At 69.7% G+C, this 42,956-nt stretch carries 39 protein-coding genes; 24 read left to right on the top strand and 15 right to left on the bottom strand.

Annotation, left to right across the window (positions count from 1 at the left end; all coding sequences use genetic code 11):
- Positions 1-41: 41 nt before the first annotated feature.
- Positions 42-1,502: an NAD(P)H-quinone dehydrogenase gene (locus tag NS220_RS07710; protein WP_058623494.1), complete on the bottom strand. Its 1,461-nt coding sequence runs from the start codon at positions 1,500-1,502 to the stop codon at positions 42-44.
- Between the two features lie 78 nt (positions 1,503-1,580).
- On the opposite strand from NS220_RS07710, the gene NS220_RS07705 reads away from it, so the two are divergent.
- Positions 1,581-2,414 (top strand): purine-nucleoside phosphorylase, encoded by an 834-nt coding sequence (locus NS220_RS07705; protein ID WP_058623493.1) that lies wholly within the window; start codon positions 1,581-1,583, stop codon positions 2,412-2,414.
- On the top strand, positions 2,411-4,084 hold the full coding sequence (locus NS220_RS07700; protein ID WP_058623492.1) for a phospho-sugar mutase: 1,674 nt from the start codon (positions 2,411-2,413) through the stop codon (positions 4,082-4,084). Before NS220_RS07705 ends, NS220_RS07700 begins: the two co-directional genes overlap by 4 nt.
- A gap of 78 nt (positions 4,085-4,162) precedes the next feature.
- Here the strand turns inward: NS220_RS07700 and NS220_RS20395 are convergent, their stop codons facing one another.
- Positions 4,163-6,466: a LuxR family transcriptional regulator gene (locus NS220_RS20395; RefSeq protein ID WP_058623491.1), complete on the bottom strand. Its 2,304-nt coding sequence runs from the start codon at positions 6,464-6,466 to the stop codon at positions 4,163-4,165.
- A 386-nt stretch (positions 6,467-6,852) separates the two neighbouring features.
- On the opposite strand from NS220_RS20395, the gene NS220_RS07690 reads away from it, so the two are divergent.
- The 5 genes from NS220_RS07690 to wecB are packed head-to-tail and all read left to right on the top strand — an operon-like array spanning position 6,853 to position 11,581.
- Positions 6,853-8,154: a PVV-CTERM domain-containing choice-of-anchor G protein gene (locus NS220_RS07690; protein WP_058623490.1), complete on the top strand. Its 1,302-nt coding sequence runs from the start codon at positions 6,853-6,855 to the stop codon at positions 8,152-8,154.
- Positions 8,155-8,158: 4 nt separating this feature from the next.
- On the top strand, positions 8,159-8,353 hold the full coding sequence (locus tag NS220_RS07685) for a hypothetical protein (RefSeq protein WP_058623489.1): 195 nt from the start codon (positions 8,159-8,161) through the stop codon (positions 8,351-8,353).
- Positions 8,350-9,711 (top strand): glycosyltransferase family 2 protein, encoded by a 1,362-nt coding sequence (locus NS220_RS07680; RefSeq protein ID WP_058623488.1) that lies wholly within the window; start codon positions 8,350-8,352, stop codon positions 9,709-9,711. The genes NS220_RS07685 and NS220_RS07680 overlap by 4 nt, the downstream gene beginning before the upstream one ends.
- Positions 9,708-10,439, top strand: a complete 732-nt coding sequence (gene xrtS / locus NS220_RS07675; RefSeq protein WP_058623487.1) for an exosortase S — start codon at positions 9,708-9,710, stop codon at positions 10,437-10,439. Before NS220_RS07680 ends, xrtS begins: the two co-directional genes overlap by 4 nt.
- Entirely contained in the window at positions 10,436-11,581 is a 1,146-nt protein-coding gene (gene wecB, locus NS220_RS07670) for a non-hydrolyzing UDP-N-acetylglucosamine 2-epimerase (protein ID WP_058623486.1), read from the top strand. The genes xrtS and wecB overlap by 4 nt, the downstream gene beginning before the upstream one ends.
- Positions 11,582-11,662: 81 nt before the next feature.
- Here wecB and NS220_RS07665 read toward each other — a convergent pair whose 3' ends face one another.
- Positions 11,663-13,636 (bottom strand): BglG family transcription antiterminator, encoded by a 1,974-nt coding sequence (locus tag NS220_RS07665; protein ID WP_242864562.1) that lies wholly within the window; start codon positions 13,634-13,636, stop codon positions 11,663-11,665.
- 123 nt (positions 13,637-13,759) lie between these two features.
- Between NS220_RS07665 and NS220_RS07660 the strand changes: the two genes are divergently transcribed.
- The 8 genes from NS220_RS07660 to NS220_RS07625 all read left to right on the top strand — a co-directional run bounded on the left by NS220_RS07660 (position 13,760) and on the right by NS220_RS07625 (position 21,708).
- A complete protein-coding gene (locus NS220_RS07660) occupies positions 13,760-14,092 on the top strand; it encodes a PTS sugar transporter subunit IIB (protein ID WP_058623485.1) in 333 nt (110 codons plus the stop codon).
- Between the two features lie 3 nt (positions 14,093-14,095).
- Positions 14,096-14,371 carry an HPr family phosphocarrier protein gene (locus NS220_RS07655; protein WP_058623484.1) on the top strand — a complete coding sequence of 92 codons (276 nt, stop codon included), beginning with the start codon at positions 14,096-14,098 and terminating at the stop codon, positions 14,369-14,371.
- Between the two features lie 28 nt (positions 14,372-14,399).
- Positions 14,400-16,097 carry a phosphoenolpyruvate--protein phosphotransferase gene (gene ptsP / locus NS220_RS07650; RefSeq protein WP_081323033.1) on the top strand — a complete coding sequence of 566 codons (1,698 nt, stop codon included), beginning with the start codon at positions 14,400-14,402 and terminating at the stop codon, positions 16,095-16,097.
- A 103-nt stretch (positions 16,098-16,200) separates the two neighbouring features.
- Complete coding sequence (locus tag NS220_RS07645; protein WP_058623483.1) at positions 16,201-17,871, top strand: PTS mannitol transporter subunit IICB; 1,671 nt, start codon at positions 16,201-16,203, stop codon at positions 17,869-17,871.
- Between the two features lie 104 nt (positions 17,872-17,975).
- Complete coding sequence (locus tag NS220_RS07640) at positions 17,976-18,413, top strand: PTS sugar transporter subunit IIA (protein ID WP_058623482.1); 438 nt, start codon at positions 17,976-17,978, stop codon at positions 18,411-18,413.
- Positions 18,410-19,561 (top strand): mannitol-1-phosphate 5-dehydrogenase, encoded by a 1,152-nt coding sequence (locus tag NS220_RS07635; protein ID WP_058623481.1) that lies wholly within the window; start codon positions 18,410-18,412, stop codon positions 19,559-19,561. Before NS220_RS07640 ends, NS220_RS07635 begins: the two co-directional genes overlap by 4 nt.
- 271 nt (positions 19,562-19,832) lie before the next feature.
- Positions 19,833-20,609 (top strand): alpha/beta hydrolase, encoded by a 777-nt coding sequence (locus NS220_RS07630; RefSeq protein ID WP_058623480.1) that lies wholly within the window; start codon positions 19,833-19,835, stop codon positions 20,607-20,609.
- A gap of 250 nt (positions 20,610-20,859) precedes the next feature.
- Complete coding sequence (locus tag NS220_RS07625; protein ID WP_058623479.1) at positions 20,860-21,708, top strand: type IV toxin-antitoxin system AbiEi family antitoxin domain-containing protein; 849 nt, start codon at positions 20,860-20,862, stop codon at positions 21,706-21,708.
- A gap of 310 nt (positions 21,709-22,018) precedes the next feature.
- Here the strand turns inward: NS220_RS07625 and NS220_RS07620 are convergent, their stop codons facing one another.
- The 8 genes from NS220_RS07620 to NS220_RS07585 all read right to left on the bottom strand — a co-directional run bounded on the left by NS220_RS07620 (position 22,019) and on the right by NS220_RS07585 (position 31,516).
- Positions 22,019-23,149 carry an adenosine deaminase gene (locus NS220_RS07620; protein ID WP_242864561.1) on the bottom strand — a complete coding sequence of 377 codons (1,131 nt, stop codon included), beginning with the start codon at positions 23,147-23,149 and terminating at the stop codon, positions 22,019-22,021.
- Positions 23,149-24,438 carry a thymidine phosphorylase gene (locus NS220_RS07615; protein WP_058623478.1) on the bottom strand — a complete coding sequence of 430 codons (1,290 nt, stop codon included), beginning with the start codon at positions 24,436-24,438 and terminating at the stop codon, positions 23,149-23,151. The genes NS220_RS07620 and NS220_RS07615 overlap by 1 nt, the downstream gene beginning before the upstream one ends.
- Positions 24,435-24,836: a cytidine deaminase gene (locus NS220_RS07610; protein ID WP_013583709.1), complete on the bottom strand. Its 402-nt coding sequence runs from the start codon at positions 24,834-24,836 to the stop codon at positions 24,435-24,437. The genes NS220_RS07615 and NS220_RS07610 overlap by 4 nt, the downstream gene beginning before the upstream one ends.
- 43 nt (positions 24,837-24,879) lie before the next feature.
- The gene (locus NS220_RS07605; protein WP_058623477.1) at positions 24,880-26,157 is read right to left on the bottom strand and encodes an ABC transporter permease; all 1,278 of its coding nucleotides are present in this window, start codon (positions 26,155-26,157) and stop codon (positions 24,880-24,882) included.
- Positions 26,154-27,482: an ABC transporter permease gene (locus tag NS220_RS07600; protein WP_058623476.1), complete on the bottom strand. Its 1,329-nt coding sequence runs from the start codon at positions 27,480-27,482 to the stop codon at positions 26,154-26,156. The genes NS220_RS07605 and NS220_RS07600 overlap by 4 nt, the downstream gene beginning before the upstream one ends.
- Positions 27,479-28,996 carry an ABC transporter ATP-binding protein gene (locus tag NS220_RS07595; RefSeq protein ID WP_058623475.1) on the bottom strand — a complete coding sequence of 506 codons (1,518 nt, stop codon included), beginning with the start codon at positions 28,994-28,996 and terminating at the stop codon, positions 27,479-27,481. Before NS220_RS07595 ends, NS220_RS07600 begins: the two co-directional genes overlap by 4 nt.
- 94 nt (positions 28,997-29,090) lie before the next feature.
- Complete coding sequence (locus tag NS220_RS07590) at positions 29,091-30,164, bottom strand: BMP family lipoprotein (protein ID WP_058623496.1); 1,074 nt, start codon at positions 30,162-30,164, stop codon at positions 29,091-29,093.
- A gap of 236 nt (positions 30,165-30,400) precedes the next feature.
- Positions 30,401-31,516, bottom strand: a complete 1,116-nt coding sequence (locus NS220_RS07585) for a mannose-1-phosphate guanylyltransferase (RefSeq protein WP_058623474.1) — start codon at positions 31,514-31,516, stop codon at positions 30,401-30,403.
- A gap of 222 nt (positions 31,517-31,738) precedes the next feature.
- Here NS220_RS07585 and sdhC point away from each other — a divergent pair, with 222 nt between their 5' ends.
- Genes sdhC through NS220_RS07565 form a run of 4 tightly spaced genes read left to right on the top strand, consistent with a single transcriptional unit; the run spans position 31,739 to position 35,294 of the window.
- Positions 31,739-32,173, top strand: a complete 435-nt coding sequence (gene sdhC, locus NS220_RS07580) for a succinate dehydrogenase, cytochrome b556 subunit (RefSeq protein WP_013583715.1) — start codon at positions 31,739-31,741, stop codon at positions 32,171-32,173.
- A complete protein-coding gene (locus NS220_RS07575) occupies positions 32,173-32,631 on the top strand; it encodes a succinate dehydrogenase hydrophobic membrane anchor subunit (RefSeq protein WP_058623473.1) in 459 nt (152 codons plus the stop codon). The genes sdhC and NS220_RS07575 overlap by 1 nt, the downstream gene beginning before the upstream one ends.
- A 46-nt stretch (positions 32,632-32,677) precedes the next feature.
- Complete coding sequence (sdhA, locus tag NS220_RS07570; protein ID WP_058623472.1) at positions 32,678-34,507, top strand: succinate dehydrogenase flavoprotein subunit; 1,830 nt, start codon at positions 32,678-32,680, stop codon at positions 34,505-34,507.
- Position 34,508: 1 nt separating this feature from the next.
- On the top strand, positions 34,509-35,294 hold the full coding sequence (locus tag NS220_RS07565; RefSeq protein WP_058623471.1) for a succinate dehydrogenase iron-sulfur subunit: 786 nt from the start codon (positions 34,509-34,511) through the stop codon (positions 35,292-35,294).
- 68 nt (positions 35,295-35,362) lie between these two features.
- On the opposite strand, the gene NS220_RS07560 is transcribed toward NS220_RS07565, so the two are convergent.
- The 4 genes from NS220_RS07560 to NS220_RS07545 form a co-directional block, all read right to left on the bottom strand.
- Positions 35,363-35,836 (bottom strand): hypothetical protein, encoded by a 474-nt coding sequence (locus tag NS220_RS07560; RefSeq protein WP_058623470.1) that lies wholly within the window; start codon positions 35,834-35,836, stop codon positions 35,363-35,365.
- Between the two features lie 390 nt (positions 35,837-36,226).
- Entirely contained in the window at positions 36,227-36,532 is a 306-nt protein-coding gene (locus NS220_RS07555) for a hypothetical protein (RefSeq protein WP_058623469.1), read from the bottom strand.
- Positions 36,533-36,571: 39 nt separating this feature from the next.
- The gene (locus tag NS220_RS07550; RefSeq protein WP_058623468.1) at positions 36,572-36,937 is read right to left on the bottom strand and encodes a hypothetical protein; all 366 of its coding nucleotides are present in this window, start codon (positions 36,935-36,937) and stop codon (positions 36,572-36,574) included.
- 4 nt (positions 36,938-36,941) lie between these two features.
- Entirely contained in the window at positions 36,942-37,304 is a 363-nt protein-coding gene (locus NS220_RS07545) for a hypothetical protein (RefSeq protein WP_153004201.1), read from the bottom strand.
- Positions 37,305-37,692: 388 nt separating this feature from the next.
- Between NS220_RS07545 and NS220_RS07540 the strand changes: the two genes are divergently transcribed.
- The 5 genes from NS220_RS07540 to trpS all read left to right on the top strand — a co-directional run bounded on the left by NS220_RS07540 (position 37,693) and on the right by trpS (position 42,618).
- Complete coding sequence (locus NS220_RS07540) at positions 37,693-38,556, top strand: helix-turn-helix domain-containing protein (RefSeq protein ID WP_058623466.1); 864 nt, start codon at positions 37,693-37,695, stop codon at positions 38,554-38,556.
- Positions 38,557-38,575: 19 nt separating this feature from the next.
- Positions 38,576-39,448 (top strand): DUF2690 domain-containing protein, encoded by an 873-nt coding sequence (locus NS220_RS07535; protein WP_058623465.1) that lies wholly within the window; start codon positions 38,576-38,578, stop codon positions 39,446-39,448.
- A 9-nt stretch (positions 39,449-39,457) separates the two neighbouring features.
- On the top strand, positions 39,458-40,657 hold the full coding sequence (locus NS220_RS07530) for a YihY/virulence factor BrkB family protein (protein WP_193755305.1): 1,200 nt from the start codon (positions 39,458-39,460) through the stop codon (positions 40,655-40,657).
- Between the two features lie 37 nt (positions 40,658-40,694).
- A complete protein-coding gene (locus tag NS220_RS07525) occupies positions 40,695-41,543 on the top strand; it encodes an exodeoxyribonuclease III (RefSeq protein WP_058623464.1) in 849 nt (282 codons plus the stop codon).
- 70 nt (positions 41,544-41,613) lie between these two features.
- The gene (trpS, locus tag NS220_RS07520; protein ID WP_081323031.1) at positions 41,614-42,618 is read left to right on the top strand and encodes a tryptophan--tRNA ligase; all 1,005 of its coding nucleotides are present in this window, start codon (positions 41,614-41,616) and stop codon (positions 42,616-42,618) included.
- Positions 42,619-42,956: the final 338 nt, after the last annotated feature.

Here is a 42,956-nt window from a genome sequence, read left to right as displayed (position 1 = left end):
GGCGGAGGGCGGATGCCGGGGAGACCGGCATCCGGGCGCGCTCAGTCCTCGCCGGGATCGTCGCGGTCGACGATGTGCATCGCGCGCGCGGCGTCGGTGATGCTCGAGGTCAGCGAGGGGTACACCGCGAAGACGCGGGCCACCTGGTCGACGGTCAGACGCCGCTCCACCGCGATCGCGAGCGGGTAGATCAGCTCCGACGCCTTCGGGCCGACGATGACGCCCCCCATGACGGTGCCGCTGCCCTTGCGGGCGATCAACTTCACGAAGCCGTCGGTGATGCCCTGCATCTTCGCGCGCGGGTTGGCCGAGAGCGGCAGCTTCTTCACGACTCCCGCGATCTTGCCGTCGACGACGTCCTGCTCGCTGAAGCCCACCGTCGCGATCTCGGGCGCGGTGAAGATGTTGGCCGTGATCCGTCGGGTCTCGAGCGGGATCACGATGTCGCCCAGGGCGTGGAAGATCGCCTGTCGACCCTGCATGGATGCCACGGAGGCCAGGGGGAAGAAGTTCGTGCAGTCGCCCGCGGCGTAGATGTTCGGCACCGACGTGCGCGCGACGCGGTTGACGCGGATGTGCCCGGAGGAGGTCATCTGCACCCCCGCCTCCGCGAGGCCGATCCCCGCGGTGTTCGGGATCGAGCCGACCGCCATGAGGCAGTGGCTGCCGGTGATGGTCCGGCCGTCGGCGAGGGTCACGACGACCTCGTCGCCGGTGTTCACGACGGAGTCGGCGCGCGCCTTCGACAGCAGCGTCATGCCACCGCGCTGGAAGACGCGTTCGAGGACGGCCGCGGCATCCTGGTCCTCTCCGGGCAGCACCTGATCGCGGCTCGAGACGAGCGTGACCTTGGCTCCGAGGTTCATGTACGCCGACGCGAACTCCGCACCTGTCACACCCGAGCCCACCACGATGAGGTGCGCGGGCACCGACTTCATGTTGTAGAGCTGCGTCCACGTGAGGATGCGCTGGCCGTCGGGCTTGGCCGAGGGGAGCTCACGCGGGGAGGCGCCGACCGACACGACCAGGGTCTCGGCCTCGATGCGGTCGAAATCGGTGCCGCCCGCCTCGGTCGACACGACCACGGCCCCGGGGCCGTCGAGCCGCCCGTGCCCCGAGATGATCCGGACGCCCGCCTCGAGCAGGGACGCGCGCATGTCGTCCGACTGCTGCCGGGCCAGGGAGAGAAGACGCTGGTTCACCGCGGCGAGGTTGATCGCGACCTCGGGGGTGAGGGGCTTGCCGTGATCGTCGCGGGCGAACAGCTGCACGCCGAGCTCGCTGGCATTGCGGATCGCCACCGCGGCGTCGGCGGTGGCGATCAGGGTCTTGGAGGGGACGACGTCGGTGATGACGGCGGAGCCGCCCACTCCCGCGCGCTCCACGAGGGTGACGTCGGCGCCGAGCTGAGCGGCCGACAGCGCCGCCTCGTAGCCACCGGGTCCCCCACCGACGATCGCGACGGACTGCTTGCGCTCGAAGCTCTGCACCATGGCATCCATTCTTCCCTAGGGCGCTTCCTTCGAACGACGCGCGGTCGGCGTCTGGCCCCGGGGCTCGCCGCTTTCTAGAGTGGGGGAATGTCCAACAGCATTTCTCACCCGCTCGATGACCCGGCGGTCGACCCGTTCGAGGTCGCGCGGGCCGCGGCGAACGACATCGCCCGTCTCTCCGGTGTCGAGCACCACGACATCGCCGTCACCCTCGGGTCCGGCTGGGGCCGCGCCGCCGAGCTCATCGGCGAGGAGACGGCGTCGTTCCCCGCGACCGAGGTCGTCGGCTTCTCGAAGCCCGCACTGGAGGGCCACGTCGGAACGCTCCGCAGCGTCCGCACGCCCGGCGGCAAGAACGTCCTCGTCATCGGTGCCCGCACCCACTACTACGAGGGCCACGGCGTGCGCCGCGTCGTGCACAGCGTGCGCACGGCCGCCGCGACCGGTGCCACCACGATGATCCTCACGAACGGGGCCGGCGGCATCCGCGAGACGTGGAAGCCCGGCCAGCCCGTCCTCATCAGCGACCACATCAACCTCACGGCCGACTCCCCGCTGGAGGGTGCGACCTTCATCGACCTGACCGACCTGTACTCGAAGCGCCTTCGCGACATCGCGCGCGAGATCGATCCGACGCTCGACGAGGGCGTGTACACGCAGTTCCGAGGGCCCCACTACGAGACCCCCGCCGAAGTGCAGATGGCGAAGGCCATCGGCGGGCACATCGTCGGCATGTCGACGTCGCTCGAGGCGATCGCCGCGCGCCAGGCCGGCATGGAGATCCTGGGCTTCTCGCTCATCACGAACCTGGCCGCCGGCATCCAGAAGACGCCTCTCAGCCACGAAGAGGTCCTCGAGGCCGGTCGCGAGGCGGAGCCGGTGATCTCGGCCCTGCTCGCCCGCGTGGTCCACGCCCTGTGAGCGAGTACCTCGCCGCGGCGCGCGCCTGGCTGGCGCAGGACCCGGACCCCGTCACCCGCGAGGAGCTCTCGGGCCTGATCGCCCGGGTCGAACAGGGGGATGCCGCGGCCGCCGACGACCTCGCCGATCGCTTCTCGACGCGCCTGGCCTTCGGGACCGCGGGCCTGCGCGGCACGCTGGGCGCCGGGTCGAACCGCATGAACCGGGTGCTCGTGGCGCAGGCCGCGGCGGGCTTCGCGGCGTACCTGCGCGAACGTTCCTCCGGCGGCACGCCGACGGTGGTCGTCGGGTACGACGGCCGCCGCAACTCCGACGTGTTCGCGCGCGACTCGGTCGAGATCTTCGCCGGGGCGGGCCTGCACGCGATCCTCCTGCCGCGTCTGCTGCCCACCCCCGTCCTCGCCTTCGCCGTGCGCCATCTCGGTGCGGACGCCGGCGTGATGGTCACGGCGAGCCACAACCCGCCCGACGACAACGGCTACAAGGTCTACCTCGGTGGGGCCGACGACGGCGCGCAGATCGTCTCGCCCGCCGACGCCGAGATCGCCGCGCACATCCAGCGCATCGCGGATGACGGCGACGTCACGATCCTGCCGCGCTCGGTGGGGTACGCCAACGCCCCCGAATCCGTGGTGGAGGCGTACGTCGCCGCGACCGCCGCCGTCGCCCCGGCGCCGGCCGGAGCCGCGGGGCTGCGCTGGGTGTACACCGCGATGCACGGCGTGGGATGGGAGACCGTCTCGCGCGTGCTCGAGAGCGCCGGCTACCCGCAGCCGGTGGTCGTCGAGGCCCAGATCCACCCGGACGGACGTTTCCCGACGGTCGCCTTCCCCAACCCCGAAGAGCCTGGGGCGATGGATCTCGCGTTCGAGACCGCGCGCGCGGCCGATGCCGAGCTGATCATCGCGAACGATCCGGATGCCGACCGTCTGGCCGTCGCGATCCCGGATACCGAGACCGAGGGCGGATGGCACCGGCTGAGCGGCAACGAGATCGGTCTGCTGCTGGGGTGGCGTGCCGCACGCGCCGCGGCCGCGGCCGGAACGGGCGGGACACTGGCGTGCTCGCTCGTCTCGTCTCCCGGACTCCAGGCGGTGGCCGAGCACTACGGTCTCGACTTCCGCGCGACGCTCACCGGGTTCAAGTGGATCTCGCGCGCTCCGGGCATCGTCTTCGGCTTCGAAGAGGCGCTGGGCTACCTCGTGAACCCCGACGTCGTCCGCGACAAGGACGGGATCTCCGCCGCGGTCGCGCTGCTGGGGATGGCGACCGAGGCGCGGGCGCAGGGCCGGACCGTCGCGGACCTGCTCCGCGAGTTCCGCGAGACGTTCGGCGCTTTTGCGAGCGACCAGATCTCGGTGCGGGTCACCGACCTGAGCGAGATCGGCGGGATCATGGCATCCCTCCGCGCCCAGCCGCCCGTCACGGTCGGAGAGATCGCGGTGACGCGCGTCGACGATCTGCTGCACGGTGTGGACGGACTACCGCCCGGCGACGTGCTGCGGCTCTGGCTCGAGGACGGCTCGCGCCTGATCGTGCGTCCGAGCGGCACCGAGCCGAAGCTCAAGCTGTACCTCGACGTGCAGGCGGGCTCGGCGAAGAAGGCCCACCGGCGTCTGGCCGCGCTGCGTGCCGGTGCGGAGGAACTGCTCGTCGCCGCGCGAAGCTGACGCCTGCGTCGCCCCGCGGCCCGAGGACGGTCGCGGGGCGACGCACCCGGTGGGGCGCGGCACGCCGGTGCCGCCGGCTCAGCGGCTTCCGGCCGGCAGGGAGCCGGCCGTGGAGGAGAATCGCTCGTAGCGCCCCATCCCGAGCCGTGTCCGCGCATGGTGCAGGTGGGACTCGACGGTTCGGACCGAGAGGGTCAGGCGCGCGGCGATCTCGGAGTTCGAGAATCCTGCCGCCGCCAGCTGGACGACCTCTCTCTCCCGTGCCGTCAACACGTCCAACCGGGCCACGTCTCTCCGGGTCATCGCGCGCAGTTCGTCGATGAAGGCCCGCAAGGGGGCGATGTCGAGGTCCGCGGAGATGTCCTCGGCTCGCTCGAGGACCTCCTCGGCCGTGGCTCCCCCCTGCAATTGCAAGCGCAACAGCGCCGGCACGAGGAGCGGCACCGTCCGCTGAGCCTGCGACAAGGCCCGTTCCGCCCTCGAGGCCGCCGCGAGAGGCCGACGACTGGCCGCATCGAGAAGCGCGCACACGGTGTCGCGCACGGCGCCGAATCCCCCGCGGCCCCAGCCCTCGGAGACGGCGTCGATGCGCTCGATGGCGGCCGCGGCGTGCACGAGGTCGCCGTCGAGGACGAGCGCGGCGGCCCGGACGATCTCGATCCAGATGCGCGTCGACTCCGGGGGACTCACGTCGATGAGTCCCAGGCTCAGGTGGACGTCCGCCGTCCGACCACGGATGAGCTGGATCGACGCGTCCGTGAGAGCGAACATCGCCACGTCGTCTTGGCGATCCTCCCACCGCGCCACGAGGAGTCGGCGCCGTGTCGCTCTCTGAACCAGGTCCAGGTCTTCGCCGAGCATCATCAAGGCGAAGGCGTGCAGTCGGAACACCGTGACGTTCGACTCCACGTCCATCCCGTGCGTCTGCTGCCGCCGGCGCAGGAGCTCGTGCACTTTGTCGCTGTTGCCGCGCGAGGCCTCGACAGCCGCCTGACAGGCTTCCGCCAGGCTGATCGTCTCCTCGTCCGCGCCCTCGGCACGCGCGGCCAGGTCGCCCGGGAGGTCGGGGGCCGACCCGCTGGACAAGGACAGGGCGTTCACCGAGCACTCGACCCGGAGCCGCCACACCTCATCGTCCGGGGCCCAGCCGACCAGCTCCCTCAGCCGCTCCAGGGCGGCGTCGGCACCGGCAGAGGTCGCGAACAGGACACCCACGTGCAGATGCAGAGCCCCATCGCGCTCTTCCTTGGTCGTGGGAGCGGGGTACTGATCCAGGAGACGCTCCGCCTCGGCGTACTCCCCGAGCGCCACGCGGGCGACGATGAGCGCGGAGAGAGCGGTGGCGTCGACGCCTCGCGCGAGCACTCGTTCCGCGACGGGGAGCGCCTCTCGGGGAGAGCTCGACCGCGCGAGGGCGAGCGCCGCGCGCGGAAGGATCCGCGCCAGGGCCGTTTCGAGCGACGGGTCGTGTCCCGTCTCCGCCCATCGCGCGCAGAACTTCTGCTCCCCCGGCGTCAACCAGGATGCCTGGCGGGCGAGAAGGAGAAGTTCTCGCGCCAGCTCTCGCCGCTCGTCGCCGAGATCGCCGAGATCGCTCGAATCCCCCACCATCCGTGAGATCACACCGCTGACGGCGGCGGTGCTCGCATCCGCGCCCGCCGACAGCAGGCCGCCGTCGTGCAAGCGTGCGAGGACATCCGCCGGAACGATCGACCCCAGGTGCCCATGCGGCACCGGCCCGAGTTCGGCCAAAGCCGCGAGAACCCGTCGATCGCGAGCGTCCAAAGGCGCGAGCATCTTCGTCGCCGATGCCACGACCGCCCCCGGGAGAGCATCGCTCTGGGGGTCGATGGGAAGGAGCGCGTGCAGACGCCCGCGAGCCGCCGCCGCCTCGACGATCTCGCGAACGAGGGCCGGGCTGCCGCCGCTGAGATGGTGCAGTGCCATCTGCCAGGCGTCGTCCGCGCGCTCGGCTCCGTACCGGGCGGTGCGCAAGGTGTCGCTGAGCTCCGCCGTCTCGCGCAATGACAGCGGCGGCAACGGGATGGCCACAGCCGCCGATTGGTCGAACATCGGACGAAGCGCCTCCCACCGTTCCCCGCCGGACGACGCCACGACATGACGCGGCGACATGGCGGCCAGCAGGACGGGCGGTGTCGAGCGGAAGGCGTCCAGGAGCGGCTCCAGCACCGGGTACGGGAGCAGATCCAGGTCGTCGACGACCAGAACGGTGTCGTCATCGATCGCGTCCATCAGCGCGGCGATGTCGTCGGCCCCCGAGACCGGATGCCGATCGGCTTTGCGGGGTCCGCATCGGGTCACGCCGTCGGGCCGACGTTCGAGGAACACCGCGGGTCGAGCCAGCTCTTCCACGATCGACATCAGGAGGTGGGAGCGCCCGCTCCGGCTGGGGCCCGTCACGAACACGCTTCGTTTCCGGTTGAAGGCGGCTACCGCCAGTGCTCGTTCCGCCGAGCGACCTACGAATCTCCGACCAGCACCCATGGGCTGCAACCCCCTTGTCTCAGGGGTACGCGAGGCGGCACCCCCCTCTGTTCCTACACCGAATCCCGCGTCTTTCCCCCGTCACTGAGACGCCTCAGTGTTTGCGTTCAGATACCGCACCCGACGCGGAGACGCTCAGCGCGAACGTTACGTATGCGACACCGATGTGCGAATCGCGGCGACCTCATAGCGTCACCACGACCCGCACAACCCGACCCGAAAGCGGGCTCCGTGGTGTGCGGACAAACCAGGAAGAAGACACCATGACCACCAGATCATCTACGTCGTCCGGCCGGGTATGGCGGACGACGCGCACCGCGGGCGCCGTCGCCGTCGCCGCCGCGCTGCTCATCCCCGCGACCAGCGCGCAGGCTGCCGCCGTCGTCTCGCAGGGCACCGGCCGACTCGTCGAGACGTCGCTTCTCGGCACCAATGTGCTCGACAACGCCGTCGCGCTGCGAGGAGCTCAGGCCGTCAATCAGGATGCCAGCGGCGACGTCACCGTCGACCAGCCGTTGGACGCCTCGGCGATCGCCGGTCTCATCGGCCTGTCCGCCGGGTCGACGAACCTCTTCGGCGACAACGGCATCATCCAGCTCGGCGCCGTCGGCCAGTACGCCCAGGCCCGCGACGACGGCAGTTCGTCGGCGTTCTCGGGTGCCGTCTCCGCCGCCCCCGGCCTCATCGGCGTGGGCAGCGTCACCCCATCGAGCGTCGGCTCGCCGTCCGCGAACCAGTCGGCGACCTTCCGCGTGGGATCGTCGTCGGCACCCGTCGGCGTGCAGGTCGACCTCGGCGTGCTGGCCGCCTCGGCCCAGCAAGCCGCCGACGGCACGCAGACCGGTCAGTACGTGCTGTCGGACGCCGGCTTCGTCGTCGACGGCACGGTCGTCTCCGGTGTGCTCGCCGTCGTGAACCCGGCGCTGAACACGCTGATCTCGCTCGCGAACACCAGCGGCGCGGGGCTGACGAACCCCTTCTCGTCGGGCAAGATCCAGCTGACGCTCGACGACCTCACCTCGGCCGCCGGTGTCGCCAGCGTCAACGATCTGCCCGCGGGCACCGACCTGCTCTCGTACGTCCCGCAGGCGGTGGCGAACAAGATCATCAGCCAGGTCAACGGTGTGCTGGACGCGGCGAGCGCTCTCGCCGCCAACCTGCGGTCGAACATCTTCACCGCTGCGGCGGGCATCGCCCTGCAGGCGGCCGTCGACACCGCGAAGGCGACGATCGTCCCCGTACTCAACGGCATCAGCAACACCATCGTCACCCCGCTCAGCAATGCGCTGACGCAGCTCGCGCAGATGCAGGTCAACGTGCAGTCGACGGGTTCCGACGGTTCGTTCACGCAGACCGCGCTGCGTCTGGGGCTCGGTCCGTCCGGGTCGCTCGCGAGCGTGAATCTGGCGAACGCGACGGTCGGCCCGAACGCGGGACAGCTCGCCGTTCCGGTCGCCGGTCCCGAGTCGCTGGCCCTCGCCGGCGGGTTCGTCGGTGTCGGGGCGATCGTCCTGGCGGGCCTCGCGCTGCGTCGACGCACGCGCGTGGCGTCCATCCAGGGCTGACGCGATGTACCGCAACGGCGCGATGGGCGGAGGGGCCGCGATCCTCGCGGTCACCGGCTCGACGGCCCCGACGGCGACACTCGCCGTCGTCGGGGCCGGCGCGGCCCTGCTCGGTGCTCTGTTCGCTTGGCGCTCCGTGTGGCTGCGCGGTCGCGGCGACGAGGCCACGGCATCCGGAAAGGCGCGGCAGAACCCGTGAACCCGCTCGACATCCTCTTCTCGCTCTCGTTCGTGTTCCTGGTGATGTTCCTGACCTACACGACGCTCATCGTCGTCCCGTTCGCGCGGCGGAGGCGTGCGCGCGGTGGTGACCCCCGGGCGTTCGAGTGGCACGCCTTCGTCCCCTGCCGGGATGAGGCGACGGTGATCGCGCACACCGTGAAGAGGATGCGCGAGCGATTCCCCGACGTTCACGTGTGGATCATCGACGACGCGAGCACGGACGGCACCGGCGCCATCGTCTCGACCATCGCCGCCCGCGACTCGTTCGTGCACGCGGTGATCCGCCGTCTCCCCGATGCCCGCACGGGCAAAGGGGCGGCGCTCAACGCCGCCTACGCGCAGCTCACGCAGTGGAGGGCTTCCCGAAGCGAAGGTCGGGAGGACGATCGCACCATCGTCATCGTCCTCGACGCAGACGGATCCCTCGCCCCGAACGCCCTGCGTCAGGCGTCGGGTGCCACCGCCTTCGGTTCGACGGACGTCGGTGCCGTCCAGGTCGCCGTGCGGATGAGCAACAGAGACGACCCCGCCCCTCTCCCGGGGCGGGGTCGTCTCGCCCAAGCGTGGGCGCGCTACCTCGTGAGGATGCAGGACATCGAGTTCCGCACGACGATCGCGGCGATGCAGGTCCTCCGGATGCGCACCGTCTCGGTGGGGCTCGGGGGGAACGGCCAGTTCACTCGACTGAGTGCCCTGCGTGCCGCGTCCTCCGCGCAAGGAGAGCCCTGGGGCGATGCCCTGCTCGAGGACTACGAGGTGGGGCTTCGAATCATGCTGGCCGGGTACCGCACCGTGTACGCCCACGACACGTGGGTCTCGCAGGAAGCCCTCCCGTCAGCTCGTCGACTGCTCACTCAGCGCACGCGATGGTGCCAGGGCGGCCTTCAATGCGCCCGCTACCTCCCGCGGATCTACTCGTCACGCAACTTCACCAACGCCGGTGCGCTCGAGGCGGCGTACTTCCTCGCGATCCCGTACATCCAGCTCGCCGGCTCCGTGCTGTGGCCGAGCGTCGCGGTGGCGATGCTCGTCTCGGGAGCGCTCTCCCCCGGCGGAATCCTGGGCTGGATCTCTTCGGCCTCGTGGATCGTGCCGCTGTGGGTGCTCACCGGCATCCTGCCGTTCTCGCTCTGGCCGCTCGTGTACGCGCTCCGCGAGGAACGCCACTCCCTCTGGCGCGCAGCGGTGTGGGGTCTGGGTTACTGGCTCTACATGTATCAGAGCTACGTCTGCGTGATCCGTGCTTTCGGGCGCATGCTGACGGGGCGGCGGGGGTGGACGAAGACACGTCGCAATGCCGAGGCCGGACGCCTTCTCCTGGCGGTCGAATCGTGAGCGTCGCCGCCGCCTCCCGCACGCGCACCGGTCGCGCGCGGCGCACGATCCTCGCCGCGCTGCTCCTCACCATCGCCGCGCTGTTGATCAGCGCGGAAGCCGAGACGCGCGCGGGGGAAGCGATGCTCGCGCGCGCCGTCATCGCCCCCTTCACCCCCGGTCGCGCTGTCGCGTCGGGCTCGATCGTGTACTTCGGCATCGGCACGCCCGAGGTCACCGGACTGTCGATCACGACCCTGTGCTCGACGACCGTCCTGGTCGTCCCGCTGGTCCTCCTGGCCGTCGCCGTGCTCGGCGTGACGCGCGCGCGCTCCTCCCGCGTCGGTCTGGGTCTCGCCCTCGGCGTGATCGTCGCGGTGACCAGCAACATGATCCGCTTCGGCTCTGCCGCGTGGGCGTACAGCGAGTACGGACGTGAGGGATTCGACCTCGTGCACCGCTACCTCGGCTCACTCTTCGTCATCGCCGGTTTCATCGCGGCGATCCTGCTCTCTCTGCGCATCGCCCTGCGCGAGTCCTCTCGTCGACCGATTCCGGATGCCGCCCCCCGGCGGCGCGGGCGAACGCGCACCGTCGAGGCCCCTCGCCGCACCCGGAGGGATGACTCCCCCGTGGCGTCGAGAGAGAGCGATACCGCCTCCCCCGCAGAACCTCCCGGTCCCGCGGCTCCCCTCCGCCGCGACCGCCACCGCACCGGGACCCGACCGGGCAGAAAGGACCGCCGATGAACCGTCCCTGGATCGAGGTCGTCTACGGCACCCGCCCGGAAGCGGTGAAGTGCGCGCCGTTGGTCGCGGAACTCCGGCGCCGGGACTCCGCCCGCACGACCGTGACCGTCACCGGACAGCACCGCCAGATGGCCGATGAGGTCAACGCCTCGTTCGGCATCACGCCCGACGCCGACCTCGATGTGTTTCGACGGGGCTCCTCGCTCGCCGAGACCTCGTCCGCGATCTTCGCCGCCCTCGCCCACCGCTGGGCGGAGTCGGCCCCGGATGCCGTCGTCGTCCAGGGAGACACCGCCAGTGCCGCGCTCGCGGCTGTCGCGGCCTACTACGCCGGGGCTCGCGTGATCCATCTCGAGGCGGGGTTGCGATCGGGCGACCTGCGTTCGCCTTTCCCCGAGGAAGGAAATCGTCGACTGATCGCGCCGCTGACCTCGCTCCATCTCGCACCGACCGACAGCGCGGCCGCCAACCTCCGCGCCGAGGGTGTCTCCTCCGACGACATCGTGGTCACCGGCAACACCGGTATCGACGCGCTCCACTGGCAGAGGAGCCACCCGCAGCTCTTCGACGATCCCGCGATGGAGGAGATCGTGAACGGCTGGCACCGGCTCGTGCTCGTCACGGTCCACCGACGCGAGTCATGGGGAGGGCCCCTCGCACGAGTCGTGTCCGCGGTGGCGGAGACGGTGGCCGCTCGATCCGATGTGGTGGCGGTGCTGCCCGTTCATCCGAACCCTCGCGTGCGTCGCGAGGTGATCTCGGCCGTCGGCGACACCGACCGCGTGATCCTGTGCGAGCCTCTGCCCTACGCGCAGTTCGGTCGTCTGCTGGCTCGCGCCCACTGCGTCGTCACGGACTCGGGCGGGGTGCAGGAGGAGGCGCCCGCACTCGGCGTGCCGGCCTTGGTCGTGCGCGATACGACCGAACGCGGCGAGGGCGTCGAGGCCGGGGCCGCGCGGCTCATCGGCACGCGCCGCGAAGTGGTCGCGGCCGAACTGGCGACCCTGCTCGACGACCCGGCCGCCCACGCGCTCATGTCGCGCGCGCGAGAGCTGTACGGCGACGGACGGGCCGCTCCCCGAGCGGCCGATGCGATCGAGAGGCTGCTCGCCGTGTCGCGCACGGATGTGCTGGCGGGCTGACGAGAGCCTCTTGCACCGCGCGATCCCGAGGGGTGTCCGCGAACCACCGGGACGCAGGTCGCGCCCGCCGGCCGCACCCTGTCAGCCGTCGATGACCGCGACCAGCTCGTCAAGGAACGCCGCGAAGTCCGTGCCGCGACGGACGATCCGCTGCACGCTGTCGCGCTCGCTGAACACCTCGACGAACTGCTCGAACACCGTCTGGAACGCCTCCCGGTCCGTCTCGCTGAACGCCACGAGCGCCACGACCTGCACGCGGCCCTCGCCCCAGACGATCGAGGGATCGGCGATGCCGATCGCGATCCGGGTCTGCGTCGCCGTCATCCCCATCGCGTGGGGCACCGCGAGGGCATCGGTGAAAGCGGTGGAGGAGATGGCCTCGCGCTCCACGGCGCGGGTGACGTAATCGTCGTCGATGACGCCCTGCCGCGTCAGCAGAGCACCCAGGTCCCGGATGACGCCCGCCTCCCCCTCGACCCCGTCGAGGCCGCGCACGAACGCGTCCGGTGAGAAGTAGCGCTCCAGCTCTGCGCGCAGCCGCGCCAGACGCCTCCCCCGCCGCACGCGCCCCGCCGCGGCCTGCACGCGTTCGACGTCGGCGTCGGTGAGGAACGGCTGGATGCGGACGAACCGATCGCCGGTGCGCGGCGGGTCGATCGTCGTCAGCACCAGATCGGTGTCGATGCCCTCCCACACCGGGTCGATGCGCGTCTCGACACCGACCACCTCGATCGCCTGTCCGAGCGAGCGGTCGACGCTCGAGCGCAAGAGCTCGTGCAGCTCGTAGTAGCCCGGGCAGACGATGGTCGCGGTGAGGAGCTGGTCGGCGCGGCGGCTGCGCTCGAGACGTCCGCCGACGTGCATCGCGACGTAGGCGATCTCGTCGTCGAGGATCGGGATGCCGAGCGAATCCTGCAGGCCTGTCGCGATGTACACCGCGACCTCGAAGATCATCGGGTAGGTCGACTTCAGCGAGCGGGTCAGAGGATTGCGCGACCAGGCCTGCTCGCGCGAGCGATGCAGGAGGTTCTGCACGTGCAGCGCGAGCCGCAGGATGAAGTCCTCGTGGGCGATGTCGACGAGGAACTGGGATGCCGCCGCCTCGACGACCGCGCGCACGGCCGCCTCGACCTCGGGCGACAGACGGGCCCGCACGTCGTCGGCCGCGGGAGCACCCGGCGCGACGATCCGCGTGAGCACCAGCGTCGCCAGATGGCGGAGGTCTCCCTGTCCGAGCTGGACGCCGATGTGCTTCAGGGTCAGGCGGTCCAGCAGCTCGGCGACCGCGGCCGTGGCATCCGACACGTCGGCACCGGTCGACCCGAGCGCGCGATCACGGGTGGTGCGATCGGCCGCGATCGCGATGTGCATCACCACGTCGCCGATGCCGATCTCGTTCACGAAATAGCCGAGGCCGCCGAGTTCGGCGACCAGCTCGGCCTTGAACGGGCCGAACGCGCGAGCCCCGACCGACCTCTCGCCGAGCGTACGCCGCAGCGCGTCGAGGTCGAAGTGTCCGGCATCCATCTCGTCGTGCGCGAGCTTGGACAGCAGGCGACGCTGAGCGACCTCGGTTCCGCGGAGGCGGGCGAGGGATGCCGATCGCTCGAGCGTCAGCTCCGTTCCGCCGAGGAGTCCACGCACGCGGGAGAGATCCGCTTCGAGCGTCGCCGCGCTGACGTGGAGCGCGTCGGCGGTCTCGAAGACGTCGATGCCGTCGGCGGAATCCAGCAGCCGTCGCACCAGCGTGTGGAGGCGATCGCGCGGGGTCCCGGCATCCGTTCCCCCGCCCGCCCGGAGCGCCGCGGCGGCTTCGCTTCCGGCGCGGTAGCCGAGGGGTCCGGACTCGACCGCGGCCCCCTCTGCCACGCGCGCGTTGATCGCCGTCACGTAGGAGCGGATGCTCCGCGGGGTCACCCCGAGTGCGTCCGCCAGGGACGCGGCCGTCGACCACTCCCCGTCACGCAGCAACAGGGCCAGCAGGCGGTCTTGGCGAGCTTTCGTCGTCACGATCCGTCCTCCGCGCCGCGCCCGGTGTGGCAGCGCTCCCTCCATCCAACCACGCGCCTCGGGGGGCGGCGCGGGCGACCGGCATCCGTGTTCCGGGGGGTGGGAAACGAACCTGGTTGTCCGCTGGGAGCCGCTTCCGGACAATCGAGAGGTAAGGAGGCGGGTTCGATGAGGATCCTGGTGGTCTGTGGTGCGGGTGCGTCCAGCACGTTCGTCGCGCAGCGCGTACGCCGCGCGGCCCATGAGCGCGGTCTCGACTACGCCGCCTCCGCGGGAACCATGCGCTCCCTTCCGATCGACCTCGATGCGTGCGACATCGTCCTCGTCGGTCCCCACCTCGAGGGCGACCTCGACGGGATCGAACGGGATGCCGCGACGCGCGGCGTCCACGTGGTGCTGCTCCCCTCCGACGTCTTCACCGATCTCGACGGCAGCCGCACGCTCGCTCTCGTCCAGGGCGTCCTCGGCGCCCGACCGCTTCTGACCCCCGAGAAGGAGTGACGCATGCCCCGCCTCACCCGGACGGTCCGCATCGGATCGTCGCACGGCCTCCACGCCCGCCCCGCCAAACTCTTCGCCCAGGCGGCGAAGGAGTCCGGCATCCCCGTGACCATCGCCAAAGACGCGGGGGCTCCGGTGAACGCCGCGAGCATCCTCGGCATCATCGCGCTGGGCCTCGAGTACGGCGACTACGTCACCCTCACCGCCGACGGTGACGCCGCCGAGGCCACCATCGACCGCCTCAGCGAACTGCTGACCACCGACCACGACGCCGCGTAATCGCGCCCAGTAAAGGAAGAACAGCACCATGACGGAACTCCGTGGAGTCGGAATCGGACTGGGCGTCGCCCAGGGACCCATCGCGCGCATGGCCGAGCCCCTGCCCGCCCCGAAGGATGCCCAGAGCGAGCTCTCGATCGACGAGGAGACGGCGCGCGTGCGCGAGGCCGTCGGCGCCGTCGCGCGCGAGCTCGAGGCCCGCGGCGCGCAGGCGGGCGGCGCCGCCCGCGACGTGCTCGAGGCGCAGGCGATGATCGCCGAGGACCCGACCCTCGAGGCAGAGGTCGACAGCCGCCTCGCCGCCGGCAAGACCGGCGAGTTCGCCGTGCACGACGCCTTCGCCTCGTTCCGCGAGCAGCTCGTCGCCCTCGGCGGATACCTCGGCGAGCGCGCCGCCGACCTCGACGACGTCGCCCAGCGGGTGATCGCGCGCCTCCGGGGCGTCGCGGCCCCCGGCATCCCGGATCCCGGTCACCCCTTCGTGCTCGTGGCGAAGGACCTCGCCCCGGCCGACACCGCTCTGCTCGACCTCGACAAGGTGCTCGCGCTGGTGACCACCGAGGGCGGCCCGACCTCGCACACGGCGATCCTCGCCCGCGAGAAGTCGATCGTCGCGGTCGTGGGCGCCGCGGGGGCGAAGGACCTCGTCGACGGACAGTCCGTCATCGTGGATGCCGCCGCCGGTGTCGTCACGGTCGACCCGAGCGCCGACGACCTCGAGCGCGCGAAGAACCGCGCCGACGCCCGTGCCGCCGCGGCATCCGCCCCCATCACCGACGGCGCCCTCGCCGACGGCACGAAGGTGCCGCTGCTCGCGAACCTCGGTAAGCCCAGCGGCGCCGCCGAGGCCGTCGAGCTGGGCGCCGAGGGCGTGGGCCTGTTCCGCACCGAGTTCCTCTTCCTCAGCTCCAGCTCCGCGCCCACGGTCGAAGAGCAGCGCGCGGCGTACATCGAGCTGCTGAGCGCCTTCCCGGGCAAGAAGGTCGTCGTGCGCGTGCTCGACGCCGGCGCCGACAAGCCCCTCCCCTTCCTCAACGACGCGCACGAGGAGAACCCCGCGCTGGGTCTGCGGGGCCTTCGCGCCCTCCGCGCCAGCGAGGACATCCTGCGCGAGCAGCTCACCGCCCTCGCCGAGGCGGATGCCGCGACCCGCGCCTCCGAGGCCGGCCCCGCCGACCTGTGGGTCATGGCGCCCATGGTGTCGACCGTCGAGGAGACCCGGTACTTCACGGCGCTGGCCAAGGACTACGGCCTGAAGACCACCGGCGTGATGGTCGAGGTGCCCTCTTCGGCGCTGCTCGCCGACCGCATCCTCCAGATCGCGGACTTCGCCTCGATCGGCACGAACGACCTGACGCAGTACACGCTCGCCGCCGACCGGCTGCTCGGTTCGGTCGCGTCGTTCCAGGACCCGTGGCATCCGGCCGTCCTCCGCCTCATCCGCGAGGTCGGGGCGGCGGGCCGCGTGAACGGCAAGCCCGTCGGCATCTGCGGCGAGGCCGCGGCCGACCCGCTGCTGGCCGTCGTGCTCGTCGGTCTCGGCGCCACCACGCTGTCGATGGCCCCCACGGCCCTCGCCGACGTGCGCGCGACGCTGCTCACCCACACGCTCGACGACGCCCTGCGCATCGCCGAGGCCGCCCTGGCCGCCGACGACGCGGCCTCCGCCCGCGAGGCGGCCCAGGCCGCTTCGTTGACCCGTGAGGCCGTCCCCGCGGCCTCGTGAACCACCCGGGGGCGGTGACAGCCGCCCCCACCTGCACCACGGCGCGAGCCGTCATCCCCCAACAGCGCGGCCCCGCCGTGCACCACACCAAGGAGACACAGCAATGACGACGACGTCACCCGCAAAGAAGCCGGGAGGGGCTCGGATCGCGGTTCAGCGATTCGGCACGTTCCTCTCCGGCATGATCATGCCGAACATCGCGGCCTTCATCGCCTGGGGCTTCATCACGATGCTCTTCATCCCGGCCGGGTTCTTCGGCGCCAAGAGCCCCTTCGGGCCCGCCTGGCACTGGGCTCCGGTTGCCGAGATCCTCGGCGGCGGCGGCGACGCCGCGACCATCGGCTGGCCGGGAGCGGCGACCGCGCTGACCGCGAACGCGGACGGCAGCACCTACCAGGGCTACGTCGGCCTGGTCAGCGTGATGATCACGTACCTGCTTCCGCTGCTCATCGCCAACACCGGCGGACGCATCGTCTACGGCGCGCGCGGTGGCGTGGTCGCGACCATCGCCGTCATGGGCGTGATCGTGGGCACCAACATCCCGATGTTCCTCGGCGCGATGATCATGGGCCCGCTCGCGGCCTGGATCACCAAGCAGATGGACAAGCTGTGGGACGGCAAGATCCGCCCCGGCTTCGAGATGCTCGTGAACAACTTCTCCGCCGGCATCCTCGGCATGGTCCTCGCGATCGTCGGCTTCTTCGCCTTCGGTCCCGTCTTCCTCGGCATCAGCGCGGTCCTCGGCAGCATCGTCGGGTTCCTCGTGCAGTTCAACCTGCTGCCGGTGCTGTCGATCATCGTCGAGCCGGCCAAGGTGCTGTTCCTCAACAACGCCATCAACCACGGCGTCTTCACCCCGCTCGGCATCGAGCAGGCGGCCGAGTCCGGCAAGTCGATCCTGTTCCTCATCGAAGCGAACCCCGGTCCCGGCCTGGGTCTGCTCCTCGCCTTCACCTTCTTCGGCATCGGTGCGGCGAAGGCGTCGGCCCCGGGCGCGATCATCATCCAGTTCTTCGGCGGCATCCACGAGATCTACTTCCCGTACGCGCTCGCCAAGCCCATGACGATCCTGGCGCTCATCGCCGGTGGTGCCTCGGGCGTGGCCGTCAACATGATCTTCGGCGGTGGCCTCGCATTCCCGGCCGCCCCCGGAAGCATCATCGCCGTGACGGCTGCGGCCGCCGGTGGCGGAGTGGGCAACGTTCTCGTGGTCTACCTCTCGGTGGTCGTCGCGGCTGTCGTGACGTTCCTCATCGCGGGCATCATCCTCCGCGCCTCGCGCAAGCGCGACCAGGAGGCCGAGGGCGACAGCTTCGCCGCCGCGATCGACCAGACCGCCGCGAACAAGGGCAAGGAGTCGTCCGCACTGGGCGCCCTGCGCACCCGCGCCGCCGGTACCACCGGTTCGGGCACCACCGAGGCGGCCGACCGCGATGTCGACGGCGTCCTGGGCGGCCTCGGCGGAGCCGTCACGACGAAGCAGCTGAACAACATCGTGTTCGCCTGCGACGCCGGCATGGGCTCCTCGGCGATGGGCGCGAGCGTCCTGCGCAACAAGATCAAGAAGGCGGGAATCGAGGGCGTCACGGTCACCAACCAGGCGATCGCGAACCTCGACGGCTCGGCCGACCTGGTGATCACGCAGAACCAGCTCACCGACCGCGCCAAGGCGCAGTCGCCCGACTCGCTGCACGTGTCGGTCGACAACTTCATGAACTCGCCGCGATACGACGAGGTCGTGGAGATGGTCCGCTCGCAGCACGAGTCCAAGTAACCCCCTAGCACGCCAGGGGTCGGAGCGTCAGCCCGACCCCTGGCGTCTTCCCGTCCGGCCCGCGTTTTGCGAGGCTGGACAGCACGACGAGAAAGGCGAGAACCATGTCGAACGTCCTCCGCATCGAATCCGTCCGCATCCACCCCGGGAGCGCCACCCGTGAGGAGGCGATGAAAGAGGCGGCCGACCTGCTGCAGGCCACCGGCTCCGTGACCGCCGACTACTTCGCCGCCATGCAGGCGCGCGAAGAGACCGTGTCGACGTACATGGGCAACGAGCTCGCGATCCCCCACGGCACCAACGAGACCAAGCAGGCGATCCTCGAGTCCGGCCTGTCGGTCGTCCGCTACGACGGCGGCGTGGACTGGGGCGGGGAGCCCGTCACCTTCGTGATCGGCATCGCCGGCAAGGGCGACGAGCACCTCGAGATCCTGTCGCAGATCGCGATCCTCTTCTCCGAGGAGGACGACGTCGCGCGCCTGAAGGCCGCCTCCTCGCCCGAGGAGCTCTACGAGGCCCTCGCGGGTTCCGTCAACGCATGAAGGCCGTCCACTTCGGCGCGGGCAACATCGGCCGCGGCTTCGTCGGACTGCTGCTGCACGAGGGCGGCTACGACCTCGTCTTCTCCGACGTCTCCGCCGCCCTCGTGGCCGCGATCAACGACGCGTCGTCGTACACCGTCCACGAGGTGGGCGAGGGCGGCGTCGACACGCAGGTGACGAACTTCCGCGCGATCGACAGCTCGGTGGATGCCGACGCCCTCGTCGACGAGATCGCCACGGCCGACGTGGTGACCACCGCCGTCGGACCCACGATCCTGAAGTTCGTCGCCCCGCACATCGTCGCGGGACTCGCGCTTCGCGACCCCTCCCTGCCCGCGCTGCAGATCATGGCCTGCGAGAACGCCATCGGTGCGACCGACCAGCTGCGCGAGCACGTGGTCGAGCTCGCCGGCGAATCGTGGGACGCCCTGGCATCCCGTGCCGTCTTCGCCAACACCGCGGTCGACCGCATCGTCCCCGCCCAGGCGCAGCGCGGCGTCGACGTCACCGTCGAGCCGTTCTACGAGTGGGCCATCGAGCGGGCGCCGTTCGGCGACACCCCGCCGCACATCCCCGGCGCGCACTTCGTCGACGACCTCGAGCCGTACATCGAGCGCAAGCTCTTCACGGTCAACACCGGACACGCCACGACCGCGTACTTCGGCGCGCAGGCGGGCATCGAGCGGATCTCGGACGCTCTCGCCGATCCCGCCATCGCCGCCAAGGTCGAGGCGACGCTGGAGGAGACCAGCGCCCTCCTCGTCGAGAAGCACGAGCTCGACGCCGACGTGCAGGGCGAGTACCGCGCGACGATCCTGCGCCGCTTCCGCAACCCCGCTCTGCCCGACACCGTCTGGCGCGTGGGCCGGCAGCCGCTGCGCAAGCTGTCGCGGCACGAACGCTTCGTCGGGCCCGCGGCCGAGGCGATCGAGCGGGACCTTCCCGTCGACGCACTGGTGGCCGCGATGGCCGCGGCGCTTTCGTTCCAGGATGCCGAGGACGCCCAGGCGGTCGACCTGCAGCGCCTGCTGCGCGAGCTCGACGCCGAGGCGTTCACCGCCGAGGTGACCGGCCTCGACGCCGAGCACCCGCTGTACGCGCGTGTCGTCGAGATCGTCGCCGCGCGCCAGGCGGAACTCACCGCCTGACCACACGACACCGCCGACGTGGTCGCTCCTCGCGACGCGTCGGCGGTGTCGTGTCTCTGCGGCGGCCCGTCTTTCCGGCGCGCCGCGCGATACCCGCGCGAGGTCGCTCGCCCTCGGCGCATCCGCGCAGAGCGGCGGCGTCGCGGCCGTCCCGAGCGACCCACCCGGGCGGCCATGACACCTCGGCGCGTCCGCGCGGAACGGCGGCCATCGCGGCCGCCCCGAGCTCAGCGCGGTGCGCCGTCCCCGGGCCGGGGATACGCTCGATGACGTGACCGACAGCACCCCCTCCGCCGCCCCCGCTCCCGCCCCACGTCGCCGGCGCCGGTGGCTGCGCTGGACCCTCGCCGGACTCGGCACCCTCGTGGTGCTGCTCGTCGGCGGCATCCTGATCTACAGCCAGGTCGGTGTGATGGGGGCCGAACCGGCCCCCCTCGCCGAAGCAGAGGCGAACCCCGGGCTGACGATCACCGATGACGGAGCCGGCATCGTCCTCTCCCCCACAGCCGGCGCGACGGGCCAGGGCCTCGTGTTCATCCCGGGAGCCAAAGTGCAGGCCGAGGGGTACATCGCGACCTTCACCGACACGGTCGTCGCCGACGGCGTCACGGTGGTCATCACGAAACCGTGGCTGAATCTCGCGTTCTTCGACCCGCGTCCGCTCTCGACCTTCACCGACCTCGCCCCCGGTGTCTCCGCGTGGGCCGTCGGCGGGCACTCCCTGGGTGGTGTCCGCGCGTGTCAGCTCGCGACCGACGCCGACGCCCTCGTGCTGTTCGCCTCGTACTGCGCGAACGACCTCTCGGCATCCGGCATCCCCGTGCTCAGCCTGTCCGGTTCGGAAGACGGCCTGAGCACTCCGCAGAAGATCGCGGATGCCAAGGCCGAACTGCCCGCGAACGCCACCTTCGTCGAGATCCCCGGCGCTTCCCACGCATCCTTCGGCGCCTACGGCCCCCAGCCCGGCGACGGCACCCCCACGGCCGACCCGGCCGAGGTGGATCGGGTGATCGCCCAGGAGCTGGCCGGGTTCCTGCCGCGGCCGTAGCCCCCACCCGGCCGCGGCAGACCCTCGGGCCGCGGCAGACCCCCGGGCCGCGGCATCCGCCCGCGCGGGCGAAACTCCTGAGAAATCCACCCGTCCCCCGTGGATGCCGCCGCTGAAGGCCGGTTCGGGCACGAGATTCAGGAGTTTGGCTCGCCCCGGGTAGTGGCCGACCGCTCCTCCCCAGCACCAGTTGTCCACAGTTTCGCCCCCGCCTCGCGGCGACGCCGAGCGGAACCGTCAGGGTGGGGCGATGGCATCCGTCGATCTCGGGCACCACCAGAACCACGAGATGGTGTGGGCGACACGTGACCTTCATGCGGCGGGATGGTCGCGTCGCTCTCTCGTCCGCGCCGTCGCCGACGGCACCCTCACGCGCGTGCGGCAGGGCCGATTCGTCGCGGCCGACACACATGATGACGTCGTCGCAGCAGCGCGTGTGGGTGGGCGTCTGGATTGCATCAGCCTCCTGGCGTTGCGGGGAGTGTTCGTCCATCACCACGCCGACCGGCACGTGCAACAGGACCGGCTGGCCAGCCGCCGGCCCCCGGCACCCGGCGGCGTCGTCTATCACTGGCGTCCGTCGTCGGCGACGCGAAACCGGCTCACGGTCGACGTGGTGGAGGCTCTCGCGCAGGCGATTCGATGCCAGCCGCCACGATCGGCCGTTGCGACGCTGGACAGCGCCTGGCACCTGGGACTGGTCGACGAAGCCGACATCGGCGAGGTGTTCTCCCGCGTCCCGCAGCGGTTCCAGGTGTTGCGTCGCCTGGTGGATCCGCGCGCGGAGGCGGGCACCGAGTCGCTGGCGCGGTTGCTCCTGCGTCAGCTCGGGTGTCGGATCGAGCTGCAGGTCCGCATCGACGGCGTGGGTCGCGTCGACCTCCTCGTCGACGGATGGCTCATCGTCGAGTGCGACAGCGAGCAGTTCCACGGGACATGGGATGCGCACAAGAACGACCGGCGTCGCGACATGGCAGCACTGGAACGCGGATACACGACGCTCCGCCTGCTCGCCGAAGACATCCTCTACCACCCCGACCGCGTACGCACCGCGCTCGAGCGCATCCTGGCGCACGGCCAGCGCGGGCGAAACTCCTGAAAAACCGCGCGGCCACTCCCCCGCGAGGGCCTTTCGCTCCCGCCCGGACCGGTCCTTCAGGAGTTTCGCCCGCTTCCGGCAGCCCCGATCCGTTCGAGACCCCCGCGCCGCGCCGCGCCGCCCCGCACCCGGTTCGGGCGAAACTCCTGAAAAACCACGCGCGTGCGGCCAGAACCGGCGGCTGTTCGGCGTTTGGGGCGCGAAGCTCAGGAGATTCGCCCGCTGCGGAGCAGAGCCGGAGGAGAAGCGACGTCGCGCGGAACGCGAAGGGGCGCGGACCGGAAACGGTCCGCGCCCCTGACGGCGCCACTCAGCGCTGGAAGCCCTCCGAGATGATCTCGATGAGCTCCTCGCGCTCCTCGACCGGGAGGAAAGCCCCGGCCGCGGCGTTGAGCTGGAAGGCCTCGAGGTCGTCGAGATCGTAGTCGAACGCCTGGGCCAGCAGCCCCAGCTCGCGGGTCAGCGTCGTCGCGCTCATGAGGCGGTTGTCGACGTTCACGGTGACCGAGAAGTCGAGCTGGTACAGCAGGTCGAACGGGTGCGCGTCCATCGTGTCGCCCCAGGCCGTGACGGCCCCCGACTGCAGGTTCGACGTCGGCGACAGCTCGAGCGTGATCTCGCGGTCGCGCACCCAGCGGGCGAGGTCGCCGAACGTGACCTGCACCTCCTCGCCCTCGCGCGAGACGACGTCGAGGTCGTTGGCGATGCGCACGCCGTGACCGAGGCGCAGAGCGCGTCCGTCGATGAGAGCGGAGCGGATGGATGCCAGGCCGGCCCCTTCTCCCGCGTGCACCGTGGCGGGGAAGAACTGCTCGGCCAGGTAGTCGAACGCCGCGCGGTGGCGGCTCGGGAGGAACCCGTCCTCCGCCCCGGCGAGGTCGAAACCGACGACGCCCCGTCCGCGCCAGGCGACGGCGAGCTCGGCGATGTCGCGGGAGTTGTCGGTGTGACGCATGGCGGTGAGCAGCTGACCGACGCGGATGTCGTGACCGCGGGCGTCCGCGGCATCCTCACCCTCCTCGATGCCCTCCTGGACGGCGTCCACGACCTCGTCGAGGCTCAGGCCGCGCGTGAGGTGCTGTTCCGGCGCCCAGCGGACCTCGCCGTAGACGACGCCGTCGGCGGCCAGGTCTTCGACGAACTCCCGGGCCACCCGCACGAGACCCTCGCGCGTCTGCATCACGCCGACGGTCGCGTCGAACTTCTCGAGGTAGTCCTCGAGCGAACCCCCGTCGATGTGATCGGAGAACCACGCCTCCAGGCTTTTCGCGTCGTCGGCGGGCAGGTCGAGACCGACCTCGTCGGCCAGTTCGAGCACCGTCTGGGGACGCAGGCCCCCATCGAGGTGATCGTGCAGCGACACCTTGGGCAGGTCGGCGATTCTCGTGCGACCGATACGGAAGTCCTCGGATGCCACGGTGTCCTTCTTTCCGGATGCCATCAGGCAGTGATCCGCTCACGCACGATGGGCGACGCGGCAGGAGCGGTGTCGCCGATCTCCAGCGCCCCCTCGACGGCACCGAGGGCACGCTCGAAGCGCGACTCATCATCGGCCGACAGGGTGAACAGCGGCTGACCCGCGGTGACCGCCTGGCCGACGGTCACGTGCAGGTCGATGCCCGCGGCGTGCACCACGGCGTCCTCGGCGCGCGCGCGTCCGGCGCCCAGGCGCCACGCGCCGATGCCGAAGGGCAGCGCCTCGACGCGCGTGACCACACCGGAGCGCTCGGCGACGACCGTGTGGGTCTCGCGGGGCGTCGGGAGTGCGGCATCCGGATCGCCGTCCTGCGCGCGGATCATGCGCTTCCACACGTCCATCGCCCGGCCGTCCTTCAGCGCCGCCTCGACGTCGGCATCCGGCTGACCGGCGAGCGTGAGCATCTCGCGCGCCAGAGCGACCGTCAGCTCCACGACGTCGGTGGGTCCGCCGCCGGCGAGGACCTCGACCGACTCACGCACCTCGTTGGCGTTGCCGATGGCGAGACCCAGCGGGGTGTTCATGTCGGTGAGCAGGGCCGTGGTGTTCACGCCCGAGTCGGTGCCGAGCGCGACCATCGTCTCGGCGAGCTCGCGCGCGCGGTCGATGTCCTGCATGAAGGCACCCGAGCCGAACTTCACGTCGAGCACGAGCGAATCGGTGCCCTCCGCGATCTTCTTCGACATGATGCTCGAGGCGATCAGCGGAATGGCCTCGACCGTGCCGGTGACGTCGCGCAGCGCGTACAGCTTCTTGTCGGCGGGTGCGAGACCCGTGCCCGCGGCGCAGATGACCGCGCCCACGTCGCGCAACTGCGCCATGATCTCGTCGTTCGAGAGCGCCGCGCGCCAGCCGGGGATCGACTCGAGCTTGTCGAGCGTTCCGCCGGTGTGGCCGAGACCGCGGCCCGAGAGCTGCGGCACGGCGACCCCGAAGGCGGCGACCAGTGGCGCCAGCGGCAGGGTGATCTTGTCGCCCACGCCTCCGGTCGAGTGCTTGTCGACCGTGACCTTCCCGAGCGATCCGAAGTCCATGCGCTCACCCGAGGCGATCATCGCGTCGGTCAGCACCCGGATCTGATCGCGGCCGAGGCCGTTCAGCAGCACCGCCATCGTGAACGCCGACATCTGCGCGTCCATCACGTAGCCGCGCGTGTACGCGTCGACCAACCAACGGATCTCGCCCTCGGTGATGGGCCGCCCGTCGCGCTGGGCGCGGATGATGTCGACCGCGTCGTACTGCTCGGCGCTCATCGTGCCGCCTCCTCGAGGTCGCGCGGGCCGAAGGCGTCGGGCAGTACCTCGTCGATGGTCCGGATGCCGCTGACGGTCTCGAGCAGCATCCCGGGGATCGCGTGCTCGAAGAGCAACTGGCGGCACCGTCCGCACGGCATGAGCGTGCGGCCCTCGCCGTCGACGCACACGAACGCGACCAGCTGACCCCCACCCGACATGTGCAGGTCGGACACCAGCCCGCACTCGGCGCACAGCGTCACCCCGTAGGAGGCGTTCTCGACGTTGCATCCGGAGACGATGCGGCCGTCGGCGACGAGGGCCGCGGCCCCCACCTTGAAGCGGGAGTAGGGCGCGTACGCGCGGTGCATGGCATCCGTCGCAGCGGAACGAAGTTCGTCCCAATCGATGTCGGTCATCGTGGAGTGGGGGGTCCTCTCGTGAAGGGGGTGAGGGGCTCGGTCAGCCCTTGATATACGGTTTGCCGGCGGCGGCGGGTCCGCGGATCTGCCCCGCGAAGCCGGCCACCGCGATGATCGTCACGATGTAGGGCAGCATGAGCATGAACTCACTGGGGATGGGCGTGCGCAGCACCGTCAACAGGTTCTGGAGGTTGGTCGCGAAGCCGAAGAGCAGGGCGGCGAGCGTCGCACGGATCGGATCCCAGCGACCGAAGATGACGGCGGCGAGGGCGATGAAGCCGAGGCCGGCGGTCATCTCCTTTGTGAACTGCCCCACCGAGACGAGCGTGAAGTACGCGCCGCCGATACCGGCGATGGCGCCGGCGAGCGAGACGTTCCAGAACCGACTCGAGTTGACCTTGATGCCGACGGTGTCGGCGGCCTGAGGGTGCTCGCCCACCGCGCGCAGGCGCAGACCCCAGCGCGTGCGGTAGAGCCCCCAGGCGACCACGGCGACGACGACGTACATCAGGTAGACGATGAAGGTCTGGTTGAACAGCACCGGCCCGATGATCGGGATGTCGCCCAGCAGCGGGATCTCGATGCGGGGGAAGCGCTCGGGGCGGTTCATGATGTCTTCGTTCGGCACCAGCAGGGCGCCGTACAGGAAGCCGGTCAGACCCGTGACGAGCACATTGAGCACGACACCGACGATCACCTGGTCGACCAGGTACTTGATCGAGAAGGCCGCGAGCACGAAGGCGACCAGCACGCCGCCCACCATGGCTGCGATGAGCCCCAGGAAGGGGTTGCGGGTGAGGGATGCCACGAGCGCGGCGCTGAACGCCCCGAACAGGAACTGCCCTTCGATGGCGACGTTGACGACACCGACCCGCTCGCCGATGACACCGCCGAGCGCCCCGAAGATCAGCGGGACGGACAGCGAGAGCGCCCCGAACAGCAGACCCGTGACCGGGACGAGACCGTCGGCCGCGGCCCAGACGAGGAACGCGAACACCGCCAGGGCACCGAAGACGACGGGAAGCCACAGCGCGGTGCGCCGGTAGCTCACCGCGTCCCAGACCGACCACGCGGTCAGCAGGACGAGCACGACGAGCACGCCCCAGCTGGTCGCCGCGGTCGGCACCGCCACGCTGCCGAGGTCGATGTCCGACGCCGGGTCGCCCAGGCGGAACGTGCTCTGCCCGTCACGCGGGACGAGAGCGAACAGCAGGGCGAGCAGGACGGTGACGACCGCCAGGCTCACCGCCAGCTTGACGTGGCGCACGCGCACCGTGGTCAGCTGGATCGCGTCATCCGCGAGATGCGTCGCGGTCATGCCGCCACCGCCTTCTTGGCCGCCTTGGCCCGGTCTTTGGCCGCGCGCTCGGCCTCGCTCTTGGGGAGGAAGAAGATCGTGCGCACGAGCGGCGGGGCCGCGATGAACAGCACGATGAGGGCCTGCACGACGAGCACGATGTCGACGGGGATGCCCTGCGACGCCTGCATCGTGAACGAGCCCGACTTGAGGGCTCCGAACAGGATGCCGGCCGCGAACACGCCCCACGGACGACTGCGGCCGAGCAGGGCCACGGTGATGGCGTCGAAGCCGATGCCGGAGTCGATGAGGCCGTCGAAGCCCGTGGTCACCGCACCCTGGATCTGGTTCATGCCCGCGAGGCCCGCAAGGCCTCCGGCGAAGAGCATCGCGTAGACGTACATGCGGGGCACCGAGATGCCTGCGGCACGGGCAGCGTGCGGGTTCTCCCCCACCGCGCGGAGGCGGAACCCGAGGCTCGAGCGCTCCATGAGCCACCAGACGAAGACCGTCGCGGCGATCACGAAGACGAAGCCGAGATCGAGCAGCGGGAACTGGGGACCGAACAGCTCGGGGAACTGCGCGTTCGCGGGGGTGGCCGAAGAGATCGGCTGGTCACCGGCCGCGCGCTGCAGCAGGCCCGGAGTGCGCACCATCCACGTCACCAGGTAGTAGGCGACGTAGTTGAGCATGATCGTGAGGATGACCTCATGCGCGCCGGTGCGCGCCTTCAGCAGACCCACGATCCCGCCCCAGAGCGCTCCCCCGGCGATACCGACGATGAGCGTCAGCGGCAGCTGAATGATCATCGGCAGGTCGAGGTTGAAGGTGACGAGTCCGGCGAACGCGCACGCGATGAGGATCTGACCGCGTCCACCGATGTTGAACAGGCCGACGCGGAACGCCAGCGCGACGCCGAGACCGGCCGCGATCAGCGGAGCCGCGAACCCGACGGTGTTCGTGAGGGGGCGGATCTGCGCGCCGAAGTCGGCGACACGGGAGTTGAACACGGCACCGCGGAACAGCGCTTCGTAGCCGCCGTAGACGGAGTTCCAGATCGCGCCCAGCATGTCGCCGGGGCGGGCGAAGAAGTAGCCCGCCGTGACCCGCACCTGGTCGTTCGTGGCGGCCATGAGGATGCCACCGACGATCATCGCCGCGACGACGGCGAGGACGGTCGTGATCCACGACGAACGCAACAGCTCGGTGAGGAACTGGTTCGTACGGGGCGGTGCGGGCGTCTCGGCCGGGGTGTGGCCGGTCAGCGGCCCCGACGCGGACGGCAACTGCTCCGGCGGGAGGCCGGACTCGCCGTTGGCACCCGTGCTCGGGATGTGGCCGCTCACGCTGTCTCCTCCGCGGGCTGCTCGCCCGCCATCATGAGCCCGAGGACCTCGCGCGGGGTGTTCCCCGGCACGATGCCCACGATGCCGCCGCGGTACATCACCGCGATGCGGTCGCCGAGGGCGGCGATCTCGTCGAGCTCGGTCGACACGACGATCACGGGCACTCCCGCATCGCGCGCGGCGACGATCTGCTTGTGGATGAATTCGATCGATCCCACATCGACACCGCGGGTGGGCTGCGCGGCGACGAACAGCTTGAGCGGGCGGCTCATCTCGCGGGCGATGACGACCTTCTGCTGGTTGCCGCCCGACAGGGTGCCGACCGGGGTGGATGCCGACTGCGTGCGGATGTCGTACTCCGCGATCCGATCCCGGGCGAAGCTCGCCAGGGCGGTGCGCTTGATGGTGCCCCCCGCGACGAACGCGGCGTCGGACGAGCGGTCGAGGATGAGGTTCTCCGCGACGGAGAAGCCCCCGACCAGACCGTCTTCCTTACGGTCCTCGGGCACGAAGCCGACGCCCGCGTCGAGGATCGCGCGGACGCTCTTGCCGACCAGATCGGTACCGTCCAGCTCGACGGAGCCGGTCACCCCGTCGGCGAGGCCGACGATGGCCTCGACCAGCTCGGTCTGCCCGTTGCCCTGCACACCGGCGATCGCGACGATCTCGCCGGGCCGCACGTCGAGATCGACGTCGTCGACGACCACGGTCCCCTCAGCGGTGACGACGCGGAGGTTGCGGATCGAAAGACCTCCGGATGCCGCCGCCTTCGGCGCCTCTTTCACCACGGTCAGCTCGACCGCACGACCGACCATGAGCGAGGCCAGTTCGCCGTTGCTGGCGGTCGGCTCGGCCTCGCCGACGATCTTGCCCAGGCGGACGACGGTGATGCGATCGGCGACCTCGCGCACCTCGCGCAGCTTGTGCGTGATGAACACGATGGACGTGCCCTCGTCGCGCAGCTGACGCATGATGCCCATGAGCTCGTCGGTCTCCTGCGGGGTGAGCACGGCCGTGGGCTCGTCGAACACGAGGACCTTGGCATCCCGGGACAGCGCTTTGATGATCTCGACGCGCTGCTGCACGCCGACCGGGAGGTCTCCGACGAGGGCGTCGGGGTCGACCTCGAACCCGAAGCGCTGCGCGACATCGCGCACGTGCGTGCGGGCGGCGTTGAGGTCGAGTGCCCCCAGCGCCTTGGTGTTCTCGTGACCGAGCATGACGTTCTCGGCGACGGTGAAGACGGGGATGAGCATGAAGTGCTGGTGCACCATGCCGATACCCGCGGCCATGGCGTCGCCGGGACCGCGGAAGCGCTGGACGACGTCGTCCAGCAGGATCTCGCCCTCGTCGGCCTGGTAGAGGCCGTAGAGGACGTTCATGAGGGTGGATTTACCGGCACCGTTCTCTCCGAGGAGAGCGTGGATCTCACCAGGTTGCACGACCAGATCGATGTGGTCGTTCGCAACCAGGGACCCGAACCGCTTGGTGATGCCGCGGAGCTCGAGCTTCATGCTGTGCACCTTATTCGAAGACGTTCTGAAGACGGAAAGAAACCGCGGTCGGTCGGACTCCTGGTCCGACCGACCGCGGTTCGAGGAGAACGCCTTACGGCGAGCTGGGCGAGGTGACCTTGAGCGAACCCGACACGATCTGCTCGCGCAGCGCGGAGAGCTCGTCGGTCAGGCCGGCGGGCAGCGTGAACTTCGAGTTGAAGTCGGCCAGGCCGACGCCGTCGTTCTCGAGCGTGCCGACGTACGGGGTGACGTCGAACTCACCCTTGGCCGCCTGCGTGACCGAGTCGTACACGGCGGTGTCGATGCGCTTGAGGATCGAGGTCAGCACGAGGTCCGCCACGTTCGGGTCGGCCTTGGCGAGGTCGGAGTCGACACCGAGCATGACGCTCTTCGAGCCGCTGTCGCGGATCGCGTCGGCCGCGCTGCTGTAGATCGGGCCACCGACGGGCAGGAGCACGTCGACGCCCTGGTCGAGCAGACCCTGAGCGGCCTGCTTGGCGGCGTCGTTGGCCGCGAAGCCACCGGTGAACGAACCGTTCTGGGCGGCGACGTCCCAGCCGAAGGTCTGGACGCTGGCGCCCTTGTCCTCGTCGTACTTCTTGACGCCGTCGACGAAGCCGTCCATGAAGATCGTGACGGGCGGGATCGGGATGCCACCGACGGTGCCGACCTTGTTCACGCCGTTCTCCGCGGAGTAGGCGGCCGCGGCGTAGCCGCCGAGGTAGGCGGCCTGGACGGTGTCGAACAGCAACGGCTTGATGTTCGGGGCGTCGGTCTTGCCGTCGTTGTCGGTGTCGGCGCGGTCGTCGATGATCGCGTACTGGAGGTTCGGGTTGGCCTTGGCCGAGGCGACGGTGTCGGCGCTGAGCTTGAAGCCCACCGCGACGATGAACGTGCACCCCTCGGCGACGAGGTTCTCGAGGTTCGGGGCGTAGTCGTTCGCCGAGCTGGACTCGACCTCGATCGCCTTGACGCCGAGCTCCTTCGCCGCCTTGTCGATGCCCTCCTTCGCCGACTGGTTGAACGAACGGTCGTTCCAGCCGCCGTCATCCGAGATGATGCAGGGCGTGAAGCCCTCGACGAGGTCTCCCCCGGCAGCAGCGGACGAACCGGTGCTTTCGGGTGCGGCGCCGCAGCCGGCGAGCAGCACAGCAGTGCCGATCATGGCGAGACCGCTGAAAACGGCCTTCTTCGTGGTCTTCACGAATGGTCCTCCAAGACGGGGGCCCCCAACGGGTTCGGGGGACGATCCCGTCACGTTACCCACTGTGACGATCCGCTTGCGTCCCCGGAGGCCCCGTGCGCGGCAATGGTTACAAAGACGCAATCTCACGTGATCCGTCCGCCACACGCCAGCGCGGCGAGCGGAACCGGATGCCACGCATCCTGGCATCCGGTCTCTTACAGCACGTCCCCGCGGCCGGTGAGCTTGAGGGCGTCGACGACGCCTTTCACGCGCTGCGCGTTCTCGGCGGTGGTCACCAGGAGCGCGTCGGGGGTGTCGACCACGACGATGTCGCGGACGCCGATGAGGCTGATCACGCGCTTGGTCTGGGTCACGACGATTCCGCTGGAGGCATCGGCGAGCACGCGAGCGCCCTCACCGAGGATCGCGAGCTCGTTGCGACCGTGCGAGTTGAGCTTGGACAGGCTCGCGAAGTCTCCCACGTCGTCCCAGTCGAAGTGCCCCGGGATGACGGCGAGGCGCCCCTTCTCGGCCGCCGGCTCCGCGACGGAGTAGTCGATGGCGATCTTCTTCAGGCTCGGCCAGAGGCGGTCGACGGCGGGTCCGCGACGGTCGCGATCGTCCCACGCCTCCGCCAGCTCGAGCAGTCCCGCGTGCAGTTCGGGCTCGTTGACCGCGAGCTCGGCGAGGAGGACGTCCGCGCGCGTGATGAACATGCCGGCGTTCCAGAGGTACGCGCGGTCCTCGAAGTACTGCTTCGCCGTCTCGAGGTCGGGCTTCTCGACGAAGCGCTCCACCATGTACGCCTCGGGGGCACCGTCGACGATGAGCTCGCCCGCCTGCTTGATGTAGCCGAAGCCCACCGAGGCCTCACTGGGCTGGATGCCGATCGTGCAGATGTACCCCTCGCGCGCGACGGCCACGGCCTGACGCACGGCGAACTCGAACTGCCGGGTCTGACGGATGACGTGGTCGGCGGCGAAGGAGCCGATGATGACGTCGGGCTCACGACGCACGAGGATCGCGGCGGCCAAGCCGATCGCCGCGGAGGAATCGCGGGGCTCCGACTCGAGGAAGACGTTGTGGTCCGGGACGCCCGGGAGCTCGCGCTCCACGGCGGCGCGGTGCGCGCGGCCCGTGACCACCGCGATGCGCCCCTCGCCCGACAACGGCGCGAGGCGATCCCAGGTGTCGCGCAGCAGGGTCTGACCCGACCCGGTGAGGTCGTGGAGGAACTTCGGGGCGTCGGCGCGCGAGAGCGGCCACAAGCGGCTGCCGATGCCCCCGGCGGGGATCACGGCGTAGAAGTCGTCGATAGCGGGGTCTGCCATGGCACCGACCCTAGTGGCAGCGTCTGTCCCCCTCTTCCCCGGTCGCACAGGGCGAGACGGACCGCCGGGGCCGAGGCATCCGGAAAGTATCTCGATGTCGAGAGACTGTTAGGACCCCCTAATCCCCTCTGTTCATAGCTCGGACGTAGTATTTTCTTGCGCCCGTGTGACGCTTGGGGCCTCTGCCGGCTCCCCCACCGTGTTCGATCAGGGAGGACGACCGTGTCAGCACCAGCACGTGCCACGCCGTCGGTGAAAGAGACCACCTCGAAGAGGCCGCGCGGCACGCTGTACCGCGGCCGCGAGGGCATGTGGTCGTGGGTCCTGCACCGCATCACGGGCGTGGCGATCTTCTTCTTCCTTCTGGTGCACATCCTCGACACCGCCCTGATCCGCGTGTCGCCCGAGGCGTACGACGCCGTGATCGGCACCTACAAGAACCCGATCATGGGGCTCGGCGAAGTCGCTCTCGTCGGCGCGATCGCTTACCACGCGTTCAACGGCCTGCGCATCATCCTGGTCGACTTCTGGCCCTGGGCCACCCGTCACCAGCGTCAGCTCTGGTGGGGCGTCCTCGGCCTCTGGGTCGTCACGATGCTCGGTTTCACCCCGCGCCACCTCATCAACGTCTTCAGCGCCGTCACCGGGAGCCACTGATGTCCGTCGCCCAGGAAGCCAGCACGATTCCCGCCCCGCGTACGCCGAGCGTCCGCAAGAAGGGCTCCAACCTCGAGAAGTGGGGCTGGATCTACATGCGCGCCTCCGGCGTGCTGCTGATCGTCCTGATCTTCGGCCACCTGTTCGTCAACCTCATGACGAACGACGGCATCCACCAGATCGATTTCGCGTTCGTCGCCGGCAAGCTCGCCTCGCCGTTCTGGCAGTGGTGGGACGTGCTGATGCTGTGGCTGGCCCTCATCCACGGCGCCAACGGCATGCGCACGATCGTGAACGACTACGTCACCAACGCCACGGTCCGCAAGGTCCTCGTGTGGTCGCTGTGGCTGTCGGCCGGATTCCTCATCCTGCTCGGCACGCTGGTGGTCTTCACCTTCGACCCCTGCCTCGGCGTGACCGAGAGCAGCACCCTCTGGGACGCGTGCCAGGCGGCGTGAGCCGACGGCATCCCTTCTTTCCCCTGACAGCAGAGGTATCGCACACGTGAGCACCCAGACTTCCTCGGATTCCGTCGTCAAGGACGGCGTCCACTACCACCAGTTCGACGTCGTGATCGTCGGCGCCGGCGGCGCCGGCATGCGCGCGGCCATCGAGGCCGGCCCCGGCGCGAAGACCGCCGTCATCTCGAAGCTCTACCCCACCCGCTCGCACACCGGTGCGGCGCAGGGCGGCATGGCCGCGGCGCTGGCCAACGTCGAAGAGGACTCGTGGGAGTGGCACACCTTCGACACCATCAAGGGCGGCGACTACCTCGTCGACCAGGATGCCGCGGAGATCCTCGCCAAAGAGGCGATCGACGCCGTCATCGACCTCGAGAACATGGGCCTGCCGTTCAACCGCACGCCCGAGGGCAAGATCGACCAGCGCCGTTTCGGTGGTCACACCGCCGACCACGGAAAGACGCCCGTGCGCCGCGCGTGCTACGCCGCCGACCGCACCGGCCACATGATCCTGCAGACGCTCTTCCAGAACTGCGTCAAGCTCGGCATCAACTTCTTCAACGAGTTCTACGTGCTCGACCTCATCACGGTGAAGGATGCCGCGGGCAAGACCCAGGTCGCCGGCGTCGTCGCGTACGACCTCTCCACCGGTGAGCTCCACGTCTTCCAGTCGAAGGCCGTCATCTTCGCCACCGGCGGCTTCGGCAAGATCTTCAAGACCACCTCGAACGCCCACACCCTCACCGGTGACGGCGTCGGCATCGTGTGGCGCAAGGGCCTTCCGCTGGAGGACATGGAGTTCTTCCAGTTCCACCCCACCGGCCTTGCCGGTCTCGGCATCCTGCTCACCGAGGGAGCCCGCGGCGAGGGCGCGATCCTGCGCAACGCCAGCGGTGAGCGCTTCATGGAGCGCTACGCCCCGACCATCAAGGACCTCGCTCCGCGTGACATCGTCGCGCGCTGCATGGTCCAGGAAGTGGCCGAGGGCCGCGGCGCCGGCCCCCACCGCGACTACGTGCTGCTGGACTGCACGCACCTGGGTGCCGAGGTGCTCGAGACCAAGCTCCCCGACATCACCGAGTTCGCCCGCACGTACCTGGGTGTCGACCCGGTCGTCGAGCCCGTGCCGGTCATGCCGACCGCGCACTACGCGATGGGCGGAATCCCCACCAACATCAAGGCCGAGGTGCTCGCCGACAACGACACCGTCGTTCCGGGCCTCTACGCCGCCGGCGAGTGCGCGTGCGTCTCGGTGCACGGCTCGAACCGCCTGGGCACGAACTCGCTGCTCGACATCAACGTCTTCGGCAAGCGCGCCGGCCGCAACGCCGTCGAGTACGTCAAGACCGCCGACTTCGTGCCGCTCCCCGAGGACCCCGCCGCCGAGGTGCGCGGCCTGATCGAGGGGCTCCGCAACAACAGTGGCACCGAGCGCATCGCGGTGCTCCGCAAGACGCTGCAGGACGAGATGGACAAGGGCGCGCAGGTGTTCCGCACGCACGAGTCCCTCGCCCATGTCATGGACGTGATCGCCGACCTGCGCGAGCGCTACAAGAACATCCACGTCGACGACAAGGGCAAGCGTTTCAACACCGACCTGCTCGAAGCGGTCGAGCTGGGCTTCCTGCTCGACCTCGCCGAGGTCGTCGTCTACTCGGCTCAGAACCGTGAAGAAAGCCGTGGCGGTCACATGCGCGACGACTTCCCCACGCGCGACGACGAGAACTACATGCAGCACACCATGGCGTACCTGTCGGGCGACCCGCACTCGTCTCACCCCGCGGATCACATCGAACTCGGCTGGAAGCCCGTGGTCTTCACCAAGAACGAGGCCGGGGAGCTGCGCTACCCGCCGCTGGAGAGGAAGTACTGAGATGGCATCCACCGTCATCGAGCAGGTCGACACCTCGGACGAGGTCGAGCAGACTCCTGAGGACACCGGCATCCAGTCGTTCCTCGTCACCTTCAACATCCGCCGCTTCGACCCCGAGGTCGACGACGAGCCCCGCTGGGTCGACTACGACGTGGAGCTGTACTCCACCGACCGCGTGCTCGACGCCCTGCACAAGATCAAGTGGGAGGTCGACGGCTCGCTGTCGTTCCGCCGCTCGTGCGCGCACGGCATCTGCGGATCGGATGCCATGCGCATCAACGGCCGCAACCGCCTGGCCTGCAAGACGCTGATCAAGGATCTCGACATCTCGCAGCCGATCTACGTCGAGGCGATCAAGGGCCTGCCCCTCGAGAAGGACCTCATCGTCGACATGGAGCCGTTCTTCGCCTCCTACCGCGAGGTGCAGCCCTTCCTCATCTCGAACTCGAAGCCCGAGCCCGGCAAGGAGCGCGTGCAGTCGATCGTCGACCGCGAGGTCTTCGACGACACCACGAAGTGCATCCTCTGCGCCGCGTGCACCTCGTCGTGCCCCGTGTTCTGGACGGACGGGCAGTACTTCGGCCCCGCCGCGATCGTCAACGCGCACCGCTTCATCTTCGACTCGCGCGACGACGCCGGCGACGTGCGTCTCGACATCCTGAACGACAAGGAAGGTGTGTGGCGCTGCCGCACGACCTTCAACTGCACCGAGGCGTGCCCCCGCGGCATCGAGGTCACCAAGGCCATCGCCGAGGTCAAGCAGGCCGTCCTCCGCGGCGGTCGCTGACGACGACGACAAGGTGTTTGCCGTCGGCCCGGAGCGAATCTCGGCCGACGGCAAACACCTTTTTCGCGTCAGCGGGAACCGAAGTGGACGAGATCGGCTCCGTTGACATATTCCAGAGCGTCGGAGTCGGCGAACTCCGGGTGCAGCTGCCCACCCATGAGCACCGCGTGCTGGAGGAAGATGCCGTTCCGCCCGAGGTCACCGCGTGCAAGCGCATCCCTCGTCAGCTGCCAGTCCTTCGCCAGAGCAGCGTCGATGGCCTCGATGCCTCCCTGCGCGATGGGGGCGACGCAAGCGGCGATGCCCTTGGCGCTTCGCGTCAGCGCCATGAGCACGGTGCGTTCAGGGGTGAGGGCCAACGCCCCGTCGATGATCGAGAGGTCGTAGACGGAGACGCCGAAGAGGCCCGCTACATGGGTCAACGCCTCCGATGCTTTCGCCGACGCCGAGAACCAGACCACCGCGGATGACGCCGTCATCGCGGAGTAGAGAGTCTGCTGCGGATCGTCGGGGGCGGCCTGCGGATCGGTCAAGGTGTTCATCGGTGGTTCCCTCTTCTCAGTAGACATCGGAGCCGCAGTAGGGGCACTTGTACGGGCCGCGCGGATTCATCTGATCGGTGAAGACCCGATGGCCCTTCTGACAGGAGCTCTCCCTCTGCCAGTTGCCGGATGGCGTCGGCGACGCGTCGGTTTTGAACATCCACGTTTCCTCTCTCTTCTCGCGACGTTCGTCGCGACGGCGGTGGTTCTCGCCCGGCCTCACCCGAGGGAGCGGCCGAGGCGGGGTGTGACGCATCACAGCAGTGCGCGTCGTTCGACGAGTGGCGTCCGGGATCGTTCCGGAGGATCCGAACGCGTTGTCTCCGCTCGCGGCGTCGCATCTCGGGCAGAGACGAAGCCCGTTCCACGCTCGCCCGGGGCGACGACCATTCACCACGACGGGGACGACCAGTCCACCGCCTCGTCGATGGATCGGTCGAGGTTGTCGCGCGCGGCTGCTCCGTACGTCGCGCAGAACGCGTTGACGGCGTTGGTCACGCCGAGGACGTTGCCGGGATCCGCGGTGTCGAGGCCGTGTGCCCGCAGAAGATCCGTCAGCAGTTTGCCGCGGGCCGTGAGCGCCGTTTCTCCGTACTGCTGACAGGTCGTGCTCCCGCTACCGGAACAGGCAGAGAGGACGGTGACGAGCACGACGCACGCAGCGATCGCGCCTCCCGCCCGCAGGGATCGGGTCATGAACTCTCCTTCTGGGTGTTTGTGTGTGGTGTCGCGAACTCATTGACGCGTCAGCGCGACGATCTCCGCCCCGGCACCGTCGAGCAGCACGGCGTTGTCGTCGCCCTCGAACCGGAGGCGATAGGTGATCTCGTTGGGCGGCTGTCGCACGACCAGCAGGTAGTCGCCGTCCTGCGATCGATCTCCGAGCGTGCAGGTCATGACGCCGCCGATGTCGAGCGGGGCGCCGCGGTAGTAGTACATCCCCGTGCACCTGCCGTCGGCCTCCACGGTCTTCAGTCCGGAACCGTCGTCGGCCTGCCAGAGACCGGTGAAGTCCGGTCGAGACGCGGAACACGCCGACATCGAAGCCGATGCCACGACGGTGATCGTCAGCGCGATCAGGCCGATCCTCAGACGGCGCATGCCCTCACGACCGCGAGGCAAGGAGGACCCCCACCATCCCGAGCGGGCTCTGCATCATCGCCCACGCGACGACCGAGAACGCGATCGTGATGACCGGCAGTGTCTTGGACCGATCGCCCCGTATCGCCAGAACGAGGAACAGCACACCCAGCGCGAGGCCGACGAGCGGTATCGCGATCGCCAGGATCAGCGCGGCCCACACCAGAATGTTCCAGAGGATGTCGAGGGCGACGTCCTTGGCGACCTCCGCAGCGAATCCCGCCGAAGCGATGGTGACGTCGCGCGCGGTCACCTTGTCATCCGGGGCGCGGGCCCCCTGACGCTGGGCGTCGGGTTCTGTGGCGTCGTGAGGCAGAGGGTTGGTCATCATCATTCCTTGGAGGGGTCATCGGGTCGGCTCGCGCGTCGGCGGACCCCCACACGCCGACGTGGGAGGAGCGAATCATGTCCCCGACCAGCCCGAGAGGCGTTCGGGAAGGATTCGGAAGATCCGCACGACACACACGCGCCACGGCACCGGAGACGCAGCGCGAAGGGGTTCGAGAAGAGGTCCGGAACGGCAGTCCGGAAAATCCGGAAGCGGGGGTGTCGCTGACAGCGCGTGGGCCACGCCCGCGAAATCCCGATCTTGCGTTCGCCGGGTGTTCGATGGCGCTTCCTGTCGTCGCGATAATGACTTCCAAGCACCCGAGGGGACCGCTCGGGGGAAGAAGAAGCGCATCACCTCCGCGTCTCGGACCACAGGAAGAGGAGCCATGGAACCCGCCGTTCCTGCCACGGAGCCACCGGACACGATCGCGCGCTTCGCCGCCGATCTCGCGGCTCTCCGCAGCTCGTCAGGCGCACCGTCGCTGGCCGAGATGAGTCGAACGACCGGTATCTCCAAGAGCGTGCTCTCCGATGCCTTCGCGGGTCGCAGACTCCCCACCGAACACACGCTCCGCGCTCTCGTGCCCGCGCTCGGCGGCGACGTTGCTCCCTGGCTCGCTCGCCGTGTCGCGCTCGATCCTCGGTATCGGGCGCAGCCCGAGACGGCGTCCGTCCCCGCGCGCACGCCGCACGAAGCAGCGTCGCCGATCGCTCCGAGGAAGCACGCGCGACCCGTCACCCGGGCAACCCTGATCATCGCCATGTCGGTGTGCGCGCTCCTGAGCAGCACTCTGACCGTCGGCGGGGTGTGGCTTCTCGCCGGTCCCCTCGGCCTGAGAGAAGCCGGGAGCACGGGGGCTCTGCCGGTGCCGTCCAGCACCTATGTGGCGGTGGAGACCGGCGCCGACCCGATGCAGTCCTCCTGCAAGAACGATGCGGTCCTCGCCGGAGGCGACAGGTTCCTCGACGGTCAGGTGCTCATCGAGATGATGTATTCCAACTCGTGCATGGCCGTCTGGGGCCGGGTGACCCGCTACGACGGCCTGGCTTCAGGCAACACGCTGTCCATCAAGATCTATCCCAAGGACGACCCGCAGAGCGAGCGCACCCAGATCCGCACCGAGAGCGACGTTCAGTCCATGTACACCAAGATGCTCGTCGAACCCGATGTCGATGCGCGCGTCTGCGGGGTCGCCACGGTGACCGTCGATGGCCAGAGCTTCGAGCAGCCGAACCCCGTGTGCATCTGATCGGGCACGGCGGCGTCCGATGAACATCCTGGCCGGAGGCGACGCGGGCTCCGCGTCCGACGTCCAGACGCACACTCAACCGGATTCCGTCTTCCGCTTCGCCGCCGACCTGCGAGGCCTCCGTCACTCCCGCGGGAACCCCACGCTCGAGTCGATGGCGATGGCCACCCGGATCTCCAAGAGCGTCATCTCTGAGGCCTTCGTCGGCCGTCGACTGCCCACCGCCAATACCGTCCGGGAACTCTCACGGATGTTCGGGGCGGATACCTCCGCGTGGCTCACGCGACGCGCAGCCCTGGCGGCCTCCTCCGCGCGGGCACCGGCGCTCCCCTCCCCCGAGCCGCCGTCTCGTCGATCCCGGCGTCCGGCTCTCGTGGTCATCGCCGCGACCGTTGTCGTGGCCGGACTGATCGCCGTCGGAGCGGGCTCGGGTTCGTCATCGCGTCCCGCTCCGTCCCCCTCCGCAGCGCTTCGCGACCTCCCCGTGGTACCGCCGATCAACGGCGCCGACCCCTTGCAGACATCGTGTCCTTCCGACGCGAGGGCCATCCGCCAGACCTCCGTGGCGGATGGACTGTTCTCGGTGACGCTCATGTATTCACCGCGATGCGAGGCGGCATGGGCGGTGGCGACGGCGGGGGTCGCCGACGCCGAGGGCACCACCGTGTCGCTTCGCCTCTATCCGACAGGCGACCGGTTCGGTGGCCAGGCACGCGCGACGCTCGACGACGGCGCCATCGCGCGAACACGCATCCTGACCGCCTCGGTGATCTCGGACGGGGTCTGCGTCGAGGTGAGCCTGGCCCGGCAGGGCGGCGAGTCGATCGTCTACGACCCTCCCCTGTGCGCCGATCCCGTCTCGGCCGGTGAGGGTGCGGCATCCATTCATTAGGCTCGACGGGTGACCGAGAGCCGCAGCGACCCTCGACCGCTGCCCGCGGCCGCCGAGGACGAGCGCACTCTCCGCGAGCGTCTCGAAGCCGCGCAGACGGCGGTGCGCGAGCGCCTGGACGAGCCCCTCGCCCGCGCCGCGAAGCTCGTGCAGTGGTTCCCCATCCGGGTGTGGCGGCACTTCCTGCAGCACAACGGTTTCCTGCTCGCCGCCGGGATGAGCTACCAGGGGCTGTTCGCCGTCTTCTCCGCGCTCTATCTGTCGTTCGCGGCGGTGGGGATCTGGCTGGGGGGAAGCAAGGCGGCGATCGACGGCCTCATCGGCATCATCAACAGCTACATCCCGGGGCTCATCAGCAAGAACGGGCTGGTGCAACCCGACAAGGTCGAGGCCGTCGCGCAGGAGAGCGGGAAGCTGCTCGGCATCACGGGAGCCATCGCGGCGATCGTGGTCATCTGGACGGCGATCGGGTTCGTGACCTTCACCCGACGCGCGGTGCGCGACACGTTCGGGCTCCCCTTCGACATGCGCAACTACGTCCTGCTGAAGGCGCGCGACTTCGTGGCATCCCTCTTGTTCGGACTCGCACTTCTCGTCGGCGCCCTGCTCGGATCGATCACGACCGGCGCCGTCGACCTCGTCTTCGGGATCCTCGGGTGGGATCGCGAGACGCCCGGCTGGACGATCGGCGCACGGGCGGTGTCGGCCTTCGTCGCGTTCGGCGTGAACACGGTGGCACTGGCGTCGCTGTTCCGATTCCTGACGGGAACGACCCTGACCTGGAAGCGCGCGTGGCCGGGGGCCCTCGTCGGCGCCGGGGGAATGGTCGTGCTGCAGATCGGCGCGGGCTTCCTCCTCGTCTACACACCGACCAACCCGCTCCTCGGCACGTTCGCCGCCCTGATCGGCTTCCTGCTCTGGTTCCGCTTGATCGGCATCGTCATCCTCGTGTCCGCCGCCTGGATCGCCGTGGCCGCGGGCGACCGCGACGTGCCGCTGCGCTCCCCCGAAGACCGCCTCGCGATGGAGCAGGCGGCACTCGTCATCGCCGCGCAGGTGAGGGTGCGCGAGGCGGAGAAGGCGGCGGCGAACGCCCGGTGGCCCTGGCGGTGGCGCGCGCGGCGGCGCGCGGCCGCGGCTCGCAAGAACCTCGCCCGCGCGAAGGCCGCCCTCCCCGCGCCGCGGCGGACGACGCTTCTGCCCGACTGACCCGGTCGATGTCGGAGGCCGCCGTTAGGCTCGGAGGGTGGCTCGTTCCGTACGCATCGTCTCCGTCAACGTCAACGGCATCCGTGCCGCCGTCCGCAAGGGCATGATCGAGTGGCTCGAGGCCTCCGGGGCCGACATCGTCACTCTCCAAGAGGTCCGCGCGACCGCGGAACAGCTCGCCGAGGCTCTTCCGGGCTGGCGAATCTTCAACGACGAGGCCCTGCAGAAGGGCCGCGCGGGAGTCGCGATCATCAGCCGCCTCCCCGGCGTCGAGACCCGCACGCACCTCGGTCCCGAGCCGCTGGATGCCTCGGGGCGGTGGATCGAGACCGACTTCGACATCGACGGCGAGACCGTCACGATCGTGAGCGCCTACGTGCACAGCGGCGAGGTCGACACCCCCAAGCAAGACGCCAAATGGCTGTTCCTGGATGCCATGGAGCAGCGCCTCGCCGCTCTCCAGGCCGAGCGCGAACTGGCCCTCGTCACCGGCGACCTCAACGTCGGTCACCGCGAGCTCGACATCAAGAACTGGCGCGGTAACCGCAAGAACGCGGGTTTCCTCCCCCGCGAGCGGGCGTACTTCGACCGCTTCTTCGGCCCCGCCGGCGAACGGGTCGAGGGCGTGGACGGTTCGGTCGGCACCGGTCTGGGGTGGATCGACGTGGGGCGCCGGCGAATGGGCGAGGTCGACGGCCCGTACACGTTCTGGTCGATGCGCGGCAAAGCCTTCGACACCGACAGCGGCTGGCGAATCGACTACCACGTGGCGACCCCCGCCCTGGCCGAGCGTGTCACCTCCTACCGCGTCGACCGCGCCCCGTCGTACGACACCCGGTGGAGCGACCACTCCCCCGTGATCGTCGACTACACGCTGGGGCGCTGACCCCGCGGGGTGCGCGGCACCGGGACTTTTCCGGCGCGGGGCGCGCGCGCCCGACGCCTAGGATCGAGGGGTGACTCAGCAGCGCCTCTACTCCGGAATGCAGCCCTCCGCCGACAGCCTCCAGATCGGCAACTACATCGGCGCGCTGCTGCAGTGGCGGCAGCTGCAGGACGAGTACGACGCGTTCTTCTCGGTCGTCGACCTGCACGCCCTTACGCAGCCCGGTGATCCCGCCGAGCGTCGCGAGAAGACCCGCCGCACGGCCGCACAGTACATCGCCGCAGGTATCGAGCCGTCCCGCTCGACGCTCTACGTGCAGTCGCACGTGCCCGCGCACGCCGAACTGCAGTGGGTGCTGTCGACCCTGACCGGTTTCGGCGAGGCCGGACGCATGACCCAGTTCAAAGACAAGTCGGCCCGCTACGGGACGGATGCCACGAACGTCGGCCTCTTCACGTACCCGGTGCTGATGGCCGCCGACATCCTGCTGTACCAGACCGACGTCGTGCCGGTCGGCGACGACCAGAAGCAGCACATCGAGCTGACCCGCGACCTGGCGGAACGTTTCAACAAGAGCTTCGGCGAGACGTTCACGATGCCCAAGCCGATGATCCAGCGCGAGACCGCCCGCATCTACGACCTGCAGAACCCCACGTCGAAGATGTCGAAGTCGGCCGAATCCGACGCCGGCGTGCTCTGGATGCTCGACGAGCCGAAGGTCAGCGCGAAGAAGATCATGCGCGCCGTCACCGACTCCGAGGGCGCCGTGCGCTTCGACCGCGACGCGAAGCCCGGGGTCTCCAACCTCCTCGTGATCTACTCGGCCCTCACGGGCCGCGACATCACGTCGATCGAGGACGAGTACGCGGGCCGCGGCTACGGCGACTTCAAGAAGGGGCTCGCCGAGGTCGTGGTGAACGAGTTCGAGCCGGTGCGCGAACGTGCGCTCGAGCTGATCGCCGACCCCGCCGAGCTCGACCGGGTGCTGGCGACGAACGCCGAGCGCGCGGCATCCGTCGCCGAGAAGACCCTTTCCGACGTCTACGACCGCATCGGTCTGCTGCGCCGCGGCTGATCCTGACCGTTCGACTCCCGCGCGACTCCCGGAGCCGCGCGGGCGTCGTCCTGCACATCTCCTGCAGAATGGCGCGGTTCGGACCACGGGATCCGCCTGGTGCTCGACAACGCAGGAGGTGTGCATCGGTGCGTGAAGGCACCACCTCCCGAGCCGCGCGCTGAGGCCCCTCGGCGCCGCGCACAACTCCTGCAGAACCCGTCTCTCCGTCGGCGGTGGCCGACAGGAGGCTCGATCTGCAGGAGGTGTGCGCCGGGAACCAGGCGAGCGACGCCGCCCAGCCGTCCCCACCTGTCTATTATACCCATCTGACGCTGCCGACGATCTTCCGCGTTTAG

It is taken from the genome of Microbacterium testaceum, from assembly GCF_001476655.1.
Classification (GTDB): Bacteria; Actinomycetota; Actinomycetes; order Actinomycetales; family Microbacteriaceae; genus Microbacterium; species Microbacterium testaceum_C.
Note: the sequence above shows the minus strand (reverse complement) of the source record. Positions and strands in the feature narration are given on the sequence as shown.

What these genes read in the sequence shown, in the direction of transcription:
- NS220_RS07710 (WP_058623494.1), bottom strand. Translation starts at nt 1,502, where the DNA reads ATGGATGCCATGGTGCAGAGCTTCGAGCGCAAGCAGTCCGTCGCGATC.
- NS220_RS07705 (WP_058623493.1), top strand. Translation starts at nt 1,581, where the DNA reads ATGTCCAACAGCATTTCTCACCCGCTCGATGACCCGGCGGTCGACCCG.
- NS220_RS20395 (WP_058623491.1), bottom strand. Translation starts at nt 6,466, where the DNA reads ATGTCGATCGTGGAAGAGCTGGCTCGACCCGCGGTGTTCCTCGAACGT.
- NS220_RS07690 (WP_058623490.1), top strand. Translation starts at nt 6,853, where the DNA reads ATGACCACCAGATCATCTACGTCGTCCGGCCGGGTATGGCGGACGACG.
- NS220_RS07685 (WP_058623489.1), top strand. Translation starts at nt 8,159, where the DNA reads ATGTACCGCAACGGCGCGATGGGCGGAGGGGCCGCGATCCTCGCGGTC.
- wecB (WP_058623486.1), top strand. Translation starts at nt 10,436, where the DNA reads ATGAACCGTCCCTGGATCGAGGTCGTCTACGGCACCCGCCCGGAAGCG.
- NS220_RS07665 (WP_242864562.1), bottom strand. Translation starts at nt 13,636, where the DNA reads ATGGAGGGAGCGCTGCCACACCGGGCGCGGCGCGGAGGACGGATCGTG.
- NS220_RS07660 (WP_058623485.1), top strand. Translation starts at nt 13,760, where the DNA reads ATGAGGATCCTGGTGGTCTGTGGTGCGGGTGCGTCCAGCACGTTCGTC.
- NS220_RS07655 (WP_058623484.1), top strand. Translation starts at nt 14,096, where the DNA reads ATGCCCCGCCTCACCCGGACGGTCCGCATCGGATCGTCGCACGGCCTC.
- ptsP (WP_081323033.1), top strand. Translation starts at nt 14,400, where the DNA reads ATGACGGAACTCCGTGGAGTCGGAATCGGACTGGGCGTCGCCCAGGGA.
- NS220_RS07645 (WP_058623483.1), top strand. Translation starts at nt 16,201, where the DNA reads ATGACGACGACGTCACCCGCAAAGAAGCCGGGAGGGGCTCGGATCGCG.
- NS220_RS07640 (WP_058623482.1), top strand. Translation starts at nt 17,976, where the DNA reads ATGTCGAACGTCCTCCGCATCGAATCCGTCCGCATCCACCCCGGGAGC.
- NS220_RS07635 (WP_058623481.1), top strand. Translation starts at nt 18,410, where the DNA reads ATGAAGGCCGTCCACTTCGGCGCGGGCAACATCGGCCGCGGCTTCGTC.
- NS220_RS07625 (WP_058623479.1), top strand. Translation starts at nt 20,860, where the DNA reads ATGGCATCCGTCGATCTCGGGCACCACCAGAACCACGAGATGGTGTGG.
- NS220_RS07620 (WP_242864561.1), bottom strand. Translation starts at nt 23,149, where the DNA reads ATGGCATCCGGAAAGAAGGACACCGTGGCATCCGAGGACTTCCGTATC.
- NS220_RS07615 (WP_058623478.1), bottom strand. Translation starts at nt 24,438, where the DNA reads ATGAGCGCCGAGCAGTACGACGCGGTCGACATCATCCGCGCCCAGCGC.
- NS220_RS07610 (WP_013583709.1), bottom strand. Translation starts at nt 24,836, where the DNA reads ATGACCGACATCGATTGGGACGAACTTCGTTCCGCTGCGACGGATGCC.
- NS220_RS07605 (WP_058623477.1), bottom strand. Translation starts at nt 26,157, where the DNA reads ATGACCGCGACGCATCTCGCGGATGACGCGATCCAGCTGACCACGGTG.
- NS220_RS07595 (WP_058623475.1), bottom strand. Translation starts at nt 28,996, where the DNA reads ATGAAGCTCGAGCTCCGCGGCATCACCAAGCGGTTCGGGTCCCTGGTT.
- NS220_RS07590 (WP_058623496.1), bottom strand. Translation starts at nt 30,164, where the DNA reads ATGATCGGCACTGCTGTGCTGCTCGCCGGCTGCGGCGCCGCACCCGAA.
- NS220_RS07585 (WP_058623474.1), bottom strand. Translation starts at nt 31,516, where the DNA reads ATGGCAGACCCCGCTATCGACGACTTCTACGCCGTGATCCCCGCCGGG.
- NS220_RS07575 (WP_058623473.1), top strand. Translation starts at nt 32,173, where the DNA reads ATGTCCGTCGCCCAGGAAGCCAGCACGATTCCCGCCCCGCGTACGCCG.
- NS220_RS07565 (WP_058623471.1), top strand. Translation starts at nt 34,509, where the DNA reads ATGGCATCCACCGTCATCGAGCAGGTCGACACCTCGGACGAGGTCGAG.
- NS220_RS07560 (WP_058623470.1), bottom strand. Translation starts at nt 35,836, where the DNA reads ATGAACACCTTGACCGATCCGCAGGCCGCCCCCGACGATCCGCAGCAG.
- NS220_RS07555 (WP_058623469.1), bottom strand. Translation starts at nt 36,532, where the DNA reads ATGACCCGATCCCTGCGGGCGGGAGGCGCGATCGCTGCGTGCGTCGTG.
- NS220_RS07550 (WP_058623468.1), bottom strand. Translation starts at nt 36,937, where the DNA reads ATGCGCCGTCTGAGGATCGGCCTGATCGCGCTGACGATCACCGTCGTG.
- NS220_RS07545 (WP_153004201.1), bottom strand. Translation starts at nt 37,304, where the DNA reads ATGACCAACCCTCTGCCTCACGACGCCACAGAACCCGACGCCCAGCGT.
- NS220_RS07540 (WP_058623466.1), top strand. Translation starts at nt 37,693, where the DNA reads ATGGAACCCGCCGTTCCTGCCACGGAGCCACCGGACACGATCGCGCGC.
- NS220_RS07535 (WP_058623465.1), top strand. Translation starts at nt 38,576, where the DNA reads ATGAACATCCTGGCCGGAGGCGACGCGGGCTCCGCGTCCGACGTCCAG.